The 54,636-nt window shown below is 67.2% G+C and carries 53 protein-coding genes and 1 tRNA gene (2 of these 54 running past the window's edge); 21 read left to right on the forward strand and 33 right to left on the reverse strand.

Going from position 1 to position 54,636, the window contains the following annotated elements:
• From rpsP to sdhC, 9 genes are all read right to left on the reverse strand, one after another.
• Nucleotides 1-303 carry the beginning of a 30S ribosomal protein S16 gene (rpsP, locus tag ACIQC9_RS13835; RefSeq protein ID WP_400616964.1) on the reverse strand. 309 nt of this gene lie to the left of the window's left edge, so only the first 303 of its 612 coding nucleotides appear in the window; its start codon is at nt 301-303; its stop codon lies beyond the left edge, outside the window.
• A 19-nt stretch (nt 304-322) separates the two neighbouring features.
• Nucleotides 323-1,849, reverse strand: coding sequence for a signal recognition particle protein (gene ffh / locus ACIQC9_RS13840; protein WP_400616967.1), 1,527 nt, complete (start codon nt 1,847-1,849; stop codon nt 323-325).
• A gap of 193 nt (nt 1,850-2,042) precedes the next feature.
• The gene (locus ACIQC9_RS13845; RefSeq protein WP_400616970.1) at nt 2,043-2,369 is read right to left on the reverse strand and encodes a PilZ domain-containing protein; all 327 of its coding nucleotides are present in this window, start codon (nt 2,367-2,369) and stop codon (nt 2,043-2,045) included.
• Complete coding sequence (locus ACIQC9_RS13850) at nt 2,366-3,172, reverse strand: kinase (protein WP_400616973.1); 807 nt, start codon at nt 3,170-3,172, stop codon at nt 2,366-2,368. The genes ACIQC9_RS13845 and ACIQC9_RS13850 overlap by 4 nt, the downstream gene beginning before the upstream one ends.
• Before the next feature lie 2 nt (nt 3,173-3,174).
• Complete coding sequence (locus ACIQC9_RS13855) at nt 3,175-3,495, reverse strand: 2Fe-2S iron-sulfur cluster-binding protein (RefSeq protein ID WP_400616975.1); 321 nt, start codon at nt 3,493-3,495, stop codon at nt 3,175-3,177.
• A 75-nt stretch (nt 3,496-3,570) separates the two neighbouring features.
• Nucleotides 3,571-4,371: a succinate dehydrogenase iron-sulfur subunit gene (locus ACIQC9_RS13860; protein WP_400616978.1), complete on the reverse strand. Its 801-nt coding sequence runs from the start codon at nt 4,369-4,371 to the stop codon at nt 3,571-3,573.
• Nucleotides 4,371-6,155 (reverse strand): succinate dehydrogenase flavoprotein subunit, encoded by a 1,785-nt coding sequence (sdhA, locus tag ACIQC9_RS13865; protein WP_400616980.1) that lies wholly within the window; start codon nt 6,153-6,155, stop codon nt 4,371-4,373. The genes ACIQC9_RS13860 and sdhA overlap by 1 nt, the downstream gene beginning before the upstream one ends.
• 1 nt (nt 6,156) lies before the next feature.
• Complete coding sequence (gene sdhD / locus ACIQC9_RS13870) at nt 6,157-6,531, reverse strand: succinate dehydrogenase, hydrophobic membrane anchor protein (protein WP_400616983.1); 375 nt, start codon at nt 6,529-6,531, stop codon at nt 6,157-6,159.
• A gap of 26 nt (nt 6,532-6,557) precedes the next feature.
• Complete coding sequence (sdhC, locus tag ACIQC9_RS13875) at nt 6,558-7,031, reverse strand: succinate dehydrogenase, cytochrome b556 subunit (protein ID WP_400616986.1); 474 nt, start codon at nt 7,029-7,031, stop codon at nt 6,558-6,560.
• 206 nt (nt 7,032-7,237) lie between these two features.
• Between sdhC and ACIQC9_RS13880 the strand changes: the two genes are divergently transcribed.
• Complete coding sequence (locus ACIQC9_RS13880; protein WP_400616989.1) at nt 7,238-7,798, forward strand: hypothetical protein; 561 nt, start codon at nt 7,238-7,240, stop codon at nt 7,796-7,798.
• On the opposite strand, the gene ACIQC9_RS13885 is transcribed toward ACIQC9_RS13880, so the two are convergent.
• A complete protein-coding gene (locus ACIQC9_RS13885) occupies nt 7,782-8,198 on the reverse strand; it encodes an HIT domain-containing protein (protein ID WP_400616991.1) in 417 nt (138 codons plus the stop codon). The two genes, ACIQC9_RS13880 and ACIQC9_RS13885, sit on opposite strands and share 17 nt — an antisense overlap.
• Nucleotides 8,199-8,237: 39 nt before the next feature.
• The gene (locus ACIQC9_RS13890; protein ID WP_400616994.1) at nt 8,238-9,119 is read right to left on the reverse strand and encodes an SIMPL domain-containing protein; all 882 of its coding nucleotides are present in this window, start codon (nt 9,117-9,119) and stop codon (nt 8,238-8,240) included.
• Between the two features lie 215 nt (nt 9,120-9,334).
• On the opposite strand from ACIQC9_RS13890, the gene ACIQC9_RS13895 reads away from it, so the two are divergent.
• On the forward strand, nt 9,335-9,889 hold the full coding sequence (locus ACIQC9_RS13895; protein ID WP_400616997.1) for a peroxiredoxin: 555 nt from the start codon (nt 9,335-9,337) through the stop codon (nt 9,887-9,889).
• 128 nt (nt 9,890-10,017) lie between these two features.
• Nucleotides 10,018-10,551 (forward strand): carboxymuconolactone decarboxylase family protein, encoded by a 534-nt coding sequence (locus tag ACIQC9_RS13900; RefSeq protein ID WP_400617000.1) that lies wholly within the window; start codon nt 10,018-10,020, stop codon nt 10,549-10,551.
• Here the strand turns inward: ACIQC9_RS13900 and ACIQC9_RS13905 are convergent.
• Nucleotides 10,548-11,078, reverse strand: a complete 531-nt coding sequence (locus tag ACIQC9_RS13905) for a hypothetical protein (RefSeq protein ID WP_400617003.1) — start codon at nt 11,076-11,078, stop codon at nt 10,548-10,550. The genes ACIQC9_RS13900 and ACIQC9_RS13905 overlap by 4 nt on opposite strands.
• Nucleotides 11,079-11,122: 44 nt before the next feature.
• Nucleotides 11,123-11,974, reverse strand: a complete 852-nt coding sequence (locus ACIQC9_RS13910; RefSeq protein ID WP_400617006.1) for a glutamate racemase — start codon at nt 11,972-11,974, stop codon at nt 11,123-11,125.
• A 122-nt stretch (nt 11,975-12,096) separates the two neighbouring features.
• Here ACIQC9_RS13910 and ACIQC9_RS13915 point away from each other — a divergent pair, with 122 nt between their 5' ends.
• Nucleotides 12,097-14,271 (forward strand): M3 family metallopeptidase, encoded by a 2,175-nt coding sequence (locus ACIQC9_RS13915; protein ID WP_400617009.1) that lies wholly within the window; start codon nt 12,097-12,099, stop codon nt 14,269-14,271.
• 42 nt (nt 14,272-14,313) lie between these two features.
• Here ACIQC9_RS13915 and ACIQC9_RS13920 read toward each other — a convergent pair whose 3' ends face one another.
• The 4 genes from ACIQC9_RS13920 to ACIQC9_RS13935 form a co-directional block, all read right to left on the reverse strand.
• Nucleotides 14,314-14,613: a UrcA family protein gene (locus ACIQC9_RS13920; protein WP_400617012.1), complete on the reverse strand. Its 300-nt coding sequence runs from the start codon at nt 14,611-14,613 to the stop codon at nt 14,314-14,316.
• A 133-nt stretch (nt 14,614-14,746) separates the two neighbouring features.
• The gene (gene ppc, locus ACIQC9_RS13925) at nt 14,747-17,455 is read right to left on the reverse strand and encodes a phosphoenolpyruvate carboxylase (RefSeq protein ID WP_400617014.1); all 2,709 of its coding nucleotides are present in this window, start codon (nt 17,453-17,455) and stop codon (nt 14,747-14,749) included.
• Nucleotides 17,456-17,542: 87 nt separating this feature from the next.
• Complete coding sequence (locus ACIQC9_RS13930) at nt 17,543-18,397, reverse strand: HAD family hydrolase (RefSeq protein WP_400617016.1); 855 nt, start codon at nt 18,395-18,397, stop codon at nt 17,543-17,545.
• Nucleotides 18,398-18,434: 37 nt separating this feature from the next.
• Entirely contained in the window at nt 18,435-20,759 is a 2,325-nt protein-coding gene (locus ACIQC9_RS13935) for an ATP-binding protein (RefSeq protein WP_400617018.1), read from the reverse strand.
• Nucleotides 20,760-20,847: 88 nt separating this feature from the next.
• On the opposite strand from ACIQC9_RS13935, the gene ACIQC9_RS13940 reads away from it, so the two are divergent.
• The 4 genes from ACIQC9_RS13940 (at nt 20,848) to ACIQC9_RS13955 (ending at nt 23,873) form a co-directional block, all read left to right on the forward strand.
• On the forward strand, nt 20,848-21,258 hold the full coding sequence (locus ACIQC9_RS13940; RefSeq protein ID WP_400617020.1) for a metallopeptidase family protein: 411 nt from the start codon (nt 20,848-20,850) through the stop codon (nt 21,256-21,258).
• Nucleotides 21,259-21,332: 74 nt separating this feature from the next.
• Nucleotides 21,333-22,499, forward strand: a complete 1,167-nt coding sequence (gene rlmN, locus ACIQC9_RS13945; RefSeq protein ID WP_400617022.1) for a 23S rRNA (adenine(2503)-C(2))-methyltransferase RlmN — start codon at nt 21,333-21,335, stop codon at nt 22,497-22,499.
• Between the two features lie 98 nt (nt 22,500-22,597).
• Nucleotides 22,598-23,041, forward strand: coding sequence for a DUF350 domain-containing protein (locus ACIQC9_RS13950; RefSeq protein WP_400617025.1), 444 nt, complete (start codon nt 22,598-22,600; stop codon nt 23,039-23,041).
• 4 nt (nt 23,042-23,045) lie between these two features.
• Nucleotides 23,046-23,873, forward strand: coding sequence for a serine protease (locus ACIQC9_RS13955; RefSeq protein ID WP_400617027.1), 828 nt, complete (start codon nt 23,046-23,048; stop codon nt 23,871-23,873).
• On the opposite strand, the gene ACIQC9_RS13960 is transcribed toward ACIQC9_RS13955, so the two are convergent.
• From ACIQC9_RS13960 to thpR, 7 genes are all read right to left on the reverse strand, one after another.
• Nucleotides 23,870-26,710 carry a M16 family metallopeptidase gene (locus ACIQC9_RS13960; protein ID WP_400617030.1) on the reverse strand — a complete coding sequence of 947 codons (2,841 nt, stop codon included), beginning with the start codon at nt 26,708-26,710 and terminating at the stop codon, nt 23,870-23,872. The genes ACIQC9_RS13955 and ACIQC9_RS13960 overlap by 4 nt on opposite strands.
• A gap of 85 nt (nt 26,711-26,795) precedes the next feature.
• On the reverse strand, nt 26,796-27,683 hold the full coding sequence (locus ACIQC9_RS13965; RefSeq protein WP_400617368.1) for a hydrogen peroxide-inducible genes activator: 888 nt from the start codon (nt 27,681-27,683) through the stop codon (nt 26,796-26,798).
• Nucleotides 27,684-27,780: 97 nt separating this feature from the next.
• Entirely contained in the window at nt 27,781-30,012 is a 2,232-nt protein-coding gene (katG, locus tag ACIQC9_RS13970) for a catalase/peroxidase HPI (RefSeq protein ID WP_400617032.1), read from the reverse strand.
• Nucleotides 30,013-30,120: 108 nt separating this feature from the next.
• Nucleotides 30,121-30,990, reverse strand: a complete 870-nt coding sequence (locus ACIQC9_RS13975; protein WP_400617034.1) for an SDR family NAD(P)-dependent oxidoreductase — start codon at nt 30,988-30,990, stop codon at nt 30,121-30,123.
• Nucleotides 30,987-32,216 (reverse strand): NAD-dependent epimerase/dehydratase family protein, encoded by a 1,230-nt coding sequence (locus tag ACIQC9_RS13980; RefSeq protein ID WP_400617037.1) that lies wholly within the window; start codon nt 32,214-32,216, stop codon nt 30,987-30,989. Before ACIQC9_RS13980 ends, ACIQC9_RS13975 begins: the two co-directional genes overlap by 4 nt.
• A 62-nt stretch (nt 32,217-32,278) precedes the next feature.
• Entirely contained in the window at nt 32,279-32,815 is a 537-nt protein-coding gene (locus ACIQC9_RS13985; RefSeq protein ID WP_400617039.1) for a GNAT family N-acetyltransferase, read from the reverse strand.
• Entirely contained in the window at nt 32,812-33,351 is a 540-nt protein-coding gene (thpR, locus tag ACIQC9_RS13990; RefSeq protein ID WP_400617370.1) for an RNA 2',3'-cyclic phosphodiesterase, read from the reverse strand. The genes ACIQC9_RS13985 and thpR overlap by 4 nt, the downstream gene beginning before the upstream one ends.
• Before the next feature lie 125 nt (nt 33,352-33,476).
• On the opposite strand from thpR, the gene ACIQC9_RS13995 reads away from it, so the two are divergent.
• Nucleotides 33,477-34,238, forward strand: coding sequence for a Bax inhibitor-1/YccA family protein (locus ACIQC9_RS13995; protein WP_400617041.1), 762 nt, complete (start codon nt 33,477-33,479; stop codon nt 34,236-34,238).
• A 53-nt stretch (nt 34,239-34,291) separates the two neighbouring features.
• Here the strand turns inward: ACIQC9_RS13995 and ACIQC9_RS14000 are convergent, their stop codons facing one another.
• From ACIQC9_RS14000 to ACIQC9_RS14015, 4 genes are all read right to left on the reverse strand, one after another.
• Entirely contained in the window at nt 34,292-34,624 is a 333-nt protein-coding gene (locus ACIQC9_RS14000; protein WP_400617043.1) for a DUF2794 domain-containing protein, read from the reverse strand.
• Between the two features lie 318 nt (nt 34,625-34,942).
• Complete coding sequence (locus ACIQC9_RS14005; RefSeq protein ID WP_400617045.1) at nt 34,943-36,265, reverse strand: trypsin-like peptidase domain-containing protein; 1,323 nt, start codon at nt 36,263-36,265, stop codon at nt 34,943-34,945.
• Nucleotides 36,266-36,292: 27 nt separating this feature from the next.
• The gene (locus tag ACIQC9_RS14010; protein WP_400617047.1) at nt 36,293-37,732 is read right to left on the reverse strand and encodes a sensor histidine kinase; all 1,440 of its coding nucleotides are present in this window, start codon (nt 37,730-37,732) and stop codon (nt 36,293-36,295) included.
• A gap of 7 nt (nt 37,733-37,739) precedes the next feature.
• Nucleotides 37,740-38,555, reverse strand: a complete 816-nt coding sequence (locus tag ACIQC9_RS14015) for a response regulator transcription factor (protein WP_400617049.1) — start codon at nt 38,553-38,555, stop codon at nt 37,740-37,742.
• Nucleotides 38,556-38,675: 120 nt separating this feature from the next.
• Here ACIQC9_RS14015 and ACIQC9_RS14020 point away from each other — a divergent pair, with 120 nt between their 5' ends.
• The 7 genes from ACIQC9_RS14020 (at nt 38,676) to ACIQC9_RS14050 (ending at nt 47,002) form a co-directional block, all read left to right on the forward strand.
• Complete coding sequence (locus ACIQC9_RS14020; RefSeq protein ID WP_400617051.1) at nt 38,676-39,086, forward strand: c-type cytochrome; 411 nt, start codon at nt 38,676-38,678, stop codon at nt 39,084-39,086.
• A 77-nt stretch (nt 39,087-39,163) separates the two neighbouring features.
• Nucleotides 39,164-40,789: a family 43 glycosylhydrolase gene (locus tag ACIQC9_RS14025; RefSeq protein ID WP_400617053.1), complete on the forward strand. Its 1,626-nt coding sequence runs from the start codon at nt 39,164-39,166 to the stop codon at nt 40,787-40,789.
• 626 nt (nt 40,790-41,415) lie between these two features.
• Nucleotides 41,416-41,988, forward strand: a complete 573-nt coding sequence (locus ACIQC9_RS14030; RefSeq protein WP_400617055.1) for a hypothetical protein — start codon at nt 41,416-41,418, stop codon at nt 41,986-41,988.
• 95 nt (nt 41,989-42,083) lie between these two features.
• On the forward strand, nt 42,084-42,695 hold the full coding sequence (locus ACIQC9_RS14035; RefSeq protein WP_400617057.1) for a hypothetical protein: 612 nt from the start codon (nt 42,084-42,086) through the stop codon (nt 42,693-42,695).
• A 122-nt stretch (nt 42,696-42,817) separates the two neighbouring features.
• Entirely contained in the window at nt 42,818-43,567 is a 750-nt protein-coding gene (locus ACIQC9_RS14040; RefSeq protein ID WP_400617060.1) for a hypothetical protein, read from the forward strand.
• 43 nt (nt 43,568-43,610) lie between these two features.
• Nucleotides 43,611-46,091: a hypothetical protein gene (locus ACIQC9_RS14045; RefSeq protein ID WP_400617061.1), complete on the forward strand. Its 2,481-nt coding sequence runs from the start codon at nt 43,611-43,613 to the stop codon at nt 46,089-46,091.
• On the forward strand, nt 46,088-47,002 hold the full coding sequence (locus ACIQC9_RS14050) for a hypothetical protein (protein WP_400617063.1): 915 nt from the start codon (nt 46,088-46,090) through the stop codon (nt 47,000-47,002). The genes ACIQC9_RS14045 and ACIQC9_RS14050 overlap by 4 nt, the downstream gene beginning before the upstream one ends.
• Here the strand turns inward: ACIQC9_RS14050 and ACIQC9_RS14055 are convergent.
• The 3 genes from ACIQC9_RS14055 to ACIQC9_RS14065 form a co-directional block, all read right to left on the reverse strand.
• Nucleotides 46,999-47,439 (reverse strand): hypothetical protein, encoded by a 441-nt coding sequence (locus ACIQC9_RS14055; RefSeq protein WP_400617065.1) that lies wholly within the window; start codon nt 47,437-47,439, stop codon nt 46,999-47,001. The genes ACIQC9_RS14050 and ACIQC9_RS14055 overlap by 4 nt on opposite strands.
• A 137-nt stretch (nt 47,440-47,576) precedes the next feature.
• A tRNA-Arg gene (locus ACIQC9_RS14060) sits at nt 47,577-47,653 on the reverse strand.
• A 79-nt stretch (nt 47,654-47,732) separates the two neighbouring features.
• Nucleotides 47,733-48,782, reverse strand: a complete 1,050-nt coding sequence (locus ACIQC9_RS14065) for a sensor histidine kinase (RefSeq protein ID WP_400617066.1) — start codon at nt 48,780-48,782, stop codon at nt 47,733-47,735.
• 163 nt (nt 48,783-48,945) lie between these two features.
• Between ACIQC9_RS14065 and ACIQC9_RS14070 the strand changes: the two genes are divergently transcribed.
• Nucleotides 48,946-50,238 carry a hypothetical protein gene (locus ACIQC9_RS14070; RefSeq protein WP_400617068.1) on the forward strand — a complete coding sequence of 431 codons (1,293 nt, stop codon included), beginning with the start codon at nt 48,946-48,948 and terminating at the stop codon, nt 50,236-50,238.
• 13 nt (nt 50,239-50,251) lie between these two features.
• Here ACIQC9_RS14070 and ACIQC9_RS14075 read toward each other — a convergent pair whose 3' ends face one another.
• Nucleotides 50,252-51,034, reverse strand: coding sequence for an SDR family oxidoreductase (locus tag ACIQC9_RS14075; protein WP_400617070.1), 783 nt, complete (start codon nt 51,032-51,034; stop codon nt 50,252-50,254).
• Complete coding sequence (locus ACIQC9_RS14080) at nt 51,031-51,330, reverse strand: 4a-hydroxytetrahydrobiopterin dehydratase (protein ID WP_400617072.1); 300 nt, start codon at nt 51,328-51,330, stop codon at nt 51,031-51,033. The genes ACIQC9_RS14075 and ACIQC9_RS14080 overlap by 4 nt, the downstream gene beginning before the upstream one ends.
• A gap of 112 nt (nt 51,331-51,442) precedes the next feature.
• Here ACIQC9_RS14080 and ACIQC9_RS14085 point away from each other — a divergent pair, with 112 nt between their 5' ends.
• The 4 genes from ACIQC9_RS14085 to ACIQC9_RS14100 all read left to right on the forward strand — a co-directional run.
• Nucleotides 51,443-52,147 carry a Crp/Fnr family transcriptional regulator gene (locus tag ACIQC9_RS14085; protein WP_400617073.1) on the forward strand — a complete coding sequence of 235 codons (705 nt, stop codon included), beginning with the start codon at nt 51,443-51,445 and terminating at the stop codon, nt 52,145-52,147.
• 72 nt (nt 52,148-52,219) lie between these two features.
• The gene (locus ACIQC9_RS14090) at nt 52,220-52,987 is read left to right on the forward strand and encodes a class I SAM-dependent methyltransferase (RefSeq protein WP_400617075.1); all 768 of its coding nucleotides are present in this window, start codon (nt 52,220-52,222) and stop codon (nt 52,985-52,987) included.
• Nucleotides 52,975-54,570, forward strand: a complete 1,596-nt coding sequence (gene ubiB, locus ACIQC9_RS14095) for a 2-polyprenylphenol 6-hydroxylase (RefSeq protein WP_400617077.1) — start codon at nt 52,975-52,977, stop codon at nt 54,568-54,570. The genes ACIQC9_RS14090 and ubiB overlap by 13 nt, the downstream gene beginning before the upstream one ends.
• Nucleotides 54,571-54,604: 34 nt before the next feature.
• Nucleotides 54,605-54,636, forward strand: the beginning of a protein-coding gene (locus tag ACIQC9_RS14100) for a hypothetical protein (protein WP_400617080.1). 430 nt of this gene lie beyond the right edge of the window; the window shows 32 of its 462 coding nt (coding positions 1-32); its start codon is at nt 54,605-54,607; the stop codon falls past the right edge of the window.

Below are 54,636 nucleotides of genomic sequence, written 5' to 3' on the forward strand. Positions count from 1 at the left end.
GCCCGGCTGGGCCTTGTTCGGGTTGTTGGACTGGGTCCACTTCACCTTGCCGGCCAGCGTCTCATCCTGCGACAGGAAGCGAGCGACGCGGTCGGTCGGCTGGGCGCCCTTGCCGAGCCATTCGGCGATGCGGTCCGCCTTCAGGGTGACGCGCTTCTGCTCGCCGTCACGCGGCAGCATCGGGTTGTAGGTGCCGACGCGCTCGATGAACTTGCCATCGCGCGGCGAGTGGGAGTCGGCGACGACGATATAGTAGTAGGGGCGCTTCTTGGCGCCGCCACGGGCCAGACGGATCTTCAGCATTTCGGGTCTCTTTCTCTAGTCAGTTCTTCTTGGGAAATCCGGGCAGGCCGGGCAGGCCTCCCGGCAGTTGTCCGGCGCCGCCAAGACCGGCGAGCCGATCCTGAAGGGCCTTCATCTCTTCAGCCGAGGGTTCCGGCATCCTGCCGCCGCCCATGGCCTTCAGGCGCGCCATGTCAGGCCCGCCCATTCCGCCGCCGCCGAGACCGCCCAGCATGGCGGCCATCTGCTGCATCTTCTTCGGTCCGCCGCGCGACAGCGACTTGACCATATCGGCCATCTGCCGGTGCTGCTTCAGCAGACGGTTGATCTCCTGAACCTCGACGCCGGCGCCGGCGGCGACACGCTTCTTGCGGCTGGCGTTGAGCAGGTCCGGCTTCTTGCGCTCGGCCTTGGTCATCGACGAGATGATGGCTTCCTGACGGGCGATCATGCGGTCGTCGACGCCGCTGTCGGCCATCTGGGACTTCATCTTGGCCACGCCGGGCAGCATGCCCATGATGCCCTGCAGACCGCCCATCCGCTTCATCTGCTGAAGCTGGCCGGCGAGGTCGTTCAGGTCGAACTGGCCCTTGGCCAGCTTGCGGGCCATGGCCTCGGCCTTGGAGGCGTCCAGTTCCTGGCTGGCCTTCTCGACGAGAGCGACAATATCGCCCTGACCAAGGATACGGCCGGCGACCCGACGGGCGTCGAACACGTCCAGCGCATCGACCTTTTCGCCGGCGCCGAGGTATTTGATCGGCAGGCCGGTGACAGCCCGCATCGACAGCATGGCCCCGCCACGCCCGTCACCATCAGCGCGGGTCAGGACCAGGCCGGTCAGCGGCAGACGCTCGTGGAAGGCCTTGGCGGTGCGGACGGCGTCCTGACCGGTCAGGCTGTCGGCGACCAGCAGGGTTTCTACGGGCTTCGACACGGCGGCGACTTCCGCCACCTCGGCCATCAGGGCCTCGTCCAGCGTGATGCGGCCGGCGGTGTCGAGGATCAGGACGTCGAAGCCCTGAAGCTTCGCCGATTGGAGGGCGCGTTTGGCGATCTGGACCGCACTCTCGCCCACCACGATCGGCAGGGTCGTGACCTCGATCTGCTCGGCCAGCTTGGCGAGCTGCTCCATGGCGGCAGGACGACGCGTGTCCAGCGAGGCCATCATGACCTTCTTGCGATCGAACTTCGTCAGGCGCAGCGCCAGCTTGGCGGAGGTCGTCGTCTTGCCCGAGCCCTGAAGGCCGGCCATCAGGATGACGGCGGGCGGGGTCGCATTGGTGTTGAGGCCGACCGGCTCCTCGCCGCCCAGCATCTCGATCAGGCCGTCGTAGACGATCTTGACCACCTGATCGGCCGGCTTGACCGAACGGATGACCTCTTCGCCCGTGGCGCGCTCGGTGGCGAAGGCGATGAAGTCCTTGACGACGGGCAGGGCGACGTCGGCCTCAAGCAGGGCCACACGCACTTCGCGCATCGCCTCGGCCACGTCCTTTTCGGACAGGGCGCCGCGCCCGGTGATCCGGTCGAAGACGCCTGTCAGCCGCTCGTTCAGAGCCTCGAACATTCACTACCTCTGTTGGCGCAGGTGAAACGGCTCCATACGACAACGGCCCCCGGCGACGATCACGTCGGCGGAGGGTTCTCGCCGGGCTCGTCCTGTCGAAACAGGGGTCGTCCCGGTGGAAACGCGAGGTTCACTTGCGTCGGAAGCGGCGGCTTATGGCGGAAAAGCCGGGCGAAGACAAGGCGTGGACGCCTCAGCGGCCCCCGGCGCGCTGCCAGGCCGCGCGGGCGGCGGCGAGGCGGGCGGGGACGAGGCCGCGCAGCGAGGACTGGCCGCGCTGCTTCAGGCCAATCTCCTGCCCCTTGCTCCAGGCCACGTCGGCCTCAATGGCCGTGGCGGCCAGAACGTCGACGACGATCACCGAGGACGGCACCGAGAGGGCGCGGTCCAGCCGCACCTTCATTCCGGAGCTGGAGACATCGACGATCACGCAGGTCATCTCGAATCCGGGCGCAACCAGAACGCCGCGGGCGTTGGAGGCGAAACGGGGTTCGAGGCGGCGGTCTGACGGCGGTGTCATGCGACTTCGGTTACGCGGCGGTTTCGATCAAGGTGCACGGTCACGTCCGCACGGACGCCGCCGTTGATCATATGCCGGGTCAACCTTTCGAAATACATGACGAACTCGCCCAGCCGCGCGCGTTCCGTCGACGACAGCGCCCGTGGCGGAATGCCCAGAAGTTCGGCCTCCTGCTGACAGCGCCACCCATGCACGACCTCAAAGCCGGGCGCACGCAGGAACAGGGTCGCGTCCATCTGTCCGGCGAGGTCGGCGTAAGGCCCGGCGACCTGTTTGTTGACCGCCGTGCGCCAGACGGCGTCGGGATCGCGCTCACGCTCAAGCGCATTGACCGGAGCGGTCAGGGCCTCGGGAGTCTCGGCTGTCACACCCAGACACCAGCCGTCGATGATGATCGCCGTGGGACGGCCGAAAAAGATGCGCCACTCCCGGATGGGACGCCGGTCGTCCTGGCGCTTGTCAAAGCCGGGCAGCAAGGTCTTGTCGTCCGACCGGGCGAGGCTGAGCGTCTTGATCAGCCGGTTCAGCATCCTCAGATCGTGCGTCCCCGGCGGACCGCGCGTCTGGAACAGCGGATGGACATCCTCCGCCATCTGCTCACGCCGGCTTCTGGTCAGGTAGACGTCGTCCAGCGAGATGTGGGCCGCACCGAAGGCCTGCGCCGCCGTTCGCGCCAGCGTCGTCTTGCCGGAGCCTTGCGCGCCGGCGATGCCGATCAGGGGCGGCCGTCCGCCTTCGGCCCGGACGATGCGTCGGCCCACCAGTTCGACCAGTCGCGGATCTACGGGATCCGGCGCGGTCATGCTCAGTGCTGGTCTTCCGGCAGGCGGACGATCAGGCCATCGAGATCGTCGGAGACGCGGATCTGGCACGACAGGCGGCTGTTCGGCTGGACGTTCTCGGCGAAGTCCAGCATCGACTCCTCCATCGCCGAGGCGCGGCCGGTCTCGGCGGCGAAGGCCTCGTCGACATAGACGTGGCAGGTCGCGCAGGCACACGCGCCGCCGCAGTCCGCGTCAATGCCGGGGACATTGTTCCGGATCGCGCCTTCCATGACGCTGAGGCCGTTCTTGACCTCGACCGAGTGCTCGGTCCCGTCGTGTTCGATGTAGGTGATCTTCGCCATTGGCTGCTCAATAGCGCAGACGCGCGCCGGAGCAAGGCCAAGCGCGCGTCCTTTGTCTGCCTCAGGCAGCCGTGATCAGGCGGCTTCGGTCTTCTTGCGCGACGGCGAGACCATCAGCTTCTTGGTCTCGGCGATGGCCTTTGCCGGATTCAGACCCTTCGGACACACCTGGGCGCAGTTCATGATGGTGTGGCAGCGGTATAGCTTGAACGGATCCTCGAGGTCGTCGAGGCGCTTGTCCGTCGCCTCGTCGCGGCTGTCGGCGATCCAGCGGTAAGACTGCAGCAGAGCCGCCGGGCCGAGGTATTCGGTCTGGTTCCACCAGTAGCTGGGGCAGGACGTCGAGCAGCAGGCGCAGAGGATGCACTCGTACAGGCCGTCCAGCTTGGCGCGGTCTTCGGGCGACTGCAGGCGCTCTTTTTCGGGGTCAGGTTCATCGGACTGCAGATACGGCTGGATGCTGTCGTACTGGGCGTAGAACAGGGTCAGATCCGTCACCAGATCCTTGACCACCGGCTGGTGCGGCAGGGGCGCGATCGAGATATTGGACGAAGAGCACTCGTCCCAGCCCTTGGTGCAGGCCAGGCTGTTGCGGCCGTCGATGTTCATCGAGCAGGAGCCGCAGATGCCCTCGCGGCACGAGCGCCGGAAGGTCAGGGTCGGGTCGATCTCGTTCTTGATGTGGATCAGGGCGTCCAGCAGCATCGGGCCGTGGTCGTCGGCCGAGACCTCGAACGTGTCCCAGCGCGGGTCGGCGTCGACCTCGGGATCGTAGCGATAGACCTTGTAGGTCTTGACGTTCTTCGCCCCGGCCGGGGCCTTGTGGACCTTGCCGGTCGTGGGCTTCGAGCCCTTGGGAAGCGTAAGCTGAACCATCAGTACACCCGCGCCTTGGGTTCGATATACGATACCTCGTTGGACATCGTGTAGTTGTGGACCGGACGGTAATCGATCTTCGTCTGATCGCCCGGCGTCTTCCACGCCAGGGTGTGCTTCATCCAGTTCACGTCATCCCGATCCGGATAGTCCTCACGGGCATGAGCGCCGCGCGATTCAGTGCGGTTCAGGGCGCCCTCGATGGTGACAAGCGCCTGATCGATCAGGTTGTCGTATTCGAGGGTCTCGACCAGATTCGTGTTCCAGATCAGGCCGCGATCGGTGGTCTTGATGTCGTCGCCGGCGGCGTGGATGGCGCGCAGCTTGGCGACGCCCTCCTCCAGTGTCTTGCCGGTGCGGAAGACGGCGGCGTCGGACTGCATGGCGCGTTGCATGTCTATGCGCAGCTTAGCCGTGGGCGTCGAGCCGTTTGCGTTCCGGAAGCGGTCGAGGCGGGCCAGATGCGCGTCGGTCGAGGATGCTGGCGCGTCCGGAACCTTCGACGCCTTGTCCACCACTTCACCGGCGCGCAGGCCGGCGGCGCGACCGAAGACGACCAGATCGGTCAGGGAGTTCGAGCCCAGACGGTTGGCGCCGTGCACCGACACGCAGGCCGCCTCGCCCACGGCCATCAGGCCCGGCACCACACGATCAGCGTCGTCGCCGACCTTGGTCAGGACCTCGCCGTGATAGTTCGTGGGGATGCCGCCCATGTTGTAGTGGACGGTCGGCAGGACCGGGATCGGTTCCTTCGTCACATCGACGCCGGCGAAGATCTTGGCGCTCTCGGAAATGCCCGGCAGGCGCTGGTGCAGGATCTTGGGATCCAGATGGTCCAGATGCAGGAAGATGTGATCCTTGTTCGGGCCCACGCCGCGGCCTTCGCGGATCTCGATGGTCATGGAGCGGCTGACCATGTCGCGCGGGGCCAGATCCTTCACGGTCGGCGCATAGCGCTCCATGAAACGCTCGCCCTCGGAGTTGGTCAGATAACCGCCTTCGCCGCGCGCGCCCTCGGTGATCAGGCAGCCGGCCCCATAGATGCCGGTCGGGTGGAACTGGACGAATTCCATGTCCTGCAGCGGCAGGCCGGCGCGCAGCACCATGGCGTTGCCGTCACCGGTGCAGGTGTGGGCCGAGGTGGCGCTGAAGTAGGCGCGGCCGTAACCGCCCGTCGCCAGAATGACGAGCTTGGCGCGGAACCGGTGCATCTCGCCGGTGTCGAGCTGAAGCGCCGTCGCCCCGGTGCAGGCGCCGTCCTGCATGATCAGGTCCAGCGCGAAATACTCGATGAAGAACTTCACCTCGCGGCGCACCGACTGGCCGTAGAGGGTGTGCAGAATGGCGTGGCCGGTCCGGTCGGCGGCGGCGCAGGTGCGCTGGACCGGGCCCTCGCCGAAGTTGCGGGTCATGCCGCCGAACGCGCGCTGATAGATGCGGCCGTCGTCCGTCCGGCTGAAGGGCACGCCCCAGTGCTCCAGCTCATAGACGGCCTTGGGGGCGTTGCGGACCAGGTACTCGATCGCGTCCTGATCACCCAGCCAGTCCGACCCCTTGACGGTGTCGTACATGTGCCACTGCCAGCTGTCCTCGCCCATGTTGCCGAGGCTGGCGGAGATGCCGCCCTGCGCCGCGACGGTATGCGAGCGGGTGGGGAAGACCTTGGTGACGCAGGCGACCTTCAGGCCCTGCTGGGCGGCGCCGAGCGCGGCGCGCAGACCCGAGCCGCCGGCGCCGACGACGACGACGTCATATTCGTGGTCGATGAACTCGTAAGCGGCCATGTCAGATTCCGAAGCCGGCGGGCAGCGGCGCCGAGCCCAGCGCCAGCCGCACGATGAAGAAGACGCCGGCGGCGGCCAGCGCGAGACAGACGAGGTTGACCAGCCCCAGCAGCAGGGCCTTGTTTCCCGGCCGGTGGATGTAGTCCTCGATGATCACCTTCCACGCCAGATGGGCGAAGAAGAAGAAGACCACAACCGTGATCGCGGCCAGCGCGGCGTTCAGCCCGTTGGCGAACCACGCCATCACGGTCTCGTAGGTCGCGCCGATCAGGGTGAGGATGCTGGACAGCACCCACACGCCCAAGGGCATGAGGATCAGCAGGGCGACCTTCTCGATCGCCCATTCGCCGGCGCCGTGGCGCTCGGAAATCTTCACATGGTTTCTGAACCGCGCCGGACCGCTCACAGCGAGACCCTCCCCGTAGCGAACAGGACAATCCAGAGGATCGCCGTCAGGACGAACGGCCCCCAGACCGCGATGTGGGACATCAGGTCGGCCGGCTTCAGCTCAAGGCCGATGGTCGCATCATTGATCAGGTGGCGTCCGCCGTTGAGCATGAAGGAGAACAGCACCCAGGTCAGACCGATGCCGATCAACAGTCCGAGCGGCGATCCAGCCAGCGCGGCGAACGTCGCATGGGCCTCGGGACCAAAGGCCAGCACAGCGAGCCAGCCGATGACGAACATCGCGCCGAAGGTGGCGGCGCCGATGGTCACCCGGAAGGCGATCGACGCGACCATGGTGATGTGCCAGCGCCAGATCTGCATGTGGGGGGACAGGGGTCTGACGCGGCCGTTGGGCTGGCGCACGAAACGTCCGGTCTGATCGTCCGTCGGATCGTTGGAGGCGTCGCCCGGAAGCGGGGAGCTCGACATATGCGAATGGTTCTCAAAAACCTGAGTGAAATCAGGCGTCCTGAAGCGGTGAACAGGCTTTAGTCAGCGCCGCTGCAGGGGTCAACGCACCAGCGAACGCCATCGTCTCGCTGTTGCGAAAAGGCCTTTACGGTCAAGCCGATCACGATTTCGTCTGTGACTCCTGTGCACTAGGCGCCGGATTCCGGCGACGGCAACCTGCTCTCATGTCGGGGACTATCGCAGCCGCTTTGGCGGGTCTGCTTTTGCAGCAGGCTGTGCCGCATCCATCCACCCTGGAGCCGTACAGGCCGCCAGTCGTAAGGCCCTATGAGCCGATCTCCAACTTCGGGCGCGAGGCCGAGGCGCAGGGGGACGCGGCCGGCGATCTGCACCGCCGCCCGCTCACCGCGTCGGTCGCTGTGGACGCCTACGCGGGCTCCTACGAGTTCTCGCCGACGGATGCGGAAGCGACCTACAATCAGGCGGTGACGTCGGCGGAAATGCGGGCCGACGAGCGGTCGGGACCGCTTGAAGGGCGATGGGCGGTGACGGCGGCGGACGGCGCGCCGGTGTTCGGTCTGGTGCTGAGCGACCCCGGCGACGGCGGCCTGATCGAGGGCGGTTGGCGGCGCGGTTCGGCCCGGGGCGGGGCGACGCTCGGCGACGACGGGCTGGAGCTTGAAGGCTACGGGCTTCTGACGCTCGAACAGACGGGCACGGGCTGGCGCGGCGTGCTCACTGCCGACGGACACTCCAGCAACGTGATCCTCAGCCGCGCGAACTGATCAGGGCCAGCGCGGCGTCGAGTTCTGCGGCGCCGTGCGGTTGGGGCGCGCCACGGCCCCAGACCGGGTCCGGCCAGACGGCGTCGTCGCTGCGGCGGCCGATTACATGCACATGCAGTTGCGGCGTGACATTGCCCAGCGCCGCGACGTTCAGCTTCTCCACCGGGCGGCTGGCCTGTTCGCCGAGGGCGCGGATGAGGTCCCCGGCCCGGAGGATTTCCTGCATCAGGACGGCGCGGTCTTCCGCCGACAGGTCCTCGATCTCCCGCAGGCCCGGGAGGCGAGGGATCAGGATCAGCCACGGGAACCGCGCATCGTCCTGCAGCCGCACATGGCTCAGGGGCCATTCGGCAGCGGGACGCGAGGCGGCCTCGAAGGCGGGGTCGACGGCGAAGGACATGCGATCCCGATGCGCGCGCCGGCCCTCGCCGGTCAAGCGTCAGTTCAGGCCATAGACCACGCAGGCCTGATCGGTCAGCTCGCGCAAAGGGGGCTGCAGCGTCAGGCGGGCGGCCTCGATCTGGGCTTCCGTCGGCGCACCCGGAGGTGGGGGCGCGGCTGGCGGGGGCGGAGGCGGCGGGCCATAGGCGGCGGCCTCGGCGCGACTGCCGGTGACGATCACGTCCGTAGGCAGGCTCGCGCCGCCATATGAAGGCCATCCGGCCAGCACGTCGGTCTGGCAGGCGCGTCCCGTCGGGTCGATGACCTTGACCGCCCCGAGGGTTGCTCCGGCGTTTCCGGCCGCGGCTCGTGCGCGATTGGCCGCGTCCTTGACCGCCTCGCCCTGCAGCCAGGTCTTCAGGACGTTGTCGGGCTCCAGATTGAACCAGACCTGTCCGATCGACGTCGGCTGGGTCGCGACAACGGTGGCGTAGACGCGTTCCAGCAAGGCGGTGTCGCGCACGGTGATGCTGACCGTGGCGTCGGCCTGATAGCGCTCTATCCGGTCGGCGCGGACGTTGTCGCGCAGGACGCCGTTCTCGTCGCGATACTGGTCATAGAGGGCGCGGGTCGTCAGCGTGGTCTCGACCCGGACCTTGTCCGCGCCATAGCCGGCGAGGGACTGGCTCAGTGCCCGGATCTGGTCGGCCGCCTTGCGCGAGGCGTCGGCCGCGGAACGGTCCACCGACAGGAAGCTGGCGCTGAAGCCAGCCCGATTGGCGGCGACCTGGGTGCGGACATTGCCAATGGAGGCGATGACAGGATCGCGCATCCACCATGGCGCGGGAACATAGCGCTCTCCGATGGTCGCAGGCGGGGTCTGGGCGAAGGCGGGGGCGGGTGCGGCGAGAAGCAGGAGGAAGCAGGTCAGGCGACGCATGGAGTGCTCCTGTTGAACAGGCCGTCACCGTGTCCCGACCGCCGTTTCGCTGCAAGGCGCTGTCAGACATCGTCAGCCTATTGGTTCGATAGGAAAAATCTATGGAAACAAACAGGTTCGACACATTGACTTTGTGCGCTGCAGCGGCCATTTCGCGGCTGCGGCGCCGCTCCCCCGGCGCTCCGGATTTCCAATCAGATCATCAGGAGACAGCGATGCTGGGCGTCGGTCAAAAACTGCCGGACTTCAAGATCATCGGCGTGAAGCCGGGCTTCAACAGCCATGAAGAAAACGGCGTCTCGGCGTTCGAGCCGGTCACGCAGGACAGCTTCGAGGGCAAGTGGAAGGTCATCTTCTTCTACCCGAAGGACTTCACCTTCGTCTGCCCGACCGAGATCGCGGAATTCGCCAAGCTGGGCCGTGACTTCGAGGACCGCGACACCGTCGTGCTCGGCGGCTCGACCGACAACGAATTCGTCAAGCTGGCCTGGCGCCGCGACCACGCCGACCTGAACAAGCTGCCGATCTGGCAGTTCGCCGACAACGGCGGCAAGTTCGCCCGCGAGCTGGGCGTGCTCAATGAGGAAGAAGGCGTCGCCCTGCGCGCCACCTTCGTCGTCGATCCGCACAACGTCGTGCAGCACGTCTACGTCACCAACCTGAACGTGGGTCGCGCCCCGGCCGACACCCTGCGCGTCGTCGACGCGCTTCAGACGGACGAGCTGTGCGCCTGCAACCGTCCGCTGGGCGGTGAAACGCTGGCTGCGTAAGCGGCAGCGACTTCCTATCTTCGACAGGCGGCGGCGCAAGTCGCCGCCTGTTTCGTTTTCATCCCTGTGCGCTATCGCTCGCCGCGCGGCGGCTCGCTGCTTGAGCGCACATCAGTGAGGATCATCCCATGTCGATCGACGCCCTCCGCGACCTCATCCCGGCCTACGCCAAGGACATCTCCCTGAACCTCGGTTCGCTGGTGTCGGAGACGGTGCTGAACGACCAGCAGAAGTGGGGCTGCTTCCTCGCCTCGGCCCACGCGATCGGCGTCGCGCCGGTGGTGCAGGCGATTGAGGCGCAGGCCGCGACGGTGCTGTCGCCGGAAGCGATGAACGCAGCCAAGTCGGCCGCCGCCATCATGGGCATGAACAACATCTACTACCGGTCGCTGCACCTGATGAAGAATCAGGAATACACGACCATTCCGGCCCGCCTGCGGATGAACGTCATCGCCAATCCGGGCGTGGAGAAACTGGATTTCGAGCTGTGGTCGACGGCCGTCTCGGCCATCAACGGCTGCGGCGCCTGTCTGGACGCGCACGAGGGGGAACTACGTAAGCACGGCGCCCCGGCGACCCATGTTCAGACCGCACTGCGTATCGGCGCGGTGGTGCACGCCGCCAGCCGGATCATCGCGTCGGAGACGGCTCTGAAGGGCTAGTCGTCCAGCGGCGTCTGTCCGTACTCGACGAAATATATCAGCCGCCCGTACTGGACGCGCATCACGCCATCGACGGCGTCGGCATATGCGCCGACGCCGGGGCCGCGCACGACATAGGTCATGACCAGCTCCCAGCCCATGTGAACGCCGGACCAGCCTATGCTCAGCCGGGACATGGTCGTCTTGCCCTTCAGTGGTCCCAACGGCGCGTCCAGCAGCACGCCCAGCTCCGGGTCGGCCTCCAGAACCCGGCCGTGTTCGAAGGTCGTGCCATCCGGCATCGCCTCGCAGAAGCAGGCCCCGACCTCCAGCGGCAGGGTCAGGTTGCGGGCGTCGCCGCTGTAGGTATGGGCGCTGTCCCACCACTGGCCGACGTCGCCGATCGAGAGGTAGATGTCCTCCGGCGTCGTCTCGAGGCCGATATTGTATTTGAGCACGAAGTGGTCGGCGCTTTTCTCGACTACCTCCGCGGCGGCTGGCGTGGCGCAGAGCGCGAGGGCCGCGGCGGCGAGCAGGGACCTGAGCATACGACATCCTCCCGCCGCCATCGGGCGACGAAGAGCGGCGTTCGTCAAGCCTGGTCGAAGGTCAGGGGGGCGCCCCAGAACTGACCGACCAGTTCCGACTGCGGTCCAGCACGGCCGGTGGTCAGGAAGTCGCGACGGCCGGACCCGCCCAACAGATACTCGGGATGGCGCTGGAAATAGCGGTCCAGCGCATCGGCGACCGCGGCCGGTTGGTGGATCACCGGCGTGCCGGCGGGCAGGGCGGCGGCGAACAGGTCGGCGACGATCTCGTAGTGGGTACAGCCAAGGATCGCCTTGTCGGGATGGCGGCCGATGCGGCGGCGAAGCGCGTCGACGTGGTCCTCGACCACCACCTTCAGCTCTTCCGCCGGGGCGCCGAGTTCGATCAGGCCGGCCAGTCCGGGGCAGGGTTCGGAGAAGACCGCCAGATCCTCGCGGCGTTTGTCGATTTCGATCTCATAAACACGGCTGTGGGCGGTGGCGGCGGTGCAGAAGACGCCGGTGACTTCCAGCGCCTCGATCTTGTCCCCGCGCCGCTCGGCCTCATAGGTCCACGGCAGGCCGGTCGCGGCCTCGATGGTCGGGACGATGATGCCCAGCACGTTGATCGGGCGACCATGCCGCTCGCGCGCCTCGGGCACCCAGGTCTGCTGGAGGCGCCGCAGGGCGATGGCGCTGGCGGTGTTGCAGGCCAGCACAATGACATTGGCCCCCGCCTTGAACAGGCGTTCACAGCCCGCGCGGGTCAGATCGACGATCTCCTCGCCCCCGCAGCCGCCGTACGGCGCGTTCGCCTGATCGGCCAGATAGACGAAATCCCGCTCGGGAAACCGCCGCGTCAGTTCGCGGTGAACCGTCAGGCCGCCAACGCCGGAGTCGAATACGCCTATCGCCATGCGGCGGGCTTTAAAGGTGCGGCCTATCGCCGTCCACGCCCAAGATTACGCGGCGTTCATGTGACAGGACGGCGACGACACGCCTAGGGTTTGCGGAACGTCTACGACTTCGGAGCCTTGAGATGCATCGACGCCAACTTCTGATCGCCGGAGGCAGCCTCATGGCTCTTTCAGCCTGTGCAACCGCAGGAGCCGGAGCAGGTGGTTCAGCCGCACCGGCGAGCATGGTCGATGACGCCCGCATCGCCCGCGCGGTGCTGCCCGCGCAGACACCCCGGGCCGAACTGCTTCAGGTCTGGACTGGTCCCTATGAAGGCGTTCCGCCGTGGGACAAGGTCACGCCCGCCAAGCTGCGCGCCGCGATTCTTGAGGGCATCGAACTGCGTCGCGCCGAGATCGCCGCGATCGCCGACAACCCGGAGCCCCCGACCTTCGCCAACACCTCGGTCGCCCTGCAGATGGCCGGCGAGCCGCTGGGCCGGGCGATGGCGATCTATGGCGTGATGACCTCGAACATCGGCTCGGCCGACTATCAGGCCCTGGACCGCGAGGTCTCGCCCCTGCTGTCCGCCGCCGGTGACGAGATCACCTTCAATGAGAAGCTGTTCCAGCGGATCAAGACGGTCGCCGACAACGCCGAGGCCGCCGGATTGACGCCCGAGCAGACCCGCATCGTCACCCGCAGTCGCGACGCCTACATCCGTGGCGGCGCTGCGCTGGACGCCGCCAAGAAGGCCGAGCTGGGCCGCATCAACACCGCCCTGTCGAACGCCTTCACCGGCTTCGGTCAGAAGGTGGTCGCCGACGAAAACACCTGGACGGTGATCGCCAACGAAGCCGGCGTCGCGGGCCTGCCGGCCTCGAACAAGGCCGCCGCGGCCGCCGCCGCGCGCAGCCGCAATGTGCAGGGCTGGGCCATCGTCAACACCCGCTCCAGCGTCGACCCCTTCCTGACCTTCGGCGACGACCGCGCCCAGCGAGAGGCGGTGTGGCGCAAGTTCGTCAACCGCGGCGACAACGGCGACGCCAACGACACGAATGCGACGATCGCCGAGATCGTGAAGCTGCGGGACCAGCGGGCCAAGCTGTTGGGCTATCAGAACCATGCCGAACTGCGCATGCAGGACACGATGGCCAGGACCCCGGCCGCGGCGATGGACCTGATGAACCGCGTCTGGGCGCCGGCGAAGGCGCGGGTGGCGGAAGAGGTCGCGGACATGCGCACCCTCGCCGGTCACGACATCGAGCCGTGGGACTATCTCTACTATGCCGAGAAGGTGAAGAAGCAGAAGTACGACCTCGATCAGAACGAGCTGAAGCCTTACTTCGAGCTCGGCGCGGTCAAGCGCGGCGCCTTCTACATGGCCGAGCGGCTGTATGGCCTGACGTTCAAGGCGCTGCCGGCCGGGACGGTCCCGGTGTTCGAGCCGGGCGTCGAGGTGTTCGAGGTCACTGACAAGGCGACGGGCCGCAATGTCGGCCTGTTCTATTCCGACGACTTCGCCCGCGCGGGCAAGCGATCGGGCGCGTGGGCCACCAGCTACCGCTCGCACTCGACCTATGATGGGCAGAAAAACGTCCTGTCGTCGAACAACAACAACTTCACCAAGCCGGGTCCGGGCGAGCCCCTGCTGATCTCGCTGGATGACGCCGAGACCCTGTTCCACGAGTTCGGCCACGCCCTGCACTCGCTGAACTCGACCGTGCGCTATCCGGCGCTGGGCGGCACGCCGCGGGACTTCGTGGAGTATCCGTCGCAGGTGCACGAGCACTGGGTGCTGTCGCGCCCGATCCTCGATGGCTTCATGAAGCACTACCAGACGGGCGAGCCCATGCCGCAGGCGCTGGTGGACAAGGTCGAACGGGCCGGCACCTTCAATCAGGGCTACGCGACGGTCAGCTATCTGTCCTCGGCGCTGGTCGACATGGACCTGCATACGCAAGCCACGCCGCCGACCGATATCGACGCCTTCGAACGCGAAAGCCTCGCGCGCTACGGCATGCCGAAGGAGATCGTGATGCGGCACCGCCTGCCGCAGTTCAATCACCTGTTCACGTCGGACGCCTACTCGGCCGGCTATTACAGCTACCTTTGGTCAGAGGTGATGGACGCCGACACCTGGGCTTATTTCGAAGAATCCGGCGACGTGTTCAATCCGGACATCGGCCGGCGCTACAAGGACATCATCCTTGCGCCGGGCAACACTACCGATCGGGGCGAGGCGTATCGCCAGTTCCGCGGTCGTGACCCGGATGTGGCGGCGTTGCTGAAGGTCCGGGGTTTCCCGACCAGCTAGAACGAGAGGGGGCCGGCGGGACATCCGCCGGCCCTCTTCGCATCAGATCGACAGCGACTGGCGAGCCTGGGCGTAGTCGGCCTGCGCGGCCTGCGGCAGCTGGGCGACGGCGGCGCGGCGAACCTGTTCACGACATTCCCGCGACCGGACGATCAGGGTGCCCGGTTGTTGCGGTGCGCTGCAGAAGCGCCGGGACGCCATGTCGACGCGTTTGTCGAACGCGGCGGACCCTGAGGTGGAGCCGAGGTCGAGATCGCCCCAGGCGATACGCATGTCCTGGGTGGTGGCGGAGCCGGCGGCCGCGAGAGCGACGACGGCGGCGAGAGAAGCGATGACTTTCATGGCGATCTCCTTTGGAGCGCTGCGTCGCTCTTTGCGGCGACGTGCTGGAGATGCCGGGTCTACGTATCGTCCGTGTGTGAAACCGGTGGCGAAACGGCGACGCTTGATGAATTCGGCGAAACGTAATCGCCGATCAGCCGCTGTTCCGAAGCCCGGCCGCCACACCGTTGAGCGCCAGCAGAATGCCTTCGCCAACGCGCGGATCATCATCTCCGGCGCGCCGCCGCCGGATCAGTTCGATCTGCACGTGGTTCAGCGGCTCGACATAGGGCATGCGCAGGCGGATCAGGCGGTCCAGCTCGGGCTGGCCTGCCAGCAGCGCCTCCTGACCGGTAACCGCCAGCACGGCCGCGTGAGTGCGGTCCCATTCCTGCCGGATCGCGCCATAGATCCGGTCGGCCAGCGCCCGGTCGGGGACCAGCGAGGCGTAGCGCCCGGCGATGGTGATGTCGGCCTTGGCCATCACCATCTCCATGTTCTGGATCAGGGTCCGGAAGAAGGGCCAGTCGCGGGCCATGGCGCGCAGCTCGTCCAGATCGGCGTTGGCGCAGGCCGAGCCGAAGCCGAACCAGCCGGGCAGCATCACCCGGCTCTGGCTCCAGCTGAACACCCAGGGAATAGCGCGCAGGTCTTCGATGGCCGGCGACTTCGAGCGCGAGGCCGGACGCGAGCCGATCTTCAGTTCCGATATCTCGGCGATCGGCGTGGCCGCGTGGAAGTAGTCGACGAAGCCGTCGGTCTCATAGACCAGCGACCGGTAGGCGGCCATCGATGCGCCGGACAGAGCCGAGAGGGTCTCACCGTGTCGCTTCGTCATCTCCGCGTCTGGGGGCGGGGCCAGTGAGGCCAGCAGGACGCCGCAGGTCAGGGCGTCCAGGTTGCGACGCGCGACCTCGGGCTCGCCGTACTTGTTGGCGATGACCTCGCCCTGTTCGGTGACGCGAATGCGGCCCGCAACGGTGCCTTGTGGCTGGCCCAGTACAGCCGAGAAGCTTGAGCCGCCGCCTCGGCCCACCGCGCCGCCCCGGCCGTGAAACAGCTGAAGCTTCAGGCCTGCGGCGTCGGTCACCTGCAACAGGGCCCGCGACGCCTCGTGCAGCTCCCACGTCGACGTCAGGTAGGAGCCGTCCTTGTTGGAGTCGGAGTAGCCGATCATCACCTCCTGCACGCCGCGGGAGCGGGCGACGGCGAGGGCGGACGGTTCCTTCAGCAATCGCTCCATCGTCGGCCGTGCGGCGCGCAGGTCGCCGATTGTTTCGAACAGCGGCGCGGCCTGGATGGGGCAGGCGCCGGGTTCGTCCGGGCGGTATAGACCGACCTCCTTGAGCAGGACATAGACCTCCAGCAGGTCGGATGCCGCGTCGGTCTTGGACACGATATGGGTGCGGATCGCCTGCGGCCCGAAACGGGCGATGGCGACGGCGGCGGCCTGCAGGATCGCACGCTCTTTCAGCGTTTCTTCGGCATAGGCTGCGAAGGGATTGAACAGCAGCCGGGCCGAGGCGAGTTCGCCCGACAGCAGGGCCATCCGGGCGTCCTCATCCAGCGCCTCATAGTCGTCGCAGACGCCGGCGGTCTTCAGAAGATCAGCCACCACGCGGGCGTGCACATCGGAGTTCTGCCGCAGGTCCAGCGTCGCCATGTGGAAGCCGAACACGTCCGCAGTCGCGATCAGGCGCGTCAGCCGGTCATCAGCGAAAACCGCGCCATGCTGCGCGACAAGGCTGTCGTGCAGGATCTGCAGGTCCGCCCGGAAGCCGTCCGGACCCTCGTAAGCCGTAGCCGCGAACGGCGCCGGTCGTGGCGCGGGCTGGCCGACCAGTTTGGCGTGGGTCGATGAAAGGCGGGCGTAGATCTCGCTGAGCGCTCGGCGATAGGGCTCGTCAATGCGGTGGGGCGACAGGTCGCCGGAGACGCGCGCCAGCTCAGCCAGTTCGGGAGACACGCCTGTCAGGGAGCCGGACAGGCTGAGCTCGGCGCCCAAGGCATGCACCTCGTCCAGATAGAAGCGCATGACCGCCCGGGCGGACGTGGCGAACACGGCAGTCAGGGCTGCGCCGTCGACATTGGGATTGCCGTCCCTGTCGCCCCCCACCCAGGCGCCGATACGGATGAACGGCTCCAGCTCCGGTGCGTCCAGACGTTTGCGCCACTCGGCCAGTTGTTCAGGGACGACTCGCAGGAAGACCCGCTCGAGGAAGGAAACGACCGTCTCGATCTCGTCCTGCACGATCAGGCCGGTCTGGCGGGCCAGCCGGGTATTCCAGAGAATGACCGCCTGTCTCCTGAGGCCGGCGGTCAATACATCGGGCGCGCAGGCGAAACCCAGTTCGCCATTCGGTCCATCGCAGCCGTCCAGCAGATCGGACACGGCGGCGATGCGGTCTATGACGCTCTTGCGCCGGACCTCGGACGGGTGCGCGGTCAGCACCGGAGAGATCAGGGCCTGCTGCAACAGCGCCCGAGCGTCCTGGGGGCTCTTGCCGACAGTCTGAAGTCGCGCCAGCGCGCCCTCGGGCGTATCGGCCCGCGCACCCTCAGCTGCCTGCGCGCGAGCGCGGCGCTTTCCAGCCCGGTCTTCGGCGATGTTGGCGAGAAGGGAGAAGACCGCGAAGCCGTGCGCCAGTCCGACCGCCTCATCCAGCGACAGGGCGGCCAGCAGGGCTTCCAGCTGTGACGCGTCGTGAGAGGCGGGATCGCGGTGGTAGGCGACCGACGCCTGTCGGACCGCCTCGATGCGGTCGTACAGATCCTGACCGCCCTCGTCCCGGATGACCTCGCCCAGAAGGCCGCCCAGCAGGCGAACCTCATCGCGGAGTCGATCGTCAGCGGCCTGGATCATAACGGTGTGTCCCTGGGGAGAACGCCGATCAGACGCCGTCGGGGGAGCGCAAGTCAACGAAACCCCGCCCGCCGTTACCGTTCGTCATCAGACGCCTTCGGGCATGGTCCCCGCATTGATCGCGATCCGGCCGATCAGACCCTTGACGATCAGGTCCAGCGCAGAGCCTTCCCGATAGTCCGCGGCGGCGACGAAGTTGACCCGGTCCTCGGAGATCAGGCCGTAGATCTTCTTCTGGTCCTTCTCGGAGTTGCGCGGGTCGTAGACCGCGATCGAGAAGCCGCCCTTGGTGTGCATCATCTTCATGGTCGGCACGTCGGTGTCGCCGTCGCCGAGGAAGATCATCCGCTCGAACGGCACCGGCCGCTCGTCGTCGGCCATGAACTTGTTGATCCGCTCATGCTCCCAGTGGTTCAGCACGCCCTTGTTGATGCGGAACAGGTACTGGGTCTTGGTGGTGTAGTTGACGCCCACCGCCGGCCAGATGGCGACGCCATTCTGGTCGTAGACGAATTTCGACGCGAAGACGTGGCGGAACTCCTCGTGGATCGGGCAGCCGGCGATCATCTCCTCCAGCCCGGCCGAGATGATGTAGTGCTCGATCTCCAGCCCGTATTTCGCGCCGACCTCGTTGATGCGATCGAACCAGCCCTTGCCGGTCAGGTCGGACTTCAGACCATCGAACAGCTTCACGTCCTGCCCGTGCTCCGCCAGCAGGTTGCGGGTGATGGGGGCGTCGTTCTCCCGCGCCCGTTGCAGCATCAGCTGCATGTACATCAGGATGTTGTCGCCGTCGGCGTCGCGGGTCAGCTGGTCCGCTGCGCCCCAGAAGTCGCCGATCCCCATGCCCACCGAGGGGATGAAGGTGACCTCCTGCATATTGCCGCGCGCGAGCGTGCCGTCGAAGTCATAGATGAGGGCGGTCTTGAGCGGCTTGGCCATGGGCGCGATCCTTGGTTCAGGGCCGCTCTATACCAAACTAGCCCAGCCGCAACTCCGGCGCGGCTGCTGCACCGGTGGCTTCGTGCGGAAGGTGCAGGGTGAAGGCGGCCCCCTTGCCGGGCTCGCTTTCGACCTCGGCCCAGCCGCCGTGCAGCTCGACCAGCGCCTTCACAAGAGCCATGCCGACGCCGGGCCCGCCGCGTTCGCGCTTGATGAAGCGATCGAAGACGTGGGCCTGAAGGTGGTAGGGGATGCCGCGTCCGGTGTCCTCGACCCGGATACGCATTTCGGTCGAAGTGGCCTCGGCCGACAGGGTGATGGAGCCGTCCTGGTCGACGATCGAACGGATGGCGTTGTCCAGCAGATGCTCCAGCGCCTGACCGACCCGATGGGCGTCGGCGCGAATGGTTTTCAGCCCGGCGGGGCAAACGATGCTCAGCGTCGCGCCGCGGCCCTCGATCCGGGCGCGGGCCTTTTCAGCAGCCTCGTCCAGCAGGTCGCAGACGCGGACATCGCCCAGCTGCAGCTCCATCTCGCCAGCGTCGATCTGGGCCATGTCGAGCGTGTCGTCGATCGAGCGGGCCAGCTGGCTGGCGGCGATGCGGATGGCGCCCGCGTGCTGGCGGTTGCGGTCGTTCAGATCGCCCATCGACTCCAGCAGTTCGGAATAGCCGACGATGGTGGTCAGGGGCGTCCGTAGCTCATAGCTGACGCTGCCGACGAACTCGCGTTTCAGGGCCTGGCTCTCTTCCAGCGCGGCGGCCTTTGCGGCCAGCGCCTGCTCCAGCCCGCGTCGGGCCGTGACGTCGGAGAAGGCGACAAGGGTGGCGCCGTCCGGCAGGGGCCGGGTCTGCCAGGCCGCAATGCGTCCATCCTCGGTGCGGCCCTCGCCCGAGATCGGCACCCGGCTTTCGGGGTCCGGATCGGCGACGCGAGCCTTCAATCCCAACCAAAGGGCCGGGTCGGGCATGGTGGTTTGGCACAGGGCGGCGACGGCGTCGAAATCGCCGGCCGCGGTCAGCTGTTCGCCGCTGACGCCCCAGAAGCGCTCGAACGCCTCGTTGTGCAGGCGGATGCGGCCGTCCGAACCGAACACGGCGACGGCGTCGTTCAGCTTGTCCAGCGTCGCGGTCTGGACCTGCAGCTGGGCGTTGAAACGGCTGCGCAGCTGAAGCTCATCCGTGATGTCCGAGAACAGCAGCAGCATGCCGCCCAGCGGATGGGGCTGGCGCACGACGCGCAGGGTACGGCCGTCTGGCAGGGACCAGCTGTCGTCCGGCGCGGCCTCGGCGGCGCCGTAGAAGTCCAGCTCGCGCGCCTTCCAGCCGGCGTAGTCGATGACCTCCGGCAGCAGGCGGCGCTGGCGCAGGCGGTCAAGCAGTTCCGCATGGGTCGGACGCTCGTCCAGCCACGCCGGGTCGATGTTGAACAGCTGCTGGAAGGCGATGTTGTGGAACGCCAGCCGCTTGGACGGGCCGAAGATGGCGACGGCGTCGGCGAGGTGGTTCAGGGTTTCGTCATGCGCCTCGACGTGGCGGCGCAGGGTGTCGCGCGTCTCCTCGACCTCCGTCATTTCCAGCGCAAAGGCCAGCACCGCGCCGGCGCCCCCCTGAACCGGCTCGGCGATGATCTTCCAGGCGCGACGGCGACCGCCGCCGGTGGTCCAGCGGAAGGCTTCCTGACGCTGGTGGGTGCGGCCCGCCTCGGCGATCACGGCGTCGACGCCGCGGTCGAAGCTGAGTTGCTCTTCGCGCGCCTTCTCGACGCTGTCGGCCTTCATCTCGACCAGCCAGGCGGCGTTGGCCCACGCCAGACGGCCCGCCTTGTCGGTGATCCACGTCGGTGAGGGCGAGGCGTCCGCCAGCAGACCCAGACCGCTCTCCGCCGCCGTGCCTACCAGCGCCAGCCGCGAAAGGCGCAGCCACGCTGCTCCGGCCGATGAGCGACCTTCGATCGCCCATGCCGCCCCCGAACCCTCCAGCACACCGTCGAACGGCTCGCCTCGCTCGATCAGGGCGTCGAGACGCGGGCCCGAGGCCTGACGCACGGCGGTGAGCACCACGGTGACGGGATCATCCGGGTCCGGACGATCGACCAGATCCTGCAGCAGGGCGGCCCATGCGGAAGGCGCGCCGAGCCGTCGGGTCTGGCCATCCGGCGAAAGAGCCAGACGCACGTCCTCGAAGGCGGCCAGCGCGCCGTCGCTGTCGGCCAGCGAGGCCTGCGCATGGGCCAGATCCTGCTCGGCCTTCTCGGTGCGCCTGACCAACCGCTCGCGCAGCCGCGCGGCCCAGGCGCTCAGCGCCACAGCCAGACCGGCTGCGCCGACCGTCGCGACATAGGCGATATCGACGTCAGCCATCCTCGTCCCGAACGATTCCCCGATTCGGTAACCATACCGCGCGTCGCCGGATTTGCGAGGCGGCGTCTGAAGACCGATATGGCGAAGCATGACCGAACCCTGGACCGACCAGCTCGCCCCCTCCCTCGACGATTTCGCCCGTCTGGCGCGTCAGGCCTTCGACGCCCTGCCCCAGCCCTTCGCCTCGCTGGCCGGGGAGGTGGTGATCCGGGTCGACGACTTCGCAGATGAGGAGACACTGGCCCATTTCGGCATGGAGGACCCCTTCGAGCTGACGGGCCTGTATCACGGCGTCGACATCGGCCGCCGCGACGAGATGGGTCCGGCTCACGAGCCGGCGCGCATCTTTCTCTACCGCCGCCCGATCCTCGACGAATGGTGCGAACGTGGCGACGTCGGTCTGGCCGAAATCATCGGCCACGTCCTGATCCACGAGATCGGCCACCACTTCGGCCTCGATGACGACCAGATCCATCACATCGAGGACAGTACGGACTGAGGGTTCTGCGCACGCCTTAAAACCAGCGCGATCTGTGGTATAAGGCCGGCCTCCCTTCGCTTCAGGATTTCGTCTTGAGCCATTCGCTCGATCTTTCCCGCGCGTCCGCGCCGGCCGTTTCGGCCCCGGTCAATCTCAGTGGATTGACGCGCGCGGGCCTGCGTCAGGCGCTGATCGACGCGAACGTCTGTCCGCCGGAAAAGGCGAAGATGCGGGCCAGTCAGATCTGGGGCTGGATCCACCATTACGGCGTCACCGACTTCGCCACGATGAGCAATGTCGCCAGGGACATGCAGGCGAAGCTGGCCGAGCATTTCACCCTCGCCCGCCCCGAGATCGTCGAGCGTCAGGTGTCGAAGGACGGCACCCGCAAATGGCTGATCCGCACCGCGCCGGGCATCGAGATCGAGACCGTCTACATCCCTGACGTCGGCCGCGCCGGCGCCCTGTGCGTGTCGTCGCAGGTGGGCTGCACGCTGAACTGCACCTTCTGCCACACCGGCACCCAGAAGCTGGTCCGCAACCTGACCGCCGCCGAGATCGTGGCGCAGGTTCAGGTCGCGCGCGACGATCTGGAAGAATGGCCGTCGCCCAAGGAAGACCGCCGACTGTCGAACATCGTCTTCATGGGCATGGGCGAACCGCTCTACAATCTGGACCACGTCGCCGACGCCATCGACATCATCAGTGACAACGAAGGCATCGCCCTGTCCCGCCGCCGGATCACCGTCTCGACCTCCGGCGTCACGCCCCAGCTCGACGCGCTGGGAACCCGGACGCAGGCCATGCTTGCGATCAGCCTGCACGCCACGAATGACGCCCTGCGTGACGTGCTGGTGCCGCTGAACAAGAAGTACAATCTCGAACAGCTGATGGCGGGCATCCGCGCCTATCCGGGCATCTCGAACGCCCGGCGGGTGACGTTCGAATACGTGATGCTCAAGGGCGTCAACGACAGCCCGGAAGAAGCCCGCGCCCTGCTGAAGCTGATCGAGGGCATCCCGGCCAAGGTGAACCTGATCCCGTTCAACCCCTGGCCCGGCACCGACTATGAGTGCTCGGACTGGAAGACCATCGAACGCTTCGCCGCCATCCTGAACAAGGCCGGTTACGCCTCCCCCATCCGCACTCCGCGCGGACGGGACATCCTGGCCGCCTGCGGGCAGCTGAAGAGCGAGAGCGAGAAGGTCAGGGCGTCGGCTCTGCGGAAGGCGGAGCAGGGCACCGCCGAGGCCGCGTAACGCGCCGATATCTTTGTTGATCGACTGTGGCGCCCCGGCGCTTGCGGATTGAGGCGTAAACCGGGCAATCGGAGGTGGAACACCACTCCGGAACCCGCATGACCGCCCCTGACGTCAACAGCGTGCTCGACAGCGCAGAGGTGCAGGCGTTTGCGACCGGGTTTCCGACGACGCTGGCGCATCTCGGCGTGACGCTCGCCCTGCTGGGCGTGGGGGCGACGCTCTATATGCTGATGACGCCGTGGAAGGAGATCGACCTCGTTCGTCAGGGCAACGCCGCGGCCGCGCTGGCGCTGGCGGGGGTGCTGGTGGGGCTGGCCGCGCCGCTGGCGGTCAGTCTCAGCGTCTCGACCTCAATCAAGGACATCGTCGTCTGGGGCGTGGCGACGGTGGCGCTGCAGCTGCTGGTTTTCAGGTTGGTCGACATGGTGCTGCACGGCCTGGCCCAGCGTATCCGCGAGGGGCAGGTCGCGGCGGCCGTCGTGCTGGTGGGCGCCAAGCTGGCGACGGCCCTGATCCTCTCCGCCGCCCTGACGGGCTGAGCCCATGCGGCGATTGCCCGACTGGTTGATCTACGGTCTGGTGGTGGCCGTGCTGGTCGGTGCGTCCCTGAGCCGGCGCGAGAACGCCGATCCCGCCCCGCCGCCCGACGACGCAGAAGACGACGGCGCCCTGTTGGGTCCCGTCACGCCGTTCGACCCATCGGTGACCGTGATGGCGCCGGACATTCCCTTCCAGCCGTCCGCGGGAACCGCTTTTTCGATCGCGCGCAGCGGCCGGTGGGTCACTGCGCGGCATGTGGTTGAGGGCTGTCCTCGACCGGCCATCGTGGTGGCCCCGGATCGGGCGGTCGCGGCGGACGTCCGGCTGGCGTCGCGGGCGGACATCGCCTTGCTGCTGACCGATGGCGGACCGCCGGCGGTGCCGGTGGTGGTCGGGCCCACGCTGCGGGAAGGCCAGCGCGGCTTCCACCCCGGGTACCCGCAAGGCAAGCCCGGCGAGGTGGCGTCGCGCCTGCTGGGCCGCGAGACCCTGAAGGTCCGGGGGCGCAACGCCCATGACGAGCCGGTGCTGGCGTGGGCGGAGGTGGGGCGGACCAAGGGACTGGGCGGCACGCTGGCCGGCCTGTCCGGCGGACCGGTGCTGGACCGTCAGGGCCGGGTCGTCGGGGTGACCATCGCCGAAAGCCCCCGGCGCGGCCGCATCTATACGACCGCTCCGGACACCTTCGGTCCCGCCATTCGCGGCGTGCAAAGCCCGGACGAGCCGGTCAACGGCCGCCGGATCGACACCGACAACTACGGCAAGGTGGCGAACGACCTGAGACGGGATCTGCAGGTCGCCCAGGTCGTCTGCCTGTCAGCCAAAGCCTAGCGCAGCGCGGCCGCATCCAGGTTCAGGTCCGTCAGCTTGATCACCTCGAGGTTCGGGTATTTGGCCCGAAGGCCTTCGAGGAAGACCGAGGCGTCGCCGACGATCACCAGACTGGCGTTCGCGGCGGGCAGGTGCTCGGCGAAGGCCGCCTGAACCTGCTGCGGCGTGATGGCCTCCACCTTGCCGGCGTAGGCGGCCAGTTCGCTCATCGGCAGATCATAGAGCGCCAGCCCGGCGACCACGCCGCCCAGACCGTCAACGGTCTCGAGCGAGCTGCCGAAGCCGCCGGTCAGGATGGCTTGACGGGTGGTCATCTCGCTGGCGGTCGGCTGGCTGTTCGACAGGCGACCGATTTCGGCGAGCACCAGATCGGCGACCTCGACGGCCGCGTCATTGCGCGTCTGGGCCGAGGCCACGAAGGCGCCCTCGTCGGCGCGGATGCCGAGGTTCGAGCGTGTGCCGTAGCTGAGACCACGCTTGATCCGGATCTCCTGATTGAGGCGCGAGGTGAAGCTGCCGCCCAGCAGGGTGTTGCCCAGCGTCAGAGGGAAGTAGTCCTCATCGCTGCGGGCGATGCTGCGCATGGCGGCGTAGACGGCGGCCTGCCCGGCGCCCGGCTGGTCGATGACCACAACACGCGGCGTGGCGGCGGCCCCGGCTGGATCGCTCTGGGCGGCGGGGGCGGGGCCGGCGGCGCGCCAGTCGCCGAAGGCCTGTTCCGCGAGGGTACGGGCCTGTTCGACCGTGATGTCGCCGGAGAAGACCAGCTTGGCGGTCTCGGGGCGATAGCGGGCTGCGTGGAAGGCGGTCACATCCTCGCGGGTTAGACCCGGGATGGAGGTCAGGGTGCCCCCCGAGGGCGCGCCATAGGGAGCGTCGCCATAGACCACCCGACCGGCGGCCGCGGCGGCCACGGGGCCGGGCGAGCTCAGCGCCACGCGCAAGCCGTCCAGCGTCTGGTCGCGCTGACGTTCGACCTCTTCCGCGGCGAAGTCAGGGCGGCGCACCAGATCGGCCATCAGGCTCATGGCGCGCGGGAAAACATCGGCCGGGGCGTTGGCGAAGACGTTGGTGAAGTCGGGGCCGGACGAGGCGCCGATCTGCGCGCCCAGTTGTTCGATCTCGGCGGCGATCTCGGGCGCCGAGCGGCCGGCGGCGCCCTGGGTCAGCAGACCTGAGGTCATGACCGCCAGACCCGACTTGCCGCCGTCGTCGGCCGACCCGGCGTCGAGGCCGAGGCGGGCGGAGATCAGAGGCAGACCCGGCTTGCGGGCGACATAGACTTCAAGCCCGTTCGACAGGGTGAAGGTCTCGACCGCGGGCGTGGCCGGGTCGACGGCCGGGCCGGCTTCGGGAATGGCCGTACGCTGGCCCTCGGGCAGAAGCTCGAAGATCTGGCCGACGGGGGCGAGGTCTGCGACCTTGACCGGCGCTTCCACATCGACCGCTTGGGCGGTGACCGGATGCTGGTCGTCCGCCTTCAGATAGCGGATGGTGATCGCGCGGTCGTCGGTCAGATAGCGGCGGGCCACGCGCTGGATATCGGCGATTGTCACTGCCTGCAGGGCGGCGATCTCGGCGTCGGCGGCGGCGGCGTCGCCGGTGTTGATCAAGGACCAGCCCAGCACATTGGCGCGATCCTCGACCGTCTCCCGCTCACGCAGGGCGCCAGCGACCAGCTCGTTCTTGGCCTCGGCCAGTTCGGCGGCGGTGACCGGCTGGTCGCGCAGGCGGGCGGCCTCGGCGCGGAGGGACGCGATGCCGGCGTCGGGACCCTCGCCCTCGGCCATGATGGCGTAGGCGGTCACGGCGCCGGCCTGCTGGCTGGCGTCGAGGCTGGAGGCGGCCTGGGTGGCGATCTTTTGATCATAGACCAGCGCGCGATACAGGCGTGAGCTCTCGCCCGTCGACAGGATGCCGTCCAGCACGGTCAGGGCTGCGCGGTCCGGATCGCCGTAGCGCACCGCCGGCCAGGCCAGCACCACCGCGGGCAGCGGCACGTTAGGCGCATAGAAGGTCGCCTCGCGTGGCCCGGTCGGCTCGGGCTCGCGCACGTCATTGGCGGGCAGCGGGCGGTCAGGGTTCTTCAGCGGTGCGAAATACTGGTCGATCCAGCCGTCCAGCTGGGCCTGATCGAAGTTGCCCGCGACGATCAGATAGGCGTTGTCCGGGCGGTAATAGGTGGCGTGGAAGCGGCGCACGTCCTCGATGGTCGCGGCGTCCAGGTTCTCTATCGAGCCTATGGTCGAGCGGCGATAGGGGTGCTGCTGATAGATGGTGGCGGGCACGAACAGGCTGAACAGGCGGCCGTAGGGGCTGGCCAGTACGCCTTGGCGGTACTCCTCCTTGACGACGTCGCGCTCGCTCTCGAACACGCTCTCATTGACGACCAGCGAGCCCAGCCGGTCGGCCTCGGCGAAGATCAGGCGCTGCAGGTGATTGGCGGGAACCGTCTCGTGGTAGGCGGTGACGTCGTCGGAGGTGAAGGCGTTGTTGTTGCCGCCCACGTCCTCGGTCAGGCGGTCGAACGTCTCGTCCGGGAAGTTCTTCGTCGCCTTGAACATCAGGTGTTCGAACAGGTGGGCGAAGCCGGAGCGGTCTTCGGGATCGTCCTTGGACCCCACCTTGTACCAGATCTGTACCGTCACGTTCGACGTGGACGTATCGCGCGAGGTGTAGACCTTCAGACCGTTCGGAAGGGTCCGCTCCTGGAAGCCCAGCGGCGGCACCGCCACGGACGTTCCGGCGACGGGCTGCTGGGCGAAGGCCGGCGCAGCGGCGGGCAGGCCGAGCAGCAGGGCGGACGCGGCGACGGTGAGGATCAGGCGGGACTTCATCAGGCAGGGCTCCGGACGCCCGACCAAGCGGGCGACGCGAACCCTATCAGGGCCGCGCGGGGCCGCACCTTACGGAAAGGTAATGTCAGTCCAGCCGCAGGGCCTCGGCCAGCAGGCGCGCCTCGCTGGCCCGGCTGGAGCCCTTGCGCCAGGCGACGACGATCTCGCGCCGGGGCGCTTTGGCGGAAATGGAGCGCACGACGACGCCGGGCATATCCGCCAGCCCGGCCCGCACAGCCATCTCGGGCAGGAAGCTGACGCCGAGGCCGGAGGACACCATCTGCACCAGCGTATGCAGGCTTGTCGCGGCGAAGACGTCGTCGCCCTTGGGCGGGTCGATATCGAACGCGGCCAGCGCCTGATCGCGCAGGCAGTGGCCGTCCTCCAGCAGGATCAGGTCCTCGGCCTTCAGCGAACCGGCGGGGATGGGTCCGGTCCCGGCGAGCGCATGGCCGACCGGCGCGGCGGCCAGGATCTCGTCGTCTCCGATGCGGGCGTGGTCGATGCCGGAGGCGGTATAGGGCAGGGCGATCACCGCGGCGTCCAGTTGACCGGCCTTCAGGGCCTTGACCAGATTGGGCGTCAGATCCTCGCGAATGAACAGGCGAAGCTGCGGATAGGCTTCGCGCATCGGCGGCAGTTTGGCGGGCAGCAGGAAGGGGGCGACGGTGGGTATGACGCCCAGCCGGAAACGGCCCGACAGCGGCTTGCCGGCGTTGCGCGCGGCCTCGACCAGATCTTCGGTGCGGGCCAGCACGTCCTCGGCACGCTGCACGGCTTCGGCGCCGACGGCGGTCAACTGGACCTGCCCGCGCGTGCGCTCGACGACCGGCGCGCCGAGGATCTTCTCCAGTTCCTGCACGCCCGCCGAGAGGGCGGGCTGGCTGACGTGGGCGGCTTCGGCCGCGCGACTGAACGAGGCGTGCTCGGCAAGAAGCTTGAGGTACTGGAGCTGTCGGAGCGTCGGAAGCATGCGCCCGACATAGGGCGTGGCTATGCCGAAAGCCATGACGATCTGCGCGACCTATGAAGTCGGTCCTCCACGACGGCGCCGTGGAGGACCGGATTTCTCAAACGGCCGCCGTGCCGAACTCTTCTTCCAGCGTCACGTCGAAGCGGTCGGCGTTCATGACCTTGGTCCATGAGCCGATGAAGTCCCGGACGAACTTCTCCCCGGCGTCGGACGAGGCATAGACCTCGGAGAGGGCGCGCAGCTGGGAGTTGGAGCCGAACACCAGATCGGTTCGCGTCGCCGTCCAGCGCTCCTCGCCCGTGTCGCGGTCCGAGCCAACGAAGACCTCGTCGCCCCGGTCAGAGACCTCCTTCCACGCTGTCCGCATGTCCAGCAGGTTGACGAAGAAGTCGTTGGTCAGCTGCCCCGGACGATCGGTGAAGACCCCATGCTTCGAGTTGCCGTGGTTGGCGCCCAGCACCCTCAGACCGCCTACGAGCACCGTCATCTCCGGCGCGGTGAGGCCGAGCAGCTGCGCCCTGTCGACCAGAAGCTCCTCGGTTGGCACATTGAAGCGCACCGACAGATAGTTACGGAAGCCGTCGGCTTTGGGCTCCAGCACCGCGAAGCCTTCGACATCGGTCTGCTCGGCAGAGGCGTCGGTGCGGCCCGGTGTGAAGGGAACCTCGACCGAATGGCCCGCTGCCCTTGCCGCCTGCTCGATGCCGACGGAGCCGCCGAGCACGATCAGGTCGGCGATGGAGACGGTCGTCCCCGAGGCGGCCTTGATGTCCTCATAGACCTTCAGGACCCTCGCCAGTTTGGCGGGCTCGTTGACCTCCCAGTCCTTCTGCGGCGCCAGACGCAGGCGTCCGCCATTGGCGCCGCCCCGGTGATCCGAGCCGCGATATGTCACGGCCGAGGCCCAGGCGGTGGTGACCAGTTCGGTGACCGAAAGGCCCGAGGCTGCGATCCTGTCCTTCAGCGCCTTGATGTCGCCGGCGCTGATGACCGGTCCGGTGCGCGCCGGGATCGGGTCCTGCCAGATCAGGTCCTCGGCTGGAACCTCCGGCCCGAGATAACGGGACTTCGGCCCCATGTCGCGGTGGCACAGCTTGAACCAGGCGCGGGCGAAGGCGTCGGCGAAGTAAGCTGGATCGGCGCGGAACTTCTCGGAGATCGCGCGGTAGGCCGGGTCGACCTTCAGCGCCATGTCGGCGGTGGTCATCATGGTCGGCACCTTGCGGTGCGGACTGTGGGCGCCGGGCGCCAGGGTCTCTTCCGGATTGCCGACGGGCTGCCACTGTTTCGCGCCTGCGGGGCTGCGGACCAGCTCGTACTCGTGGTCCAGCAGCATGGCGAAGAAGCTGTTGTCCCACTGGGTCGGCGTGGGGGTCCATGCGCCTTCGAGGCCCGAAGTGATGGTGTGGTCGCCCATGCCGCTCTCGTGGCCGGACTGCCAGCCCAGACCCTGCTGGGCGATGTCGGCGCCTTCGGGGTCGGCGCCGACCTTGGACGCGTCCCCCGCGCCGTGGGCCTTGCCAAAGGTGTGGCCGCCGGCGGTCAGGGCCACGGTCTCCTCGTCATTCATGCCCATGCGGGCGAAGGTCTCGCGCATGTCGCGCGCGGACTTCAGGGCGTCGGCGCTGCCGGCGGGACCTTCCGGATTGACGTAGATCAGGCCCATCTGGATCGCGGCCAGCGGGCTCTCCAACGCCTTGCCTTCTTCCTCGTCGATACGGGTGGCGCCCAGCCACTCCTCCTCGGTGCCCCAGTAGACGTCCTTTTCGGGCTCCCAGACATCCGCCCGGCCGCCGCCGAAGCCAAACACCGGCCCGCCCATGCTCTCGATGGCGACGTTGCCGGCGAGGATCATCAGATCCGCCCACGACAGGTTGGCCCCATACTTCTGCTTGATCGGCCACAGCAGGCGCCGCGCCTTATCGAGGTTGCCGTTGTCCGGCCAGCTGTTCAGCGGTGCGAACCGTTGCTGGCCCGCGCTGGCCCCGCCGCGGCCATCACCGGTTCTGTAGGTGCCGGCCGAGTGCCAGGCCATGCGGATGAAGAAGGGGCCGTAGTGACCATAGTCCGCCGGCCACCACGGCTGGCTGTCGGTCATCAGGGCGGTCAGGTCGCGTTTGACGGCGGCGTAGTCGAGCTTCTTGAACGCCTCGCCGTAGTTGAAGTCGTCGCCCATCGGATCGCCCGACCGGCCCTGCTGGTGCAGGATGTCCATGGTCAGATGGTTCGGCCACCAGTCGCGATTGGTCCGGCCCAGCAGGGTCCGCAGCGCGGCCGCTTCCTTCTTCGGATCGTTCAGGGGCGTGGGTCCGCCAGCGTTTCCGTCCATCTTTTCCTCCTGCCGCTCTTACGGCGATGCAGGCACCCTAGGCCCGGAAACGGGGCGAGGGAAAATCGATAAACTTTTCGATCGGGAACAGAAAAACTTATAGCGAGTTCAGCCCGCCGCGATCAGGGCTTCCAGTCCTTCCCGCCAGCTGGGATATTTCGGACGCCACCCAAGCTCGGCCTTGGCGCGGGCGTTCGAGAGGCGTTTGGAGTCCAGATAGAACCGTCGCATGGCGTCCGACACCGAGGGATCGTCGAGGTCGACCTCGGGCGGGCGCGGCAGGCCAAGGCGTTGGGCGGCGAAGGCCATGACCACATCGGCGGGCGCGGGCTCGTCGTCGCACAGGGTGTAGGCGGCGCCCGGCCTGGGCCGGTCCATGGAGACGAACAGACCCGACACGGCGTCGTCCAGATGGATGCGGTTGAACACCTGCCCCGGCTTGCGGACCAGTCGCGCCGAGCCGTCGCGTAGCTTGTCCAGCGGCGAGCGGCCGGGGCCGTACAGGGCCGGCAGTCGGAAGATCTGGACGGTCAGGCCCATGCCGCGTCCGGCGTCCAGCCAGTCGCGCTCGGCCCGCACGCGGCGTGCGCCCTCCAGCGAGGCGGCGTTCAGCTCGTCATCCTCGAACGCCCACCCGCCGTCGCGGTCGCCATAGACGGCGGTGGACGACACATAGCCGATCCAGTCGGGATAGGCGCCAGCGGACGCAAGAGCGGGCTCCAGCGCCTTCAGGCCTGGACAGCCGCCGGGTCCGGGCGGTGCGGTGACAAGTATGGCGGATGCTCCAGCCACGGCCGCCGCCAGCGCCATGTCGTCCGCGGGATCGACGGCGCGGAGCCCTTCAGCCTCGAACGCGTAGCGGGTGTCTGCGTCACGGCTGGTCAACAGGGCCGAGCCGCCCCGGCGCACGGCCTCGCGTGCAGCCGCCTGTCCCAGCCAGCCGCCGCCGAAGACAAGGAGGGACGGCCGCTCCGTCACGCAGTCCGGGCCTGACGCTCAGACGCTGGCGACGGGGTCGGTTCGGCCTTGATGGCCTCGGCCCGCTTGCTGTTCCAGCTGGAGACACAGGGGATTTTCGAGCGGTCGGCGCGGTCGGCGTAGCGGCGGGCGATCTCGGTCACGTCCTGCATCAGGCCCTCGGCGAGGGTGATCGGCTTCAGGCCGAGCTCGCGGAACTGGTCGTTGGCCACGACGAGTTCGTTCTCGTCGGCCTCGAGGCGGGGATTGGCGACGTTGTGAACCTCGGCGCCGGTCATGTCGGCGACCATCCGGGCCAGATCGCGCACCCGACGGCTCTCGGTCATCTGGTTGAGAATCTTCACCCGCTCGCCCGACTTCGGCGGATTGTCCAGCGCCAGCTCGACACAGCGCACCGTGTCCTGGATGTGGATGAAGGCGCGGGTCTGGCCGCCCGAGCCGTGGACGGTCAGCGGATAGCCGACCGCCGCCTGCATCAGGAACCGGTTCAGCACCGTGCCGTAGTCGCCGTCATAGTCGAAGCGGTTGATCAGCCGTTCGTCCTTGCGGGTCTCTTCGGTCTGGGCGCCCCAGACGATGCCCTGGTGCAGGTCGGTGATCCGCAGGCCGTCATTCTTGGCGTAGAACTGGAAGAGCAGGGCGTCCTGCGTCTTGGTCATGTGGTAGATCGAGCCCGGGTTCGGCGGGAACAGGATCTCCTGCTCGGTTGGGCCGAAGTCAGTATCGACCGTGATCTTCAGGTAGCCTTCCGGAATGCGCAGGCCGGCCGTGGTGTAGCCATAGACGCCCATGGTCCCGAGGTGGGCCAGATGGACGTCGCGCCCACTCTCCACGATGGCCGCCAGCAGGTGATTGGTGGCGTTCAGATTGTTGTCGACGGTGTAGAGCTTGTGCCGGGCCGACTTCATCGAATAGGGCGCGGCCCGCTGCTCGGCGAAGTGGACGACGCTGTCGGGCGCCCAGTCGCGGATCAGGGCGACGAGGCGATCGAACTCCTTGCCGACCGTCATATTGGTGAACTCGATCGTGCGGCCCGACACCTCGGCCCATGCGGCGATCCGCTCGCCCATGGTGCGGATGGGCGTCAACGACTGGACTTCAAGCTCGTTATCGATGTTCCGACGGCTGAGGTTGTCGACGATCATCACGTCCCAGCCGCGCGCGGACAGGTGCAGCGCCGTCGGCCAGCCGCAGAATCCATCGCCTCCAAGCACAAGAACGCGCATGGCTTTACCCTTCTTAATTCCCTCACATCCTGCCTAGACCAGGTCGGACCGGGCGCAAAGCGTCAGCGACGCCGCGCCCGCCACTGCTCACGGCTCTGGCCCCAGCGATAGACCGGGACGCCCTCGAAAGGCGGCGGCAGTCGGGTCGGGCCCAGATTGGTCGAGCCCAGGCGTTCGGCCAGTCGCTGCGACGGCGTGTTCTCGGGATCAATGCAGTGGATGACGTCGGTCCAGCCCAGCACATCGAACGCATAGTCCAGCGCCGCCGTGGCCGCCTCGACGCCATAGCCCTTGCCCTGCGCGTCCGGATGCAGGCCCCAGCCGACCTCAGTTCCCGGCCAGCCCAGCGGCGTCCACGGCCCGATCCGGCCGAGCCACAGACCGCTCGACTTCTCGATCAGCGAGAACATCGCCACGCCCGTCAATGTCCATGCACCCGACATGGTCATGAAGCCCCGCCACGCCGCCTCGGCCGGCTGGGGACCGCCGATGAAGCGCGCGGCCTCGGGGTCCGCCATCATCTCGGCCCAGCGCGGGAAGTCGTCCATCGCCGTCGGGCGCAGGATGAGGCGTTCGGTCTCGATCGTCGGTCCGCTCAAAGGAAATACTCCTGCTCGAGTTCGTACTGGCTGCCGTCGTGGGCCAGCACGCTGGAATAGAGGCCGAAGCGATCGACCCGGATCGGCGGCGAGTGCAGCAGGTTGTGGCCGGTGATCCAGGCGCCGATCCGGTCGGGATTGGTCTGGGTCTTGAGATAGGCCAGCGTCACATGCGGGCGATAGTCGCGCTTCTCCATGACGACGCCCGCGCGTTCGCCAGCCGCGCGGCAGCGGTTGGCCAGCACCGACAGACGCTCGCTGCGTTCGACGCCGGCCCAGAGGGTATGGCTCCGGTGGCTGTCGCCGAACGCGCCGACGCCGGACAGGGCGATCTCGAATGCACCGCCGGTCGCCGCGCGCTGAAGCTCGCTCGCCAGATCATCGGCGCGGCGTTCGTCGACCTCGCCGTAGAAGGCCAGCGTCACATGCAGCTGTTCGCCGCTGCGCCACTTCGCGCCGGGCAGGCCGGACTGGCGGCGCGCCAGCGTCTCGGCGACGTCGTGGGGGATCGGCAGGGCGGTGAACAACCGGATCATGCGACGGTTGGTAGCGCCCCGGAACGCGTCGCCCAAGTCCGGTTTTCCTTGCGGGAAGCCGGGGCGCGCCCGATATTCACGCAAAGGTCGGCATTCGCCCGATCGAACGGAGGACCGAACTCGCCATGAGCGACTTCAATAATGGCTACGCCCGCCCGCTGCCCGGCAGCGCCGACATGTCGACGGATGCGGGCCTGCGCAGCTTCATGCTGGGCGTTTACAACAAGGTGGCTCTGGGCCTGCTGGTCTCGGCGGTTCTGGCCTACATCACCGGCTCGTACCCGCCCGTGCGCGACCTGCTGTTCTCGACAGCGGTATTCCCAGACGGCGTGACCCGCCTGACCGGCTACACGGTGCTGGGTATGATCGTCGCCTTCTCGCCGCTGGTCGTGTTGCTGGGCTCCAACTTCGTGATGAAGAACCCGACGGCCGCGACCGCGGGCGGCCTTTACTGGCTGATCGTGGCGCTTATCGGCGCCTCGATGGGTACGGTGGTGCTCGTCTACACCGGCGCCTCGGTGGTTCAGACCTTCCTGATCACGGCTGCGGCCTTCGGCGCGCTCAGCCTGTTCGGCTACACGACCAAGAAGGACCTGACCGGAATGGGCAGCTTCCTGATCATGGGCGTGATCGGCCTGATCATCGCCTCGGTCGTGAACATCTTCCTGCAGAACTCGATGATGCAGCTGATCATCAGCGTTCTGGGCGTGCTGATCTTCGCGGGCCTGACCGCCTATGACACCCAGCGGCTGAAGATGACCTACTACGCGCTCGGCGGTAACCAGAACGCCATGGGCGTGGCGACCAGCTACGGCGCGCTGAGCCTGTACATCAACTTCATCAACATGTTCCAGTTTCTGCTGGCGCTGTTCGGCGGCCGTCGCTGATCGATTGAAGTTGCGAAAACTGAAGAGGGCCCGGAGCGATCCGGGCCCTTTTTCTATTCCACGACGGTGAAGCGGCCGCTGTCGAAGACGCGCAGCACCTGCGCCAGTTCGCGCCCCCGGCGCAGGATCACCCCGCCCTCGCCGATCACCGCCCACTGACCCTGTCTGAGGCGCAGCGCGGGACGCTTCTCGATGCGATAGGCCGGCGCGTCGCCCGAGCGGCGGAAGACGGCGAATTCGGCCACGTCCTTGTGGCCCAGCATGGCGTAGTCGCGCCACTCGCCCGAGGCGACCATGCGCCCGTAGACCCGCAGTATCTGGTCTAATTCGCGCCGGTCGAAGAAGACCGGACCAGGCAGGGGATGCGCGTCGGCGGCGTCGCTCATGGACTGAAGTTAGGACGAACCTTGAGAAACGCCAGCATCGAACACTGTCATCTGAACTGTGTCTTCGCGACCTCGTCGTAAAGAAATCGTCGGGAACACGAAATCGCCTCGGTTCGGCCCATCCAGCGCCCCCTTGGAGGGCGACATCGAACTCATCGGCTCGTCGGAGTTCGGAACGGTTCCGGATCCTGAACAGCCCCCCCAGCCCCCCTGGATTGTTCCATCAAGGGCTCTGGCGGGCCGGTGCTTCCTCCAAGCGAGACGCCCGCTCCGCCACCCTCCCCCCTCCGGCCGAGCGGGCGTTTTGCTGTCCGGGCCTCAGCTTCCCAGCGTGATCTCGACGGTCTCGTCGCCGCGGCTGACGGACAGCGTCCGCGATCCCTCGGAACCCAACGCCGTCGCCAGCGCCTGAAGATCGGCGGACGCGCCGTCGACAGAGCGGATGACGTCGCCGGCCGTCAGGCCTGCACGCGCCGCTTCTGACCCGCCCTCGACCGCGAAGACCTGCAGGCCATCGGCGCCGGGGCGGACGTTGAGACCGCGGGCGATCAGGGCGTCGGCCCCCACGATCACGCCCGTTCCCCCGGAGTCCCGCACCACCAGCGACGCCCGGCTCTCGCGGCCGTCGCGCAGATAGACGATGGGCAGGGTCGCGCCGGGATCCGCGATGCCGATGGTGGCGGCCACGGTGCCGGCGTTGGAGACCGAGCGGTTCTGAATGCGGGTGATGATGTCGCCCTTCTTCAGGCCGGCGGCTTCGGCCGAAGACCCGGGCGCTACGTCCTCGACCACGGCGCCGCGCACGATTCCCAAGCCCAGATCGCGGGCGCGCATGGCGTTCAGCGAGCCGAGGATGGCCCCCGTCACGCCGCGCTTCACCGACCCGGTCGCGCGCAGCTGGCCGGTCACATACATCAGGATGCGGCTGGGCACGGCGAAGGCGATGCCATCGTTGCCGCCGCCCATGCCGCCGGACAGGATAGAGGTGTTGATGCCGATCAACCGGCCCCGGCTATCCAGCAGCGGCCCGCCGGAGTTGCCCGAGTTCACCGCGGCGTCGGTCTGGATATAGTCCTCGATCCGGTCGCCCATGCCCGAGCGACCGAGGCCGGAGATGACACCCATGGTCAGGGTCTGGTCCAGACCCAGCGGATAGCCGACCGCGAAGGCGAGATCGCCGGTGCGCAGGGAATCTGAATCCGCCACCTCGATCTGGGACAGGTTCAGCGTCCGGTCGCCCGGCTCGATCTTCAGCACAGCCAGATCCGTCGCCTTGTCCGTTCCCACGAGGGTGGCGTCGAAGATGCGGCCGTCGGTCAGGTCGACCGTGAACTTGGCGCCGCCCTCGACCACGTGGTTGTTGGTGACGACGATGCCTTCGCGGGCGTCGATCACGGCGCCCGAACCTGAGGAGATCGGCTTGGGTTCGGCGCCTTCGGAAGACGGGCCCTGCGACTGGCCCAGCGTCGTCACCTGCACCACCGCCGGCAGGGCCTGCTCCAGTCCGCTGGCGAAGGTGAAGACCCCGCGTCGTGCGTCGTAGGGAATGGGAGGCTGCGCCGGCTGCGTCTGGGCCTGAGCGGTCGTCAGCGGAACCGCCGCCGCAAGGGCGAGGAGGGACAGGCCGAAAATGCGACGCATGAAATTCTCTCTGGCTGGTTCCGCAGCCTAGCGCGGGAAACGCGCCGTGACGACAGCCCCCGGACGCGCGTCATCAATCGTCATGGCCGCGCCGTGCCGGCGCAGGATGGCCTGCACGAACGCCAGTCCCATGCCGTGGCTTTCACGGCCCTGTGACTGGCTGGCGGCGACGGCGGCGGAGGGGTCGTCCAGAACCGAGGCGTCGAAGCCTGGCCCCTGATCGGCGACCGTGACCCGCGCGCCGTCCGCATCGTCGGCGACGGTCAGGGTGATGACGCCGCCCGGCGGCGAATACTTCAGAGCGTTGTCGACCAGATTGGCCAGAGCCCGCTGCAAGAGGGAATGGACGCCCAGCACGGCGACCGGCGCCGCCTCGACCCGGAACGCTACGCCCCGCTCCTCAGCGAGGGGTTCGTACAGTTCGCAGGTCTGCTGGATCAGAACGTCCAGCCGAACGCTCTCAAAGGTCCAGGCCTCCCCGTCTCTCAGCGCCATCGCCTCGGTCATCGCCCGGGACAGGCGCGCGAGATCGCGCCGCGCCTCGTCGGCTAGCGCGCGGGTTTCGGGATTATCGTCCGCATCCTTCATCTGCTCGAGCCGGGCTGAGGCGCGGGCCAGCGGCGTGCGGAAGTCGTGGGCCATCTGGTCGGCGGAATCACGCATCCACCGAACCAGCTCCTCCAATCGGTCCAGCGTGCCGTTCACATGGCCGGTCAGTTCCGTCAGCTCCGGCGCCAGCGCGGTCTCCGGCGCCCTTATCGAAAAGTCGCCAACGGCGGCGCGGTCCAGCGCGCGGCTGACTTCGGCCACGGCGCCCGTCAGACGACGGCGTGCGAAGGTGGCGGCCGTCAAACCGATCGCAGCCAGCAGCACCGCGACGCCAATCAGCACGGCGGCGGCCAGACCCCAAGCCGCGCCCGACGGCTCGACTACCCGGCCGACGATGAGGTCCAGCGCGCCGATCCGGCGTTTGACCGCGACCACCTCGACCGCCCGGGACGGGCAGAGGTCGCCGCGCCGCAGGTTCAGCACCCAGACGCCGTCGCCGAGCCGGCGCGCACGCTCGCCCCGGGCCGTCTCCAGAGCCACCAGACCGGCGGGCTTGCCGACCGGCGCACGGATGAAGCGCACGCCCGATCCACCGCGTCCGGTGCGACAGGTCTGTTCAATCGTGCGGGCGTCGCGCTCGGGCCCGCTCTGGAAGGCGGCGAGGTAGGCGGACAGGAAGGCCGCATCCGCCTCGGTCAGGCTGCTGGCGCTCAGTGCGGCTTCCGATCCCAGCTTTTCGGCAAGGGCGCTGTAGTCGTCGAGCGCGGCCAGCGCCGCCTGCTGGCGCTGGTCTGCCCGGACGGCGGCGCCGGTGACGAGGAGCGACCCGGCGAGAGCGGCGGCGGCCAGCACCGCCATCCCGGCCGCCAGCTGGGTCGAGGTGCGTCGTCCCAGCCAGCCGCGCAGTCGTCTCAACATGGGAGGATCAGCCGGCCAGGGCCGACAGGTCGCGGAACACCAGACTCTGGCTGCGCGCCGAAACGATCAGCGGATGCATGGCTTCGCCCAGCTCCGGCGCCTGCTCCTTCAGCCGGCGGCGCAGGGCGCTGATGCGGGCATCGATTATGTTGACGAAGTTCTCGGGCAGGAAGCGCCACTCGACCCAGCACCGGTCCCACAACATCGTCTTGGTGACAGGCTGTCCGCGCGCGCCCATCAGTTCCGAAACGATGGCGAACTCCAGCGGCGACAGGTCGATGATCCGCGCCGCGCCGGACGTCTCGAACCGCAGGGTGCGCGCGCCCGGCGACAGGCGCAGCGGTCCGTTTATCAGGTCTCCGCCCGCAGGCTTCGCCAGTCGTCCGGAGCGGCGCAACTGGGCCGCGATCCTCGCCAGCAGTTCCTCGTCCCCGACCGGCTTGGCCAGATAGTCGTCCGCACCGCCCAGCAGGCCCTCGACCTTTTGCCGCTCGCCGCTCAAGGCGGTCAGCATCAGTGCGGGCGCTTCGGCCGACGGGCCGCTTCCGGCGCGCAGGCGCTTCAGCGTCTCAAGCCCGTCCAGGCCCGCGGTCATGCGGTCGAGGATCACGACGTCGTAGGTCTGGTCGGCGAGAGCGGTCAGCGCGGTCTCGCCCCGGTCGAACTGATCGACGGCCACGAAGCCGGCCTTCAGCAGCCGCTCAGCCACGTGTTCCGACAGGGCGGGATCGTCTTCGAGAAGCAGGGCGCGACGCCCGGCGAAGACCTCGCCCAACTGGGCGAAGGGGTCTTCCTCCACGATTGATCGTGCGTCGCCGTCCACGGCAGGCCCTCCCTGACGCGACCACGATAGGGGAAGGTCATGGAATGACAATGGCATGCCGCGGCGATTGACCGGCCGCCGCGCCGGGCTAGGGTGCCGCCGCTCTTCGTCGGGACAGCCATGACCACCATCACTCTTCGACTTGGCCTGATCGCCTGCGGCCTGCTGTCCGTGACGGCCTGCTCCCGCTCCGAGCCGAAGGAGACCGGCCCGGTGGCGTTGCACGCGGGCGTGGTCGAGGACGGGCGTCGCGCCTTCGGTCAGTGCCGCAGCTGCCACGCGATCGAAGCCGGAGTGAATCGGGTCGGCCCGTCGCTCCATGCGGTGGTGGGGCGCAAGGCAGGCGGTGTCCCGGGTTATTCCTATTCAAAGGCGATGGCGGCGTCCGGCCTCGTCTGGACGGAAGAGGCGCTGGAATCCTACCTCGAGAATCCGCGCACCCACGTGCCCGGCACCAAGATGTCCTTCGCCGGCATCGACGACGCCCAGCGCCGCAAGGATGTCGTCGCCTACCTCAAGACCCTGTCCTGATGCCGCAGTTGACCCTCCGGAGGGAACGCGTCACCAAATAGGAAACCGGTGTCAGAGGCCGGGCCGGAGGACGCTGCATGACCGACCTGACCCGCCGTTTCGCGTTCAAGGGCGCGGCCGCCGGCGCATTGGCCGCAAGCCTCCCGGCCCTGCCGGTCCTCGCCCAGTCCCGCGACCAGATCGCTCCGTTTGGTCGCGAGCACGAAGACATGCAGTGGCGGCGCGGGATCGAGAACCAGCGCCGGGCGGATTTCGGTGACGGCCGCTTCCTCAATCCGATCATGTCGGGCGACCACCCGGACCCGTCGATCCTGAAAGACGGCGACGACTACTACATGACCTTCTCGTCGTTCGAGTCGGTTCCGGGCCTTGTCATCTGGCGGTCGAAGGATCTGGTGAACTGGACGCCGGTGGTTGCGGCCCTGAGGAAGAACATCGGCTCGGTCTGGGCGCCGGAACTCTGCAAGCACGGCGGCCGCTTCTATCTCTACATTCCTGCGCGGGGGCCGGAGTATCGCTCCAACTACGTGAGCTGGGCCGACAGCATCGAGGGGCCCTGGAGCGAGCCCGTCGATCTGAAGCTGCCCGACCACATCGATCCCGGTCACATCGTCGGCGAGGACGGCAAGCGCTACCTGTTCCTCAGCGGCGGGGACATGGTGCAGCTTTCGGACGACGGTCTGTCGACAGTGGGCGAGGTGCGCCACGTCTATGATCCCTGGCATTACCCGGAAGACTGGGTCGCCGAGAGCTTCTCGCCCGAGGGGCCCAAGCTGCTGAAGCGCGGCGACTGGTTCTACATGATCACCGCCGTGGGCGGCACGGCAGGCCCGCCAACGGGACATATGGTGGTGTCGGCGCGGTCGAAGTCGGTCTTCGGGCCGTGGGAGGATTGCCCCGCCAATCCGATCGTGCGTACCGTCGATGCGGCCGAGAAGTGGTGGTCGCGCGGTCACGCCACCCTGGTCGAGGGACCGGACGGGCGCTGGTGGAGCGTCTATCACGGCTATGAGAACGCCTACTGGACGCTGGGTCGCCAGACCCTGCTGGACCCGGTCGAATGGACCGAAGACGGCTGGTTCCGGATGACGGGCGGCGACCTGTCCCGGCCGATGCCCAATCCAGCGCGCACCGACCCGGCCGCGCCGCATGGCATGACGTTGTCGGATGACTTCACGACCGACAAGTTCGGCGTTCAATGGAGCTTCTACGATCCCGGCGCGGAAGAGAAGACCCGACTGTCCCGCGCGGATGGCGTTCTGACCGTTCAGGCCAAGGGGACGGCGCCGAAGGATTGTTCGCCCCTCACCTTTGTGCAGGGCGACCTGGGCTATGAAATCGAGGCTGAGATCGAGATCGATCCGGGCTGCACCGCCGGCTTCGTCCTGTTCTATGACCGGGCCCTCTATGCAGGCCTTGGCTTCGACGAGTCCCGGTTTGTGACGCATCAGTACGGGATGGAGCGGGGGCGTCCCGCCAACCCGCACGGGCGCCGCCTGCATCTGCGGATGACCAATGACCGCAATGTCGTGTGGTTTCACACCAGCGCGGACGGCCAGACCTGGCGCCGGTTTGATCGCCAGATGGAAGTGTCGGGCTATCACCACAACGTTCGTGGCGGCTTCATGATGTTGAGGCCCGGGCTCTACTCGGCAGGGCAGGGCGCCGCCCGTTTTCGGAACTTCAAATACCGCGCGCTCTGAAACGGCACAGCTCGTTAACCAAGGTGAACGGCGTTCGATCTGACGCCGGATCAAGTTGCGCGTCCCAAGCGTCGCAATAACGGGCTCGGGAAATCGTCAGTTCTGGTCAGTTGACGCGGGGTCCCTCGGGAGCCCGGCCATCGCAATCGGCTGATTTCGGCCCGCGAACGCTGGGAACACGGCGTTCTTCAAGGCGCGCCCGGCACTGAATACATGAATCTTTCGGCCATATTGCACTGTGCTCGCCAAAGGATTATGAGTCCGCCCGTTAAGAGTTTCTTAATCATTTCCTTCAGCCGCCTGTCCCGATTTGGGATGGCACGGGTCTTGAAGAGCTCGAGGCGAACGAAACGGGGCGGACACGGGGTCTGGACACAGTAGAGGCGAAAAGCCCGGGGCTAACCGCCCGGTCCAGTTAAGCATCTGAACAGTAATGATTACAGCGTGATCTTGGCCTGACGGGCCAAGGACGTGAGTGACGTGTGTGGTTTGGGCGACTCGCTTGAAACGCGTCTGTCGTTCGCCTGTAAGGTGAAGCTTGTTGTCTTGAAATCTACTGCGCCCAGTTTGAGGGCGCGCCGGACCCGGGGCGGTCCATTCGGGGAGGAACGATGATGGAGAGCTCGATGCGCGCTGGTCTCGCCGCCGCCATGCTGTCCGTCGTTTTCGCTGGTCAGGCGTCGGCGCTGGAACGTCCGCTTCCGACCCCCAACGACCGCACGGACATCACTTATGAAGTGACCGGCGTCATCTCGCCTCGCTGCGCGATCGATCAGGAAAGCCATCAGGCCTCGTTCGGCCAGATCCTCGATCAGCAGACAGGCGGAAATGTCGCCCGCCAGATCGACCTGTCCTTCTCGATCGACTGCAACTCGCCCTTCCAACTCCGGATGGAGTCCCAGAACGGCGGACTGTCGACGGACATGCAGGGCGCCGCGGTCTTCCGTCGCCTGATTCCGTACCAAGCCGCCCTGACCGTGGATGGCCGCCGCCGCGGGCTGGAATGCACCAGCACCCAGATGGCCGCGAGCGGCCGGGACGGCTGCAACGTCAAGTTCACCGCCGAGCGTGGCGCGAGAAACGCCGCCGGCGCCCTTCAACTTTCACTGGATGCGAGCCCCGCCCCGCTGCTGGCGGGTCGCTATCAGGACCGAATAGTCGTGCAAATCTCGCCGCTTGTTGGGGGTGACCGCGACTAGATCATGACGACGGCACTCACGCCGCCGCCATCTTGGGGCGACCCGCCCCGCACTGGAGAGATCCTTTCCGGGTCTCATTTTTGGAGAGAAGTACCATGAAGAAGTTCCTGCTCGCGGGCGCCGCTATCGCCCTGATCGCTGGTCCGGCTGCCGCTCAAGACTGGCAAGCCCAATCCTATGGCAACGACGGCGCCGCCTGGTGGGCCGTTGGCGCTGACGTCGACACCTTCTGCAAGCTGAACGCAGCGGCTCCGTCGATCAACGCCTACCGCTCGACCGCGACCCCCGGTCCGAACGGCCAGGGTGGCTCGGCTGCGAACAATGACGGCACCCTGCTGCTCGACATCCAGGAGCCGGCGACCAATACGATCCAGAACGCCTCGGCGTTCATCGTTTACGCCAACTCGCAGTGCAACACGACCTTCACTGTCACCGGCAACTCGCTGAACGGCGGCCTGCTCAACACCGAGACTACAACGACCGACACCGATTTTGTAGCTCTGGTGCCGTATAACGTTGGCGTCGAATTCGGTGCCCAGAACACCGGTGGCGCTGCCGCCGTTGGCAACTTCAGCCTCAACTGGACCCCGCAGCAAGCGACGGCCGGCGACTTCCGCTTCTCGGTTGACGTCCCCGCCGCCAACCGCCTGCTGCTGGAAGGCGAGTACAAGGACTTCCTGAAGGTCACGATGACTCCGGCCGCCTAAGGCGTCCTGAACCCAGGCTACCGCAGGGCCCGGCCCATAAGGCCGGGCCCTGTTTCTTTTTTGTTATCGGTTTCGAAAGTCCCGACAGCCCAGATTTCAGGGTCGTTCGGATGGGGGAATAAATGCGTAAGTCTCTGTGGGGCAGGATTCTGGCCGCAGCCGCGATGGGCGCAGTGCTGATGGCCACGCCCGCCAGCGCCTTGCTGGTCCAGCCGGTCTATCTGGACATGCGCGCCACGGGTGTCCGGTCCAACGCCGGCCTGCGCGTCGTCAATGATCGCAATCGTCCGGTGTCGGTCGAGGTGACCGTCAACACACTGGACCTCCCCGAGCGCGGCGCCCCTGTCTATACGCCTGTCGAGGGCGAGGACTTCCTGATCTTCCCCGCCGTCGCGAATATTCCGCCCAACGGCACCCAGATATTCCGTGTACGGTGGATCGGCGATCCAGGCCTCGCCGAAAGCAAGATGTTCGCCCTTACCACCAGCGAGTTGCCACTCGAATCCGAGGCTGAGGGCCGAGCTTCGCTGCAGCTCCTGTACGCCATTCAGACCATCGTTGGTATCGGACCCGCGAACGGGCGTGCCGATATCGAGGCCGTCAGCGCCGAGCGGGGGACCAATGATGCGGGCGTGGCCGGCGTCCGCGTCCTGTTCCGTAACGAAGGCAATCTGCACGGTCAGGTCAACGCCGCCACGATCACCGTCCGCAGTGGCGACTGGTCCCGGGACTTCGAGCCCGGCGAGGTCGCCAACGCCGTCGGTCTGGGCCTTGTGCCGAGCAACGGTCAGCGGTGGATGTTCCTGCCGGCGGACAATGTGCCGGCGACCGGTGATCTGACTGTCACCGCAGACGTGCCACGGAGGCCGTAGCACCATGGTCCGGGGGGTCTTGAGAACAGTATCGGCGTCGACCTTGATCGCCGCGCTCTGGCTCGCGCCGAACGCGGGTCTGGCGGAAACCGTGTCCTATATGCTGAACGTGGACGAGCCGATCGTCACGGCGCCGCGCGTCGCAGAAGGCCGGATCAACACATCCGGACAGTCGATCGAACTGGTCGTCCCCCTGCGCGAACGGGGGCCGCTGGGTCAGGTGTCGGTGCTCATCGGTTCGGATGACGCGGTGAAGGTGCGCGGCGCGGACCTGATCGGCCTCGTATCCCGGATCGTCACGCCGGCGGCGGTCGAACAACTCCGCAGCATTGTCGATGCAGACGGCTACATTTCGCCGGCGGCTGCACGCACCATCGGCTTCGACCTGACGTTCGACCCGGCCCTGCTCGATCTCGCGGTCTCGATCCCGGTGGAAGCGCGCCAGCGTCAGACCCTCGGGCTCGGCTTTGACTCCAGCGTGATCAATCCGACGCCGAGCGCGGACCCGGAACCGTTTTCGCTCTATCTGAACTATCGCGCGTCGCTGGATTACGTGCATGTGTCGGAAGGCGGCCGCGAGGAAGGCCTGCGGGCGCCGCGCTTCGATATCGACCTGAACGGCACCGTCGGGAAGGTCGCTTTCGAGAACCTTCTGACCGTTGATCCGGATGCGGACGAAGAGGTTCAGCGCAACGCCTCGCGCCTGATCTACGATCAGCCGGACAAGATCCTGCGCTGGACGGTCGGCGACCTTTTCCCTGAAGGCACCTCGTTCCAGAGCGCTCCCGACATCGCGGGTCTGAGCGTCCAGCGGCTGTACAGCCTGTCGCCCAGCGACCGGTTCGTGGCGTCGCGGTCGTCGCGGACGATCACCCTGCGCGAAGAGTCCAACATCGAGATCCGGGTCAACGGCGCGCTCGCCCGCACCCTGACCCTCGCTCCCGGCACCTACGACCTGCGCGACCTGCCCCTGACCCAGGGCGCAAACGCGGTCGAGATCGTGATCGAGAGCCTGTCCGGGCAGCGCGAAGTCATCCTGTTCGACTTCTTCAGCGACAACACCCTGCTGGCGCCCGGCATCGACGAATTCTACGCCGGCGTCGGCATCCAGGCGCCGCGCGAGGCGGGCCGGATCGACTATCAGGAAGAGGAGCCGGTCTTCTCAGGTTTCTATCGCCGCGGCATCACCGAACAGATCACTCTCGGCGCCAATGCGCAGGCCACGCAGGACGCCCAGCTTGTGGGCGGCGAGATGGTCTATGGCGGCCCGTGGGGTCTGACGGCGCTGGATATCGCCTTCAGCAACCGCGACGAGGGCTCGGGCTATGCCGCCCGTGTCGAGCACCGCCTGTCACGTGAAGTGCCGCAACTGGCGGGCCGCGAGACCTTCGACGTCTCGGTCGAAACACGCAGTCAGGACTTCGCCGCGATCGAGAACCTCGGCGGCGTCGACAACTACCGGCTCCAGATCGCGGCGCGTTATGCGCGGCCGTTCACCGAGACCCTGTCGGGCTCGATCGGCGGCGACTACGCCGTTGGTCGCGATCAGCTGGAAGACCGTTATGGCGCTTCGGCGTTCGCGTCCTGGCGCGTGAACTACGACACCTTGGTCAACTTCGGCGTCACCTACGCCAGCAACTCGCTGGTGGGCGCCGAGACCAACGTGTTCATCAACCTGACGCGCCGTTTCGGATCGCGGTCGACCCTGTCGGTTGGCGCGGAAAGCCAGAACGGGCTGCTGCGGGCCGGTTATTCCCGGGCGCCGGAAAGAATGCTCAACGACTGGGGCTTCAGCGCCGACGTCACGCGGACAGACGACGCCTTCGGCTTCAACGGCGCCGCCACCTACACGACCAACCGCGGCGACTTCGAAGTCGACCACTTCACCGTCTTCGACGATGCGCGCGGGGACATCAGTTCCCAGCAGACGTCGCTGCGCGCCTATGGTTCGATCGCCATGGCCGGATCGAAGGTTGGCGTCGGCCGTCGGATCTACGACAGCTTCGCGCTGGTCGACGGTCACCCGACTCTCGAAGGCCGCCGCGTCCTGATCCGGGGCGTCGAGGCGATTGAGGAAAGCGCCTATTCCGACGGCTTCGGCCCGGCGGTGGTGCCGATCGGCTCCTACTATCCGCAGACCGTGCCCTACGACGTCGAGAACCTGCCGCTCGGTTACGACCTCGGCTCGGGGCTGTTCCAGCTGTTGCCGCGCTTCCACTCCGGATACGCGCTGACGGTCGGCTCAGCCTACAACGTCACGGCATCCGGCCAGATGGTCGATCCGCAGGCCTTCCCCGTCTCGCTTCGGACCGGTGAGGCGGTCAGTCTGGATGACCCGAACGCGCCGAAGGCGGAGGTGGTCACCAACCGCTCCGGCCGGTTCGCGGTCAGCGGCCTGGCGCCCGGTCGCTGGAGGATCACCCTGCGCGGCGATCCGGCGCTGGTCTATGATATCGTTGTTCCGGAAGGTAATTTGTTCCGTGCAGGGACGATCAGTCCCTCGTCGGGAAGGAGGGTTCCATGAGCCTGTCTAAAACCGTTCTCGCCGCCGCCTCGATCTGGGCGCTTGCCGGGGCTGCCAACGCCGCCTGCGAGCTGAAGTCGATCAACGTCCCGTCGGACGGCGTCGTCATCCGCTACGACCCGTTCGATCAGGACGAGACCCGCGTCGAGGTGCCGATCCGTCTGCGCGCCGACGATTGCCGCGACGCCCGTTTCGAACTGGCCATCTCGCCCCTGGTCAACAGTCAGGGGCCTGGGCAGACCCTGCGCGCCTCGGATGGTTCGAGGACGATCGATGTCCGGCTGCTGTCTCAGGGCGGCGAGGCCCGGGTGGTCAACAACCCCATCAACGCCTTCAACTCGCCGGCTCCGGCCGGGCGGGTGACGGGGGCAGGGACCGTCAGCGGCCAGCCGCTGCGTGTGGCGCTGACCTATGGGCAGGTGGTGGCTCCGGGGCGGTATCGTGCCGAAGCGACCCTGTTCGCCCGCGTCATCGACGGCGACGGTCGGGCAGGTCAGCCGGTTGAAACCCGCTTCTACGTGGATGTCGATGTCCAGCCGTCGTTCCGTCTGGCGGCTGGCGTGGATCGTCGTCTGTTCCTCGGCGAGCTGGCCGAAGGCGTTCAGAGCGACCCCGTCAACTTCAACGCCTTCTCGAACATCGGTTACGACCTCAGCGTCCGCTCGTACCACGACTGGCGCATGACGCTGAACGGATCGCTCAGGGATGAGGCGCCCGGCGTGCCGTATGAGGTGACGCTGTCGGGACAGACCGTGAGCCGGTCTTCATCGGACGCCGTGGTGCGGTTCGCGACCCCGCCTCAAGATGGGGTCCGCAATCACCGGCTTCGCGCAAAGGCCCTGGCCTTCTCGCCGCAGCCCGCGGGCACCTATCGCGACTGGATCACGATCGAGATCAAACCCCGCGCCTAGAGCGGGGAGATCGACACCCGCATGAAGACGGGTGCGTCGGCGACGTTCAGCGACGCATTGCGCAGACGCCAGGCGCTGGTCTTGGCGCGCGCCATGCCCGAGACAACCTTCGCCTTGCCGCCGGTGTCGACCGTGGTCGTTTCACCGCCGTGCTCGAGATCACCGCCGACGACGTTCAGCAGCTCGACATTGATCGAGTAGCCGCCGCGGGTATTGCAGACCTCGCGGACCTGTCCCAGTTCGACGGCGCCGTTGACGACCGACAGGGCCATCGCTTCGTTCACTTCGGACTGGATCCGGCAGAACGGCTCGACCTGCGCCCGCAGGTGGAAACCGATCGAGGACCCGTCCGCAGCGCTGGCGGCGGTCGGGATCGCGCACAGTCCGGCGAGGCCGGCGGCGGCGATCGTGAAACGGGCAAGCTTCGGCATGAACATCGGGGTCGCCTTCTGCGTGTTGCAGGGTGACCCTACCGATCAAGATTTAAGGTTGGGCGAGCAGACAGGCTTAGCCGGAGGTGAACGTTCCGGTAAGGCGACACCGCCGCTTAACCACGCTGCTGGAGATGAGGAAGTGGCGCACCCGAGAGGATTCGAACCTCTGACCCCTGCCTTCGGAGGGCAGTACTCTATCCAGCTGAGCTACGGGTGCGTCTGACGGCCTTGACCGGAGGAACGCCTCTACAGCAGGACCGGGCGCGCCTCAATCCCGGAATGCAGGCGGGCGGATGTCAGGCTGCAGCCACGGTCAGCGGCATCAGCAGATCGACCCTGAAGCCGCCGGCGCCCGGACCGGCCTCCATGGTGGTGTCGGCTCCGAACAGGGTCTCGAGACGGCGACGTACGATGGACAACCCTCGCCCTGTGCCCGCGGAAACCGGCGGGGCGTCCGTACCCGTGTCCTGCACCGTCAGCCGCAACTGATCGGCTTCACGCTTCGCACTCACCGTCACGAAGGCGGAGCCCCGGGAAGGATGAACCGCGTATTTCAGGGCGTTCTCCACCAGCGGCTGAAGGATCAGCTGGGGCACGGCCGCATCGGCCAGTTCTTCAGGACACTGGATACGGATGTCAGGGGTTCGCGCGAAACGTACGGCCTCGATAGCCGCATAGGCTTGGATCAGCTCGATCTCCTGTGCGAGCGGGATCAGGCCGGTGTCGGTGCTTTCCAGGCAGGCCCGGATGTAGACGGACAGACGTTCAAGCAGGGTTTCGGCGTCAGCGTTGCGGCCGGACAGCACAAGGGAAGACAGGCCATTCAGCGTGTTAAACAGCATATGGGGGTTAAGCTCGTTGTTCAGCGCCTCCATCCGGGCCGTTCGCGCCGCCTCGCGCGCTTCCTCCGCCCGGCGGGCGTTCCGCGCCGCCCGATCCAGGGCGGCGATCAGTTCGAAGATCAGGCACTGGATGGCGAAAACCCAGATGTAGATCGAGGTGTTCAGGGCGATGGCCCGGCCGAACTCCCCGGTCGGCGCCTCATTGAAAGCGGCGCGGACGAGTTCGTAATACAGCTGGTCCACCACGGCTTGAAACAGGACGATCATTAGCACGATCGGCGTCATTCTCAGCCAGCGCCCGGCGAGCGACAGCCGCTCGAACCGGATGATGCCGGCCTGCATGACCAGTGACAGCAGAACGCCGCTGACCGGTACGCCGGCCAGATAGCTCCACATCCAGAGGGGCAAGCCCCGATTGCCGAAAATTCCGGCGATAGACGCAAACGCCGCCATGGTGGCGAGCCAGAGCCCCACCGTGATCAGGAAGACTTGTTTGCGATCCACGCGGCGACCCCGTTTACGTCAGCCTAGCCGGGAGCGGGTCTCGAAAAAATGGCAGAAAGATTTCCGAATGGCTACTGTCACGCTCCGCCGCTGACGCCGACGAGCCCGCTTGGCGGGCGCGCCGTGACGGCCTAGCGTGCCGCCGTCGCGACCGGAGGTTTCCATGCGTACGCTCGCCCTGAGCCTTGTCTGTTTTCTCGGCGCCTGCGCCTCCACATCGGCCGTGGGTCAGGCGCCCGCTTCCACAACGGACGATCTCGACCATGTGGCGCGCGACTACGTCATGCTGACGCTCGATATCGGCGAGCTGGAGCCGGGCTATGTCGACGCCTACTATGGTCCGGCCGAATGGCAGGCGGAAGCGAAGGCGACGAGCGAAACGCCGGCGGAGCTGAAGGCGCGCGCCGAAGGTTTGGCCGGCCGGCTGTCCGCCATCACCCCCTCCGACGACGCCGCCACTGCCCAGCGCCGCGCCTATCTGATCGCGCATGTCGACGCGGCCCGCGCGCGCCTGCGCATGCTGGCGGGCGAGAAGATGAGTTTCGCCGATGAGGCCGAAGCCCTGTTCGGCATCCGGCCCGAGTTGAAGCCCTTGAGCGACTACGACCCGGTTCTGGCCCGCATCGACACGCTACTTCCGGGCGAGGGCTCGCTGACCGACCGGGTCACCGAGTTCCGGTCCCACTATGTAATTCCGAAGGATCGGCTGCAGGCCGTCATGGACGCGGCCATCGCCGAATGCCGTCGCCGCACGCTGCAACATATCCAGTTGCCGGCGAACGAGAGCTTCACCCTCGCCTTCGTCGGCGACAAGCCGTGGTCGGGCTATAATTATTATCAGGGAAATTCGGCCTCCAAGATCGAGATCAACGCCGACTTCCCGATCTACACCGAGCGCGCGATCGATCTGGGGTGCCACGAGGGCTACCCGGGCCACCACGTCTATAATGCGCTGCTGGAAAAGACCTTCGTGCGGGATCGCGGGTGGGTGGAGATGAGCGTCTACCCGCTGTTCTCGCCCATGAGCTTCGTGGCCGAGGGCAGCGCCAACTACGGCATCGATCTGGCCTTCCCGGGCGATGAAGCGACGAAGTTCGAGCGCGAGGTGCTGTTCCCGCTGGCCGGGCTGGATCCGTCGACGGCGGAGAAGAAGGCCGAGCTGATGGCGCTGACGCGGCAGCTGGCGCGGGCGGAGTATACGATCGCCGACGACTATCTGTCCGGCCGGATCGGGCGCGACGCGGCGATCGAGCAGTTGATGAAATACACGCTGGCGGATCGCGCCAAGGCGACGCAGCGGCTGCGCTTCATCGACACCTACCGTAGCTACATCATCAACTACGGTCTGGGCCGCGACGTGGTGCAGGCATGGGTCGAGCGTCAGGGCTCGGACCACTGGGGCGGCATGGAGACCTTGCTGTCCAGCCAGATCCTGCCGGTTAATCTGGTCGACTGACGCGTCGGCCGGATCACTGGGCGGTCATGCCGCCGTCGATCCTGAATTCCGAGCCCGTGACGAACTTCGACTCGTCCGACGCCAGATAGAGCACGCAGTAAGCCACGTCGTCCGGCTCGCCGATGCGCTTCAGCGGGATGCCCCGACTGAGGCGTTCGTGCGCCTTGGCCTCGTCGCCGGCGGCCATGGCGACGAACGGATCGAGGATCGGCGTCTTGATGAAGACCGGGTGGACCGAGTTGCAGCGCACGTTCCAGTCCGCCTTTGCGGCCTCAAGCGCCAGCGTCTTGGTGTACATCCAGACCCCGGCCTTGGTCGCGCTGTAGGCGCCCATGCCGGGAGCCGACGCCAGGCCGGCGATCGAAGAGATGTTGATGATCGACGCCGGCGCGGCGTCGCGCAGATGCGGCATGGCGTATTTGCAGCCGAGCATGGCCGAGCGGAGATTGATCTCGAACTGACGCTGCCAGTTCTCGACGGTGTCTGTTTCGACGAAGGCCAGCGGCCCGCCCACTCCGGCGTTGTTCACAAGGATGGATAACGATCCCATGTCCGCGGCGGCGCGGGCGACGACTTCGGCCCACTGGTCCTCGCGGGTGACGTCATGGGCGTAGGCGAAAGCGGAGCCCGCAATCTCGGCGTTGATCGCGCCGGCCAGCTCCGTCACGCCGTCCAGGTTGACGTCGGTCAGGGCGACCTTCGCCCCCTCGCGGGCCAGCATCCAGGCCATGGCCTGTCCAAGTCCGCCCGCGGCGCCGGTAATCAGCGCCGCCTTGCCTGCGACCCGTCCCATCATTCCGCTCCCATTGATGCGGCCGCTTCGTCGATGAAGCGGGCCATGCGCAGGTCCAGTTCGGTGACCCCGCCTGCGTCGTGGGTGGTCAGCAGCACCTCGACCCGGTTGTAGACGTTCGACCACTCTGGATGATGGTCCATCTTGTCCGCGAGCAGGGCGACGCGGGTCATGAAACCGAAGGCGGCGTTGAAATCCGGGAACTTCAGGGTCCGGGAGATGGCGGGCCGGTCGCCGGGGTGGGCAGACCAATTCGGCAGGCCTTTCAGGGCTTCCGCTACGTCAATCCGATCGGCCATGGCGCTCTCCTTCGCCTCTGCCCTAGCTCGCTGTGACCAGCCTCACAAGCCGGGGAACAGCGGCGAAGCTTGGGCGTTACCGAGCGTCGCCGTTTCCTGTCGGGAGGATGTCATGGACAATCTCTGGATCGCCGCGCTGGACCCTGAGGACCGCCGTCGGATCGAACCCCATCTGCACGAGAAGCCCTTCGCTCAGGGCCAGCTGCTGTACGACGCCGGCGAGGCTGTCGACGAGGTCTGGTTTCCGCTGAACGGCGTGGTCTCGCTGATGACCCTGCTGCCCGAGGACAAGATGGTCGAGACCGCCGCCATCGGTCGCGAGGGGTTGGTTGGCGTGACCTGCGGACCGCTGAACGCCCGCGCCTCAAGCCGCGCCATCGCCCAGATCGAGGGCAGCGCCGCCTGTTGCCCGTCTGACGTCTTTTCCGACGCGCTCGCCAAGAGCGAAAGCATGCGCACTGCGCTGTCGAAGTTCACCGAAAGCCTGTTCGCCCAGATTCAACAGACCGCCGCCTGCAACGCCCAGCACAAGCTGGACGAACGGCTGGCCCGCTGGCTGCTGACCTTGCACGACCGGGCGGGCTCGGATCGCTTCGACCTGACCCAGTCCGACATCGCCGGCATGCTGGGCGTGCGTCGCGCCACTGTCAGCGAGGTCGGCTCGGAGCTCGAAGGCCGTCATCTGATCCGTCGCGGACGCGGCTGGGTCGAGGTGCTGGATCGCAAGGCGTTGGAAAGCGCGTCATGCGGTTGCTACGGCGTCATGCGTGGCGTGATGAAGGACCTCGGCGTACCCCGTCCGACCGCTGCGCACTGACATCGTCAGGCAAGGCGTCCGCGACGCCGGCGAAGGGTGACGCGGACCCGAGGACGCGTTAGACCGCGCTGCATGAGCGAACCCGCGCAAAAGACCTCTTCCTTCGGCTTCCGCGACGTCGATGCGCGCGAGAAGGTGCGGATGGTGCGCGGCGTGTTCGACAGCGTGGCGTCGAACTACGACCTGATGAACGACCTGATGAGTGCGGGCGTGCACCGCCTCTGGAAGGATGCCGCGGCGGCGAAGCTGAATGCGCGGCCGGGCGAGACCATTCTGGATGTGGCGGGCGGCACCGGCGACATGTCGCGCCGCTATTCGAAGATGGCGCGGGCGGCCCAGCAAAGGCTGGGCGGGGCCGACGCCTCGGTCATCGTGCTGGACTACAACGCCGAGATGATCATGGCCGGGGTCGACAAGGGCGGCGAACCGGAGATGAGCTGGACCGTCGGCGATGCGATGAATCTGCCGCTGCCCGACGCGTCGGTCGACGCCTACTCGATAAGCTTTGGCATACGCAATGTGGCGGATGTCGATCAGGCTCTGCGCGAGGCGCGGCGTGTGCTGAAGCCCGGCGGTCGTTTCCTGTGTCTGGAGTTCTCGCGTCCGATCGCGGGGCCGATCCGCAAGGCCTATGACGCCTGGTCCTTCCACGCCATTCCGCGCATCGGCGGCTGGGTGGCGAAGGATCGCGACAGCTATCAGTACCTCGTTGAATCCATTCGCCGCTTCCCCGACCAGCCGACCTTCAAGGGCATGATCGAGCGCGCCGGGTTCAGTCGCGTGACGGTGACCAACCTGTCGGGCGGCGTGGCGGCCATCCATCACGGGTGGGCGATCTGACTACCCGCATTGACCCCGCCACGCCTCCGCCGCCGCCGGCGACCCTGCCGGTGCGTCATCCGGTGGATTCGACCCTGCGGCTGCTGGGCTGGCTCGGCGTGCTGATCCGCCATGATGCCCTGATCCCCCGCGAGGTGACGCCCCTGCTGCCCATGTGGGTGCGCTGGATCGCCCATCTGCTGCACCTGTTCACCGGTCGTGAGGCGCGAGAGGGCCGGCCGGGTCAGCGTCTGGGCAAGGCATTCGAGCATCTGGGACCCGTGGCCATCAAGCTGGGTCAGGTGCTGGCGACCCGCGCAGACATCTTCGGCGTCGAGTTCGCCCGCGATCTCGGTCGCCTGAAGGACGCCCTGCCGGCCTTCCCGGTCGAACAGGCGCGCAAGGAGGTCGAGCGGTCGCTCGGTCGTCCGGTCGAAGCCCTGTTCATCGACTTCGGCCCGGCGGTGGCGGCTGCGTCCCTGGCGCAGGCCCATCCGGCTTATCTGGCTGACGGCCGCAAGGTGGCGGTCAAGGTGCTGCGACCCGGCGTCGAGCGGCGCGTGACGCAGGGGCTGGACGCCATGCGTCTGGCCGCCCGGCTGGCGGTCAAGTTCGTGCCTCTGGCTCGCCGACTGGAGCCCGCCGCCTTCGTCGAGACCATCGCCCGCGCCCTGCAGCTGGAGCTGGACATGCGGCTCGAGGCCGCCGCCGCCTCCGAGCTGAAGGAGATCATGGCCCGGGCCGACGATCTGGGCGGCCACATGGGCGCGCCGGCCGTCATCTGGGACGGCGTCGGCAAGCGCGTCCTGACGCTGGAATGGGCGCCGGGTCTGCCCCTGACCGACCCCGCCGCCGCCGATCAGCCAGGGCTGGACCGCAATGCGCTGGCCGACAACGTCGTGCGCGCCTTCCTCAGTCAGGCGCTGGATCACGGGACGTTCCATGCCGACCTGCATGAGGGGAACCTGTTCTGCCACGCCCCGGCCGAGCTGACCGCGATCGATTTCGGCATCGTCGGACGGCTGGGGCCGGCTGAGCGTCGCTATCTGGCCGAAATTCTGTGGGGCTTCATCAGCCGCGACTACGACCGCATCAGCCGGGTCCACTTCGAAGCCGGCTATGTGCCGCCGGAGCATTCGGTCGAGGCCTTTGCACAGGCGCTGCGGGCGGTGGGTGAACCGGTGATCGGCAAACAGGCGTCGCAGGTGTCGATGGGCCGGCTGCTGGGCCAGCTGTTCGAGATCACCGACCTGTTCGATATGCACCTGAGGCCTGAACTGATCCTGCTGCAGAAGACCATGGTCTCGGTCGAGGGCGTGGCCCGTCGTTTGAACCCGGATCATGACCTGTGGGCCGCCGCCCAGCCGGTGGTCGAGCGCTGGATCCGTCGCGAACTGGGTCCGCAGGCCCAAATCCGCGATGCGGTCGCGGAAGTCCGGTCGACTCTGAAGGCGCTGGCGAAGCTGGCCCAGAACCCTCCGGCCACCGAGCGCGTTGTGATGATCGAGCGCCGGGCGCCCGCCTGGCTGGTCGCCAGCGTGGTCGTGGGGCTCGCGGCCTCCGTAGCCGCCCTTGTTCTGTCGCTTTGGCCCTCCATCGTCTGATCGGGGCCGCCCGAGCCTCTCCGGAGACGATCGTTTGAAAGCCTTCCTCATCGCCGCCGCCCTGAC

Origin of the sequence: Brevundimonas sp. NPDC092305, from assembly GCF_044755415.1 — a bacterium.
In the GTDB taxonomy this organism is placed as follows: domain Bacteria; phylum Pseudomonadota; class Alphaproteobacteria; order Caulobacterales; family Caulobacteraceae; genus Brevundimonas.

Excerpts from the sequence above, each read along its gene's own strand:
- thpR (WP_400617370.1), bottom strand. The coding sequence starts at position 33,351 with ATGATCCGGTTGTTCACCGCCCTGCCGATCCCCCACGACGTCGCCGAG.
- ACIQC9_RS13955 (WP_400617027.1), top strand. The coding sequence starts at position 23,046 with ATGCGGCGATTGCCCGACTGGTTGATCTACGGTCTGGTGGTGGCCGTG.
- sdhC (WP_400616986.1), bottom strand. The coding sequence starts at position 7,031 with ATGTCGAGCTCCCCGCTTCCGGGCGACGCCTCCAACGATCCGACGGAC.
- ACIQC9_RS14005 (WP_400617045.1), bottom strand. The coding sequence starts at position 36,265 with ATGCGTCGCATTTTCGGCCTGTCCCTCCTCGCCCTTGCGGCGGCGGTT.
- ACIQC9_RS13905 (WP_400617003.1), bottom strand. The coding sequence starts at position 11,078 with ATGCTCAGGTCCCTGCTCGCCGCCGCGGCCCTCGCGCTCTGCGCCACG.
- ACIQC9_RS14025 (WP_400617053.1), top strand. The coding sequence starts at position 39,164 with ATGACCGACCTGACCCGCCGTTTCGCGTTCAAGGGCGCGGCCGCCGGC.
- ACIQC9_RS14090 (WP_400617075.1), top strand. The coding sequence starts at position 52,220 with ATGAGCGAACCCGCGCAAAAGACCTCTTCCTTCGGCTTCCGCGACGTC.
- ACIQC9_RS13845 (WP_400616970.1), bottom strand. The coding sequence starts at position 2,369 with ATGACACCGCCGTCAGACCGCCGCCTCGAACCCCGTTTCGCCTCCAAC.
- ACIQC9_RS14030 (WP_400617055.1), top strand. The coding sequence starts at position 41,416 with ATGCGCGCTGGTCTCGCCGCCGCCATGCTGTCCGTCGTTTTCGCTGGT.
- ACIQC9_RS13860 (WP_400616978.1), bottom strand. The coding sequence starts at position 4,371 with ATGGTTCAGCTTACGCTTCCCAAGGGCTCGAAGCCCACGACCGGCAAG.
- ACIQC9_RS13930 (WP_400617016.1), bottom strand. The coding sequence starts at position 18,397 with ATGGCCAAGCCGCTCAAGACCGCCCTCATCTATGACTTCGACGGCACG.
- ACIQC9_RS14035 (WP_400617057.1), top strand. The coding sequence starts at position 42,084 with ATGAAGAAGTTCCTGCTCGCGGGCGCCGCTATCGCCCTGATCGCTGGT.
- ACIQC9_RS13855 (WP_400616975.1), bottom strand. The coding sequence starts at position 3,495 with ATGGCGAAGATCACCTACATCGAACACGACGGGACCGAGCACTCGGTC.
- ACIQC9_RS14075 (WP_400617070.1), bottom strand. The coding sequence starts at position 51,034 with ATGATGGGACGGGTCGCAGGCAAGGCGGCGCTGATTACCGGCGCCGCG.
- ACIQC9_RS13980 (WP_400617037.1), bottom strand. The coding sequence starts at position 32,216 with ATGCGCGTTCTTGTGCTTGGAGGCGATGGATTCTGCGGCTGGCCGACG.
- ACIQC9_RS14085 (WP_400617073.1), top strand. The coding sequence starts at position 51,443 with ATGGACAATCTCTGGATCGCCGCGCTGGACCCTGAGGACCGCCGTCGG.
- ACIQC9_RS14055 (WP_400617065.1), bottom strand. The coding sequence starts at position 47,439 with ATGTTCATGCCGAAGCTTGCCCGTTTCACGATCGCCGCCGCCGGCCTC.
- katG (WP_400617032.1), bottom strand. The coding sequence starts at position 30,012 with ATGGACGGAAACGCTGGCGGACCCACGCCCCTGAACGATCCGAAGAAG.
- ACIQC9_RS13995 (WP_400617041.1), top strand. The coding sequence starts at position 33,477 with ATGAGCGACTTCAATAATGGCTACGCCCGCCCGCTGCCCGGCAGCGCC.
- ACIQC9_RS13900 (WP_400617000.1), top strand. The coding sequence starts at position 10,018 with ATGTCGATCGACGCCCTCCGCGACCTCATCCCGGCCTACGCCAAGGAC.
- ACIQC9_RS14050 (WP_400617063.1), top strand. The coding sequence starts at position 46,088 with ATGAGCCTGTCTAAAACCGTTCTCGCCGCCGCCTCGATCTGGGCGCTT.
- ACIQC9_RS13950 (WP_400617025.1), top strand. The coding sequence starts at position 22,598 with ATGACCGCCCCTGACGTCAACAGCGTGCTCGACAGCGCAGAGGTGCAG.
- ACIQC9_RS13960 (WP_400617030.1), bottom strand. The coding sequence starts at position 26,710 with ATGAAGTCCCGCCTGATCCTCACCGTCGCCGCGTCCGCCCTGCTGCTC.
- ACIQC9_RS14070 (WP_400617068.1), top strand. The coding sequence starts at position 48,946 with ATGCGTACGCTCGCCCTGAGCCTTGTCTGTTTTCTCGGCGCCTGCGCC.
- ACIQC9_RS13895 (WP_400616997.1), top strand. The coding sequence starts at position 9,335 with ATGCTGGGCGTCGGTCAAAAACTGCCGGACTTCAAGATCATCGGCGTG.
- ACIQC9_RS13920 (WP_400617012.1), bottom strand. The coding sequence starts at position 14,613 with ATGAAAGTCATCGCTTCTCTCGCCGCCGTCGTCGCTCTCGCGGCCGCC.
- ACIQC9_RS14040 (WP_400617060.1), top strand. The coding sequence starts at position 42,818 with ATGCGTAAGTCTCTGTGGGGCAGGATTCTGGCCGCAGCCGCGATGGGC.
- ACIQC9_RS13965 (WP_400617368.1), bottom strand. The coding sequence starts at position 27,683 with ATGCTTCCGACGCTCCGACAGCTCCAGTACCTCAAGCTTCTTGCCGAG.
- ACIQC9_RS14080 (WP_400617072.1), bottom strand. The coding sequence starts at position 51,330 with ATGGCCGATCGGATTGACGTAGCGGAAGCCCTGAAAGGCCTGCCGAAT.
- ppc (WP_400617014.1), bottom strand. The coding sequence starts at position 17,455 with ATGATCCAGGCCGCTGACGATCGACTCCGCGATGAGGTTCGCCTGCTG.
- ACIQC9_RS13850 (WP_400616973.1), bottom strand. The coding sequence starts at position 3,172 with ATGACCGCGCCGGATCCCGTAGATCCGCGACTGGTCGAACTGGTGGGC.
- ACIQC9_RS14010 (WP_400617047.1), bottom strand. The coding sequence starts at position 37,732 with ATGTTGAGACGACTGCGCGGCTGGCTGGGACGACGCACCTCGACCCAG.
- ACIQC9_RS13935 (WP_400617018.1), bottom strand. The coding sequence starts at position 20,759 with ATGGCTGACGTCGATATCGCCTATGTCGCGACGGTCGGCGCAGCCGGT.
- ACIQC9_RS13890 (WP_400616994.1), bottom strand. The coding sequence starts at position 9,119 with ATGCGTCGCCTGACCTGCTTCCTCCTGCTTCTCGCCGCACCCGCCCCC.
- ACIQC9_RS13910 (WP_400617006.1), bottom strand. The coding sequence starts at position 11,974 with ATGGCGATAGGCGTATTCGACTCCGGCGTTGGCGGCCTGACGGTTCAC.
- sdhA (WP_400616980.1), bottom strand. The coding sequence starts at position 6,155 with ATGGCCGCTTACGAGTTCATCGACCACGAATATGACGTCGTCGTCGTC.
- ACIQC9_RS13940 (WP_400617020.1), top strand. The coding sequence starts at position 20,848 with ATGACCGAACCCTGGACCGACCAGCTCGCCCCCTCCCTCGACGATTTC.
- ACIQC9_RS13885 (WP_400616991.1), bottom strand. The coding sequence starts at position 8,198 with ATGTCCTTCGCCGTCGACCCCGCCTTCGAGGCCGCCTCGCGTCCCGCT.
- ffh (WP_400616967.1), bottom strand. The coding sequence starts at position 1,849 with ATGTTCGAGGCTCTGAACGAGCGGCTGACAGGCGTCTTCGACCGGATC.
- ACIQC9_RS14020 (WP_400617051.1), top strand. The coding sequence starts at position 38,676 with ATGACCACCATCACTCTTCGACTTGGCCTGATCGCCTGCGGCCTGCTG.
- ACIQC9_RS14000 (WP_400617043.1), bottom strand. The coding sequence starts at position 34,624 with ATGAGCGACGCCGCCGACGCGCATCCCCTGCCTGGTCCGGTCTTCTTC.
- ACIQC9_RS13915 (WP_400617009.1), top strand. The coding sequence starts at position 12,097 with ATGCATCGACGCCAACTTCTGATCGCCGGAGGCAGCCTCATGGCTCTT.
- ACIQC9_RS13880 (WP_400616989.1), top strand. The coding sequence starts at position 7,238 with ATGTCGGGGACTATCGCAGCCGCTTTGGCGGGTCTGCTTTTGCAGCAG.